This is a genomic window from Roseibium sp. TrichSKD4, assembly GCF_000148725.1.
Lineage (GTDB): Bacteria > Pseudomonadota > Alphaproteobacteria > Rhizobiales > Stappiaceae > Roseibium.
Map to the genome: position 1 here is coordinate 236,426 of NZ_GL476314.1, position 57,272 is coordinate 293,697.

At 51.1% G+C, this 57,272-nt stretch carries 48 protein-coding genes and 10 pseudogenes (1 of these 58 cut by a window edge); 35 read left to right on the forward strand and 23 right to left on the reverse strand.

What is annotated here, in order from left to right:
- Nucleotides 1-61: 61 nt before the first annotated feature.
- Nucleotides 62-397, forward strand: a pseudogene (locus TRICHSKD4_RS29340) (type IV secretory system conjugative DNA transfer family protein); the annotation flags it as partial.
- Here TRICHSKD4_RS29340 and TRICHSKD4_RS13165 read toward each other — a convergent pair.
- Nucleotides 391-903 (reverse strand): annotated as a pseudogene (locus TRICHSKD4_RS13165) (transposase); the annotation flags it as partial. The pseudogenes TRICHSKD4_RS29340 and TRICHSKD4_RS13165 sit on opposite strands and share 7 nt — an antisense overlap.
- A 138-nt stretch (nt 904-1,041) precedes the next feature.
- Between TRICHSKD4_RS13165 and TRICHSKD4_RS13170 the strand changes: the two are divergent.
- A pseudogene (locus TRICHSKD4_RS13170) lies at nt 1,042-1,314 on the forward strand (transposase); the annotation flags it as partial.
- Between the two features lie 35 nt (nt 1,315-1,349).
- On the opposite strand, the pseudogene TRICHSKD4_RS31680 reads toward TRICHSKD4_RS13170, so the two are convergent.
- The 3 genes and pseudogenes from TRICHSKD4_RS31680 to TRICHSKD4_RS13180 form a co-directional block, all read right to left on the reverse strand.
- Nucleotides 1,350-1,837: pseudogene (locus TRICHSKD4_RS31680) on the reverse strand (transposase); the annotation flags it as partial.
- Nucleotides 1,838-2,054: 217 nt separating this feature from the next.
- Nucleotides 2,055-2,192: a hypothetical protein gene (locus tag TRICHSKD4_RS30265; protein ID WP_208993083.1), complete on the reverse strand. Its 138-nt coding sequence runs from the start codon at nt 2,190-2,192 to the stop codon at nt 2,055-2,057.
- A 296-nt stretch (nt 2,193-2,488) separates the two neighbouring features.
- On the reverse strand, nt 2,489-2,713 hold the full coding sequence (locus TRICHSKD4_RS13180; RefSeq protein ID WP_009759528.1) for a hypothetical protein: 225 nt from the start codon (nt 2,711-2,713) through the stop codon (nt 2,489-2,491).
- Between the two features lie 413 nt (nt 2,714-3,126).
- On the opposite strand from TRICHSKD4_RS13180, the pseudogene TRICHSKD4_RS13185 reads away from it, so the two are divergent.
- A pseudogene (locus tag TRICHSKD4_RS13185) lies at nt 3,127-4,086 on the forward strand (DNA topoisomerase); the annotation flags it as partial.
- Between the two features lie 45 nt (nt 4,087-4,131).
- Here TRICHSKD4_RS13185 and TRICHSKD4_RS13190 read toward each other — a convergent pair.
- The 3 genes from TRICHSKD4_RS13190 to TRICHSKD4_RS13200 all read right to left on the reverse strand — a co-directional run bounded on the left by TRICHSKD4_RS13190 (nt 4,132) and on the right by TRICHSKD4_RS13200 (nt 6,620).
- Entirely contained in the window at nt 4,132-4,464 is a 333-nt protein-coding gene (locus tag TRICHSKD4_RS13190; RefSeq protein ID WP_009759530.1) for a DUF736 family protein, read from the reverse strand.
- Between the two features lie 390 nt (nt 4,465-4,854).
- On the reverse strand, nt 4,855-5,115 hold the full coding sequence (locus TRICHSKD4_RS32345) for a GcrA family cell cycle regulator (RefSeq protein WP_083782785.1): 261 nt from the start codon (nt 5,113-5,115) through the stop codon (nt 4,855-4,857).
- Between the two features lie 926 nt (nt 5,116-6,041).
- Complete coding sequence (locus tag TRICHSKD4_RS13200) at nt 6,042-6,620, reverse strand: recombinase family protein (RefSeq protein ID WP_009467802.1); 579 nt, start codon at nt 6,618-6,620, stop codon at nt 6,042-6,044.
- Between the two features lie 161 nt (nt 6,621-6,781).
- On the opposite strand from TRICHSKD4_RS13200, the gene TRICHSKD4_RS13205 reads away from it, so the two are divergent.
- Nucleotides 6,782-9,757 (forward strand): Tn3 family transposase, encoded by a 2,976-nt coding sequence (locus TRICHSKD4_RS13205; RefSeq protein WP_009467803.1) that lies wholly within the window; start codon nt 6,782-6,784, stop codon nt 9,755-9,757.
- A gap of 3 nt (nt 9,758-9,760) precedes the next feature.
- Here TRICHSKD4_RS13205 and TRICHSKD4_RS13210 read toward each other — a convergent pair whose 3' ends face one another.
- The 4 genes and pseudogenes from TRICHSKD4_RS13210 to TRICHSKD4_RS13220 all read right to left on the reverse strand — a co-directional run bounded on the left by TRICHSKD4_RS13210 (nt 9,761) and on the right by TRICHSKD4_RS13220 (nt 12,650).
- Nucleotides 9,761-10,303: a type 11 methyltransferase gene (locus TRICHSKD4_RS13210; RefSeq protein ID WP_009759534.1), complete on the reverse strand. Its 543-nt coding sequence runs from the start codon at nt 10,301-10,303 to the stop codon at nt 9,761-9,763.
- An 86-nt stretch (nt 10,304-10,389) separates the two neighbouring features.
- Entirely contained in the window at nt 10,390-11,040 is a 651-nt protein-coding gene (locus tag TRICHSKD4_RS28165; protein ID WP_009759535.1) for a hypothetical protein, read from the reverse strand.
- Nucleotides 11,037-11,555, reverse strand: coding sequence for a DUF3560 domain-containing protein (locus TRICHSKD4_RS28170; protein WP_208993084.1), 519 nt, complete (start codon nt 11,553-11,555; stop codon nt 11,037-11,039). Before TRICHSKD4_RS28170 ends, TRICHSKD4_RS28165 begins: the two co-directional genes overlap by 4 nt.
- Before the next feature lie 9 nt (nt 11,556-11,564).
- Nucleotides 11,565-12,650, reverse strand: a pseudogene (locus TRICHSKD4_RS13220) (IS3 family transposase).
- 418 nt (nt 12,651-13,068) lie between these two features.
- Here TRICHSKD4_RS13220 and TRICHSKD4_RS13230 point away from each other — a divergent pair.
- Nucleotides 13,069-14,574 carry a hypothetical protein gene (locus TRICHSKD4_RS13230; protein ID WP_009759538.1) on the forward strand — a complete coding sequence of 502 codons (1,506 nt, stop codon included), beginning with the start codon at nt 13,069-13,071 and terminating at the stop codon, nt 14,572-14,574.
- A 99-nt stretch (nt 14,575-14,673) separates the two neighbouring features.
- Here the strand turns inward: TRICHSKD4_RS13230 and TRICHSKD4_RS13235 are convergent.
- The 3 genes and pseudogenes from TRICHSKD4_RS13235 to TRICHSKD4_RS13250 form a co-directional block, all read right to left on the reverse strand.
- Nucleotides 14,674-15,699 (reverse strand): annotated as a pseudogene (locus TRICHSKD4_RS13235) (IS3 family transposase).
- Between the two features lie 138 nt (nt 15,700-15,837).
- Nucleotides 15,838-17,749, reverse strand: a pseudogene (locus TRICHSKD4_RS13245) (Tn3 family transposase); the annotation flags it as partial.
- 156 nt (nt 17,750-17,905) lie between these two features.
- Nucleotides 17,906-18,610: a DUF4158 domain-containing protein gene (locus TRICHSKD4_RS13250; RefSeq protein WP_009759542.1), complete on the reverse strand. Its 705-nt coding sequence runs from the start codon at nt 18,608-18,610 to the stop codon at nt 17,906-17,908.
- A 252-nt stretch (nt 18,611-18,862) separates the two neighbouring features.
- On the opposite strand from TRICHSKD4_RS13250, the gene TRICHSKD4_RS13255 reads away from it, so the two are divergent.
- Nucleotides 18,863-19,498 carry a recombinase family protein gene (locus TRICHSKD4_RS13255; RefSeq protein WP_009759544.1) on the forward strand — a complete coding sequence of 212 codons (636 nt, stop codon included), beginning with the start codon at nt 18,863-18,865 and terminating at the stop codon, nt 19,496-19,498.
- A gap of 53 nt (nt 19,499-19,551) precedes the next feature.
- Here TRICHSKD4_RS13255 and TRICHSKD4_RS31685 read toward each other — a convergent pair.
- Nucleotides 19,552-19,650: pseudogene (locus TRICHSKD4_RS31685) on the reverse strand (IS6 family transposase); the annotation flags it as partial.
- 343 nt (nt 19,651-19,993) lie between these two features.
- On the opposite strand from TRICHSKD4_RS31685, the gene TRICHSKD4_RS13260 reads away from it, so the two are divergent.
- The 13 genes from TRICHSKD4_RS13260 to TRICHSKD4_RS13315 all read left to right on the forward strand — a co-directional run bounded on the left by TRICHSKD4_RS13260 (nt 19,994) and on the right by TRICHSKD4_RS13315 (nt 31,835).
- A complete protein-coding gene (locus tag TRICHSKD4_RS13260; protein ID WP_009759546.1) occupies nt 19,994-23,803 on the forward strand; it encodes a hypothetical protein in 3,810 nt (1,269 codons plus the stop codon).
- Nucleotides 23,804-23,929: 126 nt separating this feature from the next.
- Nucleotides 23,930-24,622, forward strand: a complete 693-nt coding sequence (locus TRICHSKD4_RS13265; RefSeq protein ID WP_139052106.1) for a hypothetical protein — start codon at nt 23,930-23,932, stop codon at nt 24,620-24,622.
- Nucleotides 24,623-24,673: 51 nt separating this feature from the next.
- A complete protein-coding gene (locus TRICHSKD4_RS32020) occupies nt 24,674-24,796 on the forward strand; it encodes a hypothetical protein (protein ID WP_009759548.1) in 123 nt (40 codons plus the stop codon).
- Between the two features lie 24 nt (nt 24,797-24,820).
- The gene (locus TRICHSKD4_RS29370; RefSeq protein WP_009759549.1) at nt 24,821-25,273 is read left to right on the forward strand and encodes a YcgN family cysteine cluster protein; all 453 of its coding nucleotides are present in this window, start codon (nt 24,821-24,823) and stop codon (nt 25,271-25,273) included.
- Nucleotides 25,274-25,608: 335 nt separating this feature from the next.
- The gene (locus TRICHSKD4_RS13275; protein WP_009759550.1) at nt 25,609-26,208 is read left to right on the forward strand and encodes a hypothetical protein; all 600 of its coding nucleotides are present in this window, start codon (nt 25,609-25,611) and stop codon (nt 26,206-26,208) included.
- Between the two features lie 19 nt (nt 26,209-26,227).
- A complete protein-coding gene (locus tag TRICHSKD4_RS13280; RefSeq protein ID WP_009759551.1) occupies nt 26,228-26,533 on the forward strand; it encodes a hypothetical protein in 306 nt (101 codons plus the stop codon).
- Nucleotides 26,534-26,562: 29 nt separating this feature from the next.
- Complete coding sequence (locus TRICHSKD4_RS13285; protein WP_009759552.1) at nt 26,563-26,928, forward strand: hypothetical protein; 366 nt, start codon at nt 26,563-26,565, stop codon at nt 26,926-26,928.
- A gap of 1 nt (nt 26,929) precedes the next feature.
- Complete coding sequence (gene sctJ, locus TRICHSKD4_RS13290; RefSeq protein WP_009759553.1) at nt 26,930-27,709, forward strand: type III secretion system inner membrane ring lipoprotein SctJ; 780 nt, start codon at nt 26,930-26,932, stop codon at nt 27,707-27,709.
- 34 nt (nt 27,710-27,743) lie between these two features.
- The gene (locus tag TRICHSKD4_RS13295; protein WP_139052107.1) at nt 27,744-28,340 is read left to right on the forward strand and encodes a hypothetical protein; all 597 of its coding nucleotides are present in this window, start codon (nt 27,744-27,746) and stop codon (nt 28,338-28,340) included.
- Complete coding sequence (locus TRICHSKD4_RS13300; protein WP_009759555.1) at nt 28,333-28,992, forward strand: hypothetical protein; 660 nt, start codon at nt 28,333-28,335, stop codon at nt 28,990-28,992. Before TRICHSKD4_RS13295 ends, TRICHSKD4_RS13300 begins: the two co-directional genes overlap by 8 nt.
- Nucleotides 28,979-30,310, forward strand: a complete 1,332-nt coding sequence (locus tag TRICHSKD4_RS13305) for a FliI/YscN family ATPase (protein WP_083782790.1) — start codon at nt 28,979-28,981, stop codon at nt 30,308-30,310. The genes TRICHSKD4_RS13300 and TRICHSKD4_RS13305 overlap by 14 nt, the downstream gene beginning before the upstream one ends.
- 179 nt (nt 30,311-30,489) lie before the next feature.
- Nucleotides 30,490-30,792, forward strand: a complete 303-nt coding sequence (locus TRICHSKD4_RS13310; RefSeq protein ID WP_208993085.1) for a hypothetical protein — start codon at nt 30,490-30,492, stop codon at nt 30,790-30,792.
- On the forward strand, nt 30,789-31,835 hold the full coding sequence (locus tag TRICHSKD4_RS13315; protein ID WP_009759558.1) for a FliM/FliN family flagellar motor switch protein: 1,047 nt from the start codon (nt 30,789-30,791) through the stop codon (nt 31,833-31,835). The genes TRICHSKD4_RS13310 and TRICHSKD4_RS13315 overlap by 4 nt, the downstream gene beginning before the upstream one ends.
- Nucleotides 31,836-31,852: 17 nt before the next feature.
- Here the strand turns inward: TRICHSKD4_RS13315 and sctR are convergent, their stop codons facing one another.
- Nucleotides 31,853-32,491: a type III secretion system export apparatus subunit SctR gene (gene sctR / locus TRICHSKD4_RS13320; RefSeq protein WP_009759559.1), complete on the reverse strand. Its 639-nt coding sequence runs from the start codon at nt 32,489-32,491 to the stop codon at nt 31,853-31,855.
- A gap of 554 nt (nt 32,492-33,045) precedes the next feature.
- Between sctR and TRICHSKD4_RS13325 the strand changes: the two genes are divergently transcribed.
- From TRICHSKD4_RS13325 to TRICHSKD4_RS13375, 7 genes are all read left to right on the forward strand, one after another.
- The gene (locus tag TRICHSKD4_RS13325) at nt 33,046-33,363 is read left to right on the forward strand and encodes a hypothetical protein (protein WP_009759560.1); all 318 of its coding nucleotides are present in this window, start codon (nt 33,046-33,048) and stop codon (nt 33,361-33,363) included.
- Nucleotides 33,364-33,824: 461 nt separating this feature from the next.
- Nucleotides 33,825-34,154: a hypothetical protein gene (locus tag TRICHSKD4_RS13330; protein WP_009759561.1), complete on the forward strand. Its 330-nt coding sequence runs from the start codon at nt 33,825-33,827 to the stop codon at nt 34,152-34,154.
- An 8-nt stretch (nt 34,155-34,162) separates the two neighbouring features.
- Nucleotides 34,163-34,507, forward strand: coding sequence for a hypothetical protein (locus TRICHSKD4_RS13335; RefSeq protein ID WP_139052108.1), 345 nt, complete (start codon nt 34,163-34,165; stop codon nt 34,505-34,507).
- Between the two features lie 89 nt (nt 34,508-34,596).
- Complete coding sequence (gene sctV / locus TRICHSKD4_RS13340) at nt 34,597-36,579, forward strand: type III secretion system export apparatus subunit SctV (protein WP_050763423.1); 1,983 nt, start codon at nt 34,597-34,599, stop codon at nt 36,577-36,579.
- A complete protein-coding gene (locus TRICHSKD4_RS13345; protein WP_009759564.1) occupies nt 36,576-37,811 on the forward strand; it encodes a type II and III secretion system protein family protein in 1,236 nt (411 codons plus the stop codon). Before sctV ends, TRICHSKD4_RS13345 begins: the two co-directional genes overlap by 4 nt.
- Before the next feature lie 644 nt (nt 37,812-38,455).
- Nucleotides 38,456-39,085 carry a type VI secretion system-associated protein TagO gene (locus TRICHSKD4_RS13355; RefSeq protein ID WP_009759566.1) on the forward strand — a complete coding sequence of 210 codons (630 nt, stop codon included), beginning with the start codon at nt 38,456-38,458 and terminating at the stop codon, nt 39,083-39,085.
- A gap of 1,499 nt (nt 39,086-40,584) precedes the next feature.
- Nucleotides 40,585-41,721, forward strand: a complete 1,137-nt coding sequence (locus TRICHSKD4_RS13375; RefSeq protein WP_009759570.1) for a hypothetical protein — start codon at nt 40,585-40,587, stop codon at nt 41,719-41,721.
- A gap of 179 nt (nt 41,722-41,900) precedes the next feature.
- On the opposite strand, the gene TRICHSKD4_RS13380 is transcribed toward TRICHSKD4_RS13375, so the two are convergent.
- The 3 genes from TRICHSKD4_RS13380 to TRICHSKD4_RS13390 form a co-directional block, all read right to left on the reverse strand.
- Nucleotides 41,901-44,009, reverse strand: a complete 2,109-nt coding sequence (locus TRICHSKD4_RS13380; RefSeq protein ID WP_139052109.1) for a hypothetical protein — start codon at nt 44,007-44,009, stop codon at nt 41,901-41,903.
- A gap of 554 nt (nt 44,010-44,563) precedes the next feature.
- Nucleotides 44,564-45,304 carry a hypothetical protein gene (locus TRICHSKD4_RS30275; RefSeq protein WP_009759572.1) on the reverse strand — a complete coding sequence of 247 codons (741 nt, stop codon included), beginning with the start codon at nt 45,302-45,304 and terminating at the stop codon, nt 44,564-44,566.
- Nucleotides 45,305-45,721: 417 nt separating this feature from the next.
- Nucleotides 45,722-46,018, reverse strand: a complete 297-nt coding sequence (locus TRICHSKD4_RS13390; RefSeq protein WP_009759573.1) for a hypothetical protein — start codon at nt 46,016-46,018, stop codon at nt 45,722-45,724.
- 652 nt (nt 46,019-46,670) lie between these two features.
- On the opposite strand from TRICHSKD4_RS13390, the gene TRICHSKD4_RS13395 reads away from it, so the two are divergent.
- The 6 genes from TRICHSKD4_RS13395 to TRICHSKD4_RS13415 all read left to right on the forward strand — a co-directional run bounded on the left by TRICHSKD4_RS13395 (nt 46,671) and on the right by TRICHSKD4_RS13415 (nt 50,782).
- Nucleotides 46,671-46,982 carry a hypothetical protein gene (locus tag TRICHSKD4_RS13395; RefSeq protein ID WP_009759575.1) on the forward strand — a complete coding sequence of 104 codons (312 nt, stop codon included), beginning with the start codon at nt 46,671-46,673 and terminating at the stop codon, nt 46,980-46,982.
- A 179-nt stretch (nt 46,983-47,161) separates the two neighbouring features.
- Nucleotides 47,162-47,386, forward strand: a complete 225-nt coding sequence (locus TRICHSKD4_RS13400) for a hypothetical protein (RefSeq protein ID WP_040616829.1) — start codon at nt 47,162-47,164, stop codon at nt 47,384-47,386.
- Between the two features lie 31 nt (nt 47,387-47,417).
- Complete coding sequence (locus TRICHSKD4_RS30775) at nt 47,418-47,567, forward strand: hypothetical protein (protein WP_009759577.1); 150 nt, start codon at nt 47,418-47,420, stop codon at nt 47,565-47,567.
- 82 nt (nt 47,568-47,649) lie between these two features.
- A complete protein-coding gene (locus TRICHSKD4_RS13405) occupies nt 47,650-48,669 on the forward strand; it encodes a hypothetical protein (protein ID WP_009759578.1) in 1,020 nt (339 codons plus the stop codon).
- 289 nt (nt 48,670-48,958) lie between these two features.
- Entirely contained in the window at nt 48,959-49,783 is an 825-nt protein-coding gene (locus TRICHSKD4_RS13410; protein WP_040616830.1) for a flagellar biosynthetic protein FliR, read from the forward strand.
- Nucleotides 49,784-50,002: 219 nt separating this feature from the next.
- Complete coding sequence (locus TRICHSKD4_RS13415; RefSeq protein ID WP_009759580.1) at nt 50,003-50,782, forward strand: EscU/YscU/HrcU family type III secretion system export apparatus switch protein; 780 nt, start codon at nt 50,003-50,005, stop codon at nt 50,780-50,782.
- Nucleotides 50,783-50,901: 119 nt separating this feature from the next.
- Here the strand turns inward: TRICHSKD4_RS13415 and TRICHSKD4_RS13420 are convergent, their stop codons facing one another.
- The 3 genes from TRICHSKD4_RS13420 to TRICHSKD4_RS29380 all read right to left on the reverse strand — a co-directional run bounded on the left by TRICHSKD4_RS13420 (nt 50,902) and on the right by TRICHSKD4_RS29380 (nt 54,743).
- The gene (locus tag TRICHSKD4_RS13420; protein ID WP_009759581.1) at nt 50,902-52,881 is read right to left on the reverse strand and encodes a hypothetical protein; all 1,980 of its coding nucleotides are present in this window, start codon (nt 52,879-52,881) and stop codon (nt 50,902-50,904) included.
- 696 nt (nt 52,882-53,577) lie between these two features.
- Nucleotides 53,578-53,826, reverse strand: coding sequence for a transposase (locus TRICHSKD4_RS32350; protein WP_139052118.1), 249 nt, complete (start codon nt 53,824-53,826; stop codon nt 53,578-53,580).
- A 159-nt stretch (nt 53,827-53,985) separates the two neighbouring features.
- A protein-coding gene (locus TRICHSKD4_RS29380; protein ID WP_085979623.1) for an IS5 family transposase occupies nt 53,986-54,743 on the reverse strand; the annotation gives its coding sequence in 2 pieces (ribosomal slippage) (nt 53,986-54,422 and nt 54,422-54,743; 759 coding nt in all).
- An 84-nt stretch (nt 54,744-54,827) separates the two neighbouring features.
- Here TRICHSKD4_RS29380 and TRICHSKD4_RS31690 point away from each other — a divergent pair.
- Together TRICHSKD4_RS31690 and TRICHSKD4_RS13445 are read left to right on the forward strand one after the other, a co-directional pair.
- A pseudogene (locus TRICHSKD4_RS31690) lies at nt 54,828-55,158 on the forward strand (transposase); the annotation flags it as partial.
- Between the two features lie 1,072 nt (nt 55,159-56,230).
- Nucleotides 56,231-56,524 carry a hypothetical protein gene (locus tag TRICHSKD4_RS13445; protein WP_009759587.1) on the forward strand — a complete coding sequence of 98 codons (294 nt, stop codon included), beginning with the start codon at nt 56,231-56,233 and terminating at the stop codon, nt 56,522-56,524.
- A 169-nt stretch (nt 56,525-56,693) separates the two neighbouring features.
- Here the strand turns inward: TRICHSKD4_RS13445 and TRICHSKD4_RS30780 are convergent, their stop codons facing one another.
- Nucleotides 56,694-56,948, reverse strand: coding sequence for a hypothetical protein (locus TRICHSKD4_RS30780; RefSeq protein ID WP_009759588.1), 255 nt, complete (start codon nt 56,946-56,948; stop codon nt 56,694-56,696).
- Between TRICHSKD4_RS30780 and TRICHSKD4_RS13455 the strand changes: the two genes are divergently transcribed.
- On the forward strand, nt 56,933-57,272 hold the start of the coding sequence (locus tag TRICHSKD4_RS13455; protein WP_009759589.1) for a glutamate cyclase domain-containing protein. 2,582 nt of this gene lie beyond the right edge of the window; only the first 340 of its 2,922 coding nucleotides appear in the window; it begins with the start codon at nt 56,933-56,935; its stop codon lies off the right edge, out of view. The two genes, TRICHSKD4_RS30780 and TRICHSKD4_RS13455, sit on opposite strands and share 16 nt — an antisense overlap.

Consider the following 57,272-nt stretch of genomic DNA (forward strand, 5'->3'; position numbering starts at 1 on the left):
ACGCGCTCCCCCAGACTGACATCCTCGAAGCGCACGGCGATTTATAATCTCAAGCCGCTACACTTACCTGTCGAAGTTCACGGTAGAGAGCTTCAATTCGTATCTGGCGCTTTCCGACCGCGCTGCCGCCTCGGCGCTCCTTGATATCCAGAAGGCCATGAAGCCCTTCAAGAATGAGCGGATCGTTGCAGCAACGAACATGACCGATATGGATCTGCGATCCATGAAGCGACGGCCAATCACCATCTATCTTGCGCCGAACATCACCGACATTACGCTCCTGCGTCCGCTGCTCACGCTGTTCATTCAACAAGTGATGGATATCCTTACCCTTGAACATGATCCCAGGTCCGTGCCGGTGTATTTTCTGCTGGACGAGTTCAGGCAGTTGAACCAATCACTGCGCGAACTGCGATGAAAGCGTTCTGCCTCGGGCCAATACAGCGGCAGGTAATGGGTCAGAACCCGATGCCAAAGCTCGGTCTTCGAGCGCGAGACGATGTCGTGGGTATTGGAAAGTTCCTGAAGATCGTTCGTGCCGCACAGCATGGGGTCGTGGTAGAACTGCTCGTTCCCGATCTGCATCATGTGCAGGATGACCTGGGCATCCTTTGGATCATTCTTGTCCCAACTGTTGTTCAAAGCCTCACGGGTGCGGGCCAAAGCGACGGACGACACCAACTTGACTTCGAACCCTGCGCGCCCGAGCCGGTAAGCTAGGGCGCGATGGTAATTGCCCGTTGCTTCAAAAGCCGCGCGCTCAGGACGACCATAATCTGAGAGCGCCGCGATCAATCGGTTAAAGTCGTCGAGCTGGTTCAACACAATCAGACGGCGGCGGCGGTTTTTACCCGGAACAGCAACCAAAACAGGCTCGGTCTGTGCAATATTGGCATCGGTCATAGTCGGTCTCCCTTGCAGTGTGGTTTGTTGCAAAACCACTGTAGGTACCTGAGACCCGGCTATGATCACCTTCTGCGCTATTTGGTGGCTGCGCAGGCATTCATAGCCTCTGAAGCAGTGTCATTCCGAAGGTGTTATGGCCCCGAAAATGTCAGTTCCGCGCTACAAATATGGGCTTCAAGACGCGGCATTGGACTGGAGTATATCCAACCCGGAAAACCGCAACAAAACGCCTATGTTGAACGCTACAACAGAACAGTCCGCCATGAATGGCTCGGACAATACATATTCGAAACGATTGAGGAGGCACAGGATCACGCCACACAATGGCTATGGACATACAACAATGAACGGCCCAACATGGCCATCGGCGGCATCACGCCAGCAATGAAACTGAAAGAAGCGGCCTGAAGTCCAGTTTTAAAGCCCATCAAAAATGGGATGATTACCCCCTCACGCTCAAGCATGACGTGAATGCGCCTATATCCGAAACGGCGTCGTTCAGTGGCCACCTGCCGGATAACGGCACGCAAATCGCCGTCATCAGGTCGAACGCTCCGATACCGAACAGTCGAGCGATCAATATCGAGAACAAGGCACGCCCGTCGTTCACTCACACCGTGCTGTTTGCAGGCGTGGGCGATCGCTTGCCGCTTGGCGACGGGCGTTACCACTTTCGCGCGCTGATATCCTTCAGAATGGCATTGTCCAGCATCTGCTCGGCAAGCAGCTTCTTCAGCTTGGCGTTCTCATCTTCCAGAGCCTTCAGCTTGCGGGCGTCCGAAACATCCATGCCGCCATATTTGGCCTTGTATTTGTAGAATGAAGCGGTGCTGATCCCTTGCTTGCGGCAAACATCAGCAGTCGGAGTTCCTGCCTCCTGCTCTTTGATCATGCCGATGATCTGTTCCTCGGTGAAACTTGAGCGTCTCATATGTCGTCTCCTAGTTAGGGACGAACTCTACTCATTTTTGGAGGAGATTCCGGGTCTCAGGTCAACTGGAGCTTAGGCAAATCGGCCTGGCCTTTAACATTTGGCCGGCAACTTCCCGGCCAATGCCTACACCCCATCTTTGGCGGCTTCCCAGATACCCAAACAAAAAGCGCGGCCAAAAAACCGCGCTTCGGAAATCATCTTGGATTGCCTGGGCTTAATAAACGATCACACTTGGTGAATTGGGCCCAAGCTCCTTACGGTCATACCCGCGAGCATTGAGCGTTGTGTCGTCAAGCGACAGCAGATAGCCGTTTACATAACGACGCCCCTGAACTGAATTACTTTGGGTCATTCGCTCCAAAGCGCGACGTACGAAACTGCTATGAGAGTGATTTTGGGTATCAATAACCATTTTGCTTCTCCTTGTGGGAGGTTGGGTGGTACTTTTCATCTAAATTTCTATTATTAATGCGACTCTTTTATGAAATTCGCTTCGTTTTAGCTAGGCTTACAAGCGCATACCAGACTTGCATTCTTCGCACACGCAACATGAAATTGTGCAACGCATTATTAATGAATGCCAATCCAGTTTAGCTAGCTTAGCTCACATTGATTCAATTGAGCGCCAAGTTTGGCCCCAAAGGTGGGTCACCCCGCCGAAAGACTGCCTGCGGCGGGCCGCTTTTCATTGTCATTGTCGGCCTGCTTGGAAAAGCTGGCGCTGTAGCCGAAGCTGATCCGTACGAACGGCGGTACCGAGAGGGTCAAGCTTATCGTGAGCTTGCCGTCATGCTTCAGTTTTGCAATCAGTTTGCCGAGGTAGCCGATGACGCGGCGGCTTGTGCGGTTCAGGTATTCGATGGTCTGTTTCATAAGAAGGTCTCCCTTGATGGTTTCGATTGTGACAGGAGCACAAGGACGCAGGGGCCCCCGGAGCGATAAATGGTCCGGGCAAGGCACCGCTTGCGGTCGCAGCGAAGCGAAGAACCCTTTACGGGTTGCCGGTCGGACGGCCCGCGTAACGTTGCGCACGTCACTCTCGAACCCTTCATCAAGAAGACCTGACAACCGACATCGATTTTGAACCAGGACACAAGCCGTCACGTTAAGGCGGCAAAACTGACAGGACCCTGCATGACCTCCATCGTGATCACGGAAAAACCGTCTCAGGCCCGCAATATCCGGGCTGCGGTCGGCGGCAAATACAGGGAGATACCGGCTGCTCAAGGTCTCTTGCTCCGCTGTCGGGAATCGGTCGTCTCTAACGCCCACGGGAAGCAGGTTGGAAATCCGCCCATGGCAATTCCAGGGATGATGACGAGGAGGAGGGTGAGGCGGAACAGGAGTTGCCAGCCATCAAGGACGGCGCAATCGTGTTCGTTGTCTCGGCCGATATCGAGACAAAGAAAACCACGCCCCCTCCCCGGTATTCGGAAGGCTCGCTGATCGAGGCCATGCAGAACGCATGGAAATTTGTTGAAGACGCGGAAGAACAAGCCCGGCTGAAGGAAGCCAAGGGCATTGGGACACCGGCCACACGCGACACCATCATCGAGGGCCTGAAGCGCCAGAACTTCATGGAGGTAAAAAAGGGCAAGCTGCACGCGACCCAGGCGGCGATGGATCTTTACAGGATATTGAGCGAGCGCTGCGCCGATGTGCTTGATCCCGCCTCTACCGCAAGGATGGAAAACAGGCTCGATGATATCCTGCGAGGCTCCGCCAATGCCCGCGCTGTCGTCGATGAAATCTGCAATGCAGCCCAGACAGTCATCAATGCGCTCTCAGGCAGCGGCGAGCAGCTTGCCATCAAGCGCAAGCCATCACCTGCCATGCTGAAGTTCGCGAAGATCAAGGCCGAGAAGGAAGGCGTTAAACTGACGAAAGCGCAGCTTGAGGATTTTGACGCCCTGCGCGAGTTTCTCGGGCCGATGGAAGAGCGCTCGGAAGGACCGAAGCTGCCAAGCCCTGCCCAAATGGAGCTGGCAAAGCGGATTGCGCAGCGCACAGGTGTGGTCATTCCCCATGAAACAACCCTTGACGCCAAAGCCTTGAGCGCGTGGATCGATGCCAACAATATGGCCTCAACCGCCCAGATGGAATGGATCACAAAGCTTGTCGGTGACGGCAAGATCAAGCCACCGAAAGGGTATCCGGGCAATGTGTCGGCCTCTACGGCCAAGGCCGTTCTTGACCGGGCCTTTGGCAAGAAGGCCGGAACCGCCTCCAAGAAGGGCAGGCGCTAATCGGCAGGGTGGGTGCGCCCGGACATTCCGGGCGCTGGCTGGTCCTCAGTCGCGGGGCTCCCACTCGATGACGGCCTGAAGGGACGGATCGTCCTGACCCGGATATCGGCCAAGGTTCGCATTGAAGTGGAGCTTGCGGATCGACAGCGTGTAGTAGGTCTTGCCGTCCTGGCTTGTCTTCTTCCAGATGCCGCCGACCTCGATGTCATGGCCGCGAGGGGACTTCGCATAGACCCGGTGCGTCGGGGCCTTGTCGTTGTCGGAGGCAAAGGGGACCACCTTGATATCGATGTCGCGGTCGAGGGTGGAAATGAGGCCGGTTCCAACGGCCACTGTCAGGTCTGCATTCTCGAACTGGATGTAATTGGTGATGTTCATGTCTGATACTCCGCCTTGTGTGTTGCGATGATCGTTCAAAGGCATGGCACAAAGCGATGCGCACCGCAGGCTGGAGCAAAGCGGAGGAAGCGAAGGGCCGGACTATTTGTTTTCCGCGAGGAAGGCCGCAAGGCCGGGGAAATAGTCTGGACCGTAGCTTTGCGCAAATCGTGGTGACATGCGAACGGGCATCAGGAGCAACACCCACGGCGGGGTATCATGAACGGATCGGAGCAAGCGCTTCGGAGGGGAGCGGACAGCACACCATGTGGAAGTCATGTACGGAAGTCAAATTTAGTGTGCTGTCCATTCGCTGAATGCTTTCAGCATGCATTCGAATTTCTGATCCACAGCAAAGGTTAATTAGTCATGCGCTGTATTGCACGCGTGTCACCCACCCCTTGGCAATTTGGGAAGCGACACCCGCCCTGCACTGCCAATGCGACTGTGGTCTTCGCAATAAGGTCCTTTGCCACGTGGAGCCCCACAACAGTGAAAAGGCCCGCTCGCGTCTTCCCACAGTGGCCATTTGCATTGGCTTCCTGTCAGTTCGGTGATGAGCACCCCTCCCTTGGGACCAAATCCGGTGCGGGCGAGCTCACGGAGCCCCATGGGCGGCTCGTTTTCTTCATCAGTCGCACATTTGCTCATGAATCCACCCTCTGTTCAAAATTGCCCTGTATCAGGTTTGCAGTGAAAAAGAAAAAGCCCCTACAGTTTGATGCTGCAAGGGCAGTTGGGCAATCCGCCATTCTCCAACAGCAAAAGGCCATTATCTTGGGGGAAGGCATAAGCGTAGCTGAATTGATGTATACATTATTCTCGGCAAATTTCTTACAATACATTCTCACCAACACAGCCCACTTTCCACAACTTTCCTTTACGTTACTTTTCCACTGATACTCAACAGATTTCCGGAAATTTCTCGGAAAATACAGACTGGAATCGCGCTATTCTTCTAACAGGCCCATCGGTGGGACGGGAGTTTGAGGGACGTGGGCCTTTGGGGCGCCCCTCATGCGTGATTGTCAGGTGGTCGATCCACCTGGCAATCACACCCCGGACAGCGGACCGTATCAATCGAACCGGTTATCCGGCACTCGATGTGCCGGATAACCGGCCCCGGCTTGGAATTTTAAGGGAAAGGCGCTATATTCAGTCACGGAGTGGGCGGCAGGCTTCCCTGCCGCACCTTTCCTTAAGCTATCATTGAGACCCGGAGAGTTACTCGCCAGTGCTTCCGGGTCTTTTTGATGCTAAGGGAAATGCTTATTGGTATGAACCACATCACATTTCTCTCCGTTAGAGCGGCAAGGCTGTTGCCTCAGCCGGGCGAGCCTATCTCTCCCGGTCGCGCCGCTGGCCCGGCGCTGCTGCTTTAGCCGCTCCAATTCGGAACCAATGATCCTGTGTGTGCACAATACGGATAATTTTTGTGCGCACAACGCATGTTGAGAATGTGTTCTCCGGCAGGACTTCCAGTTCTTCCGCGCCATCATGGGTGAATGTGACGGGAACCAGCGCAACAAGGGGTCAGAACAAGATTTGTTCCCACAGACACGCTAAGATCGAACGGATCATGAACGGTCATCGCGAACACGCATAATTGTCTGTCGACTGGTGGCAAATTTTCTTGCGATCTCTGAGACACTCATCCCCTTTGCGAGGTCGTCGCGTACTTCCTGCTTCTGCTTGTCGTTGAGCGTTGCGGGGCGACCGAGGGCTTTGCCTTCCGATTTTGCACGTTTGAGACCGGATTGTGTCCTCTCGATTAGCAAATCCCGCTCAAACTGAGCCACGGCGTTGAGTACTTGCATGGTCATGGTGCCAGCCGGGCTGGTGAGGTCAGCGCCGCCGAGTGCGAGGCAATAGACACGTACCCCCATTTCTGCGAGCGCCTTGACCGTGGCGCTGACATCAATGGCATCGCGACCGAGGCGGTCGAGCTTGGTTACAATTAATATGTCGCCACCCTCCAACTTGTCCATAAGCCTGGAAAAGCCGCGGCGCTGCGCAATGGCAGTGCTGCCGGAAATCGTCTCGGTGATAATCCGACGCGGCTCAACCTTGAAACCGGCAGCTTCGATTTCCTGGAGTTGGTTCTCAGTCGTCTGGCCGGTCGTGGAGACGCGGACGTAGGCAAAGGTGCATGGCATGGTTCAATTTCGTCCGAATAGACTGTCTGAAATAAATATACTGTTCATAAATCCGTCAAGGTAATTTGTGGACAGGGTATTTTGACCCTGTACGTAATCGCTCGTTTTTGGACAGGTAACCTACCTAGTTGCAAGGCGTGTCGATGTACAGGAGTAGGCGAATGGGGCGAAGGAAACTTATCAATGCCGGCGAGGCGCAAACACTGCTGGAACTTGCCGTAGATGAAGACAGCCTTATTCGTCATTACACACTCGATGCAGGCGATCGCCTCGAATGCGAATTGCGCCGACGCCCCCACAACCAACTGGGCTTTGCCGTCCAGCTCTGTGTCATGCGTCACACTGGCCGCCTCTTGGGCGATGGCGAATTGCCACCAACGTTGATCATCGAATATTTGGCCGATCAGCTCGGCATTGAGCCGCGCCACTTTTCCATCTATGCGACGCGGACACAAACCAGGTTCGATCATAGTAGGCACCTGACAGAATATCTCGGTCTGCACCTCGCGAATAAGGACGATCGCCGTGCAGCCTTGGTTGCTGCTACAGACGCCGCCGCTTCTGGGGACAAGGGGTTACCGATCACCGAGGCGATTATCAAGGCTTTCCGGGACCGACGTGCCTTGCTTCCGTCCCTGCATTCCATTGTGAAGATCGGGATTGCAGGCCGGGCTCTCGCCAGGCGTCGTGCTGAGGCTGGCCTAATCTCGAACCTCACACCGGAGACGCTGGTATCTCTCGACGACTTGCTAACCGTCGAACCCGCGATCGGTCAGACGCGCTTTCACTGGCTGAAGTCGGCTCCGGAGGCTCCCGGCGCGCTGAACCTGGTCGGATTGATAGAACGAGTCATTTTTCTGCGTTCGCTCGGGATCGATCCCCGATTGCAAGCTCGTATTCCGTCTGGCCGTTGGGAACAGATGGTTCGTGAGGGAGATGCCACGCCGGCCTGGCTCGCCAACGACTTTACCGCCAGCCGTCGGCACGCGACACTTGTGGCACAGGTCATCAAGCTTGGTCAGAAGCTCACCGACGATGCGATGACCATGTTCATCAAATTGATCGGCCGTTTGTTCTCCAAGGCCAACAATCGCAAAAAGCAGCGCCATATGAACCCACGCGCCGAAACATCGAAGGTGTTGCGGCTGTTCCTCGACACAATCGTGGCTTTACAGGCCGCCAACGATACCGGTGAAGATGCGATCGACACATTGAACCGGCAGGTCGGCTGGAACCGGCTACTGCAAATCAAGCCAGGTCTCGAAGCCATCGTCGAAAGCAACAGCACTTCCCCGTTAGCGCTGGCGGCCGAGCAATACGGTAACCTTCGCAAATATGCGGCAGCTTTCCTCCAGAACTTCAACTTCCAGTCCCGCCGACGTCACGATCCGCTGCTGGCCGCAATAGCAGTACTGCGATCGCTTTATGCCGAAGGAAGGCGTGTTCTTCCCGAGCGCGTTCCGGTTGCCCATCTTGCAAAGTCAGACAGGAAGCTGATCTTCGAGAATGGAAAGCCGGATCGCCGGCTTTATGAGATCGCGACGCTCGCTCATTTGCGTGATCGGCTCAGATCCCGCGATGTCTGGGTCGAAGGCAGCCGGGCCTTCCGGCCGATCGATGAACATCTGATGTCAAGGTCCACTTTTGTCGCTCTCAAGGAGGAAGACAAACTGGGTCTCGGTGTGCAGAGAGACGGCGAGGCGTGGCTGACCGAGGTCCGGCAAATGATGGACTTAAACCTCAAACGGCTCGCGTATCGTGCCCGTAATGGAAAGCTCGAAGGCGTCAGGCTCGAGGCGGGAACCTTGATCGTGACGCCGCATGCCAGGGATGTTCCCGCTGCGGCCGAAGACTTGAACGCCGAGATCTCCGAAATGTATCCGCTCGTCGAAATTCCCGACCTGCTCCGGGAAGTACATGAATGGACCGGTTTTGCCGACCAGTTCTCCCATGTCCGAACGGGAGACGTGCCGCGAAACATTCCGGCGATGCTCGCAGGTGTGCTTGCGGACGGTACAAATCTCGGCCCGAAACGCATGGCCGGAGCTTCGAAAGGGATCAGCGCCCATCAAATAGGTTGGATGCGAACCTTCCACGCCCGGTCCGAGACCTATCGAGCGGCGCAGGCCTGCGTGACCGATGCACATACGCTTCATCCGCACTCGCGCCTTTGGGGTGACGGAACGACCGCATCGTCTGACGGTCAATTCTTCCGGGCCAGCGATCGTGCGGCAAAGCGCGGTGACATCAACCTGCATTACGGCAGCGAACCGGGCACGAAATTCTACAGCGGACTTTCCGATCAGTACGGTTACTTCAGCATCCTGCCGATCAGCCCAACCGAGAGCGAAGCCGTCTATGTCCTGGACGGGCTGTTTGACCACGACACCATCCTCGAAATCGAGGAACTGTTCACCGACACCGGCGGCGCCAGCGATCAGGTCTTCGGACTGTTCCCATTCGTTGGAAAGCGCTTCGCTCCCCGGCTGCGCAACATCAAGGACCGGAAATTCCATACCTTCGAAAGAGCCGATACCTACCCAGCCTTGGCCAATCATATTGGCACTCCGATCAACACCACGCTCATTCTTGAGAATTGGGACGATCTCCTGCGCATAGGCGCGTCGGTCACAACGCGAACTGTCGCGCCATCAACCATCCTCAAGATGTTTGCCACCTCGTCGAAAGCCAACGACCTGGCCAAGGCGCTCCGTGAGATCGGTCGCATCGAACGGACACTGTTCATGATCGAATGGTATTCGAGCCAATCGCTGCGCCGGCGGTGCCAGGCTGGTCTCAACAAGGGTGAGGCTGCCCACAAACTCAAGCGTGCCGTATTTTTCCACGAACGCGGCGAAATACGCGACCGCTCCTATGACAGCCAGGCGTTTCGGGCCTCCGGACTGAACTTGGTAGTCAGTACCATCGTGCACTGGAACACCGTTTATCTCAGCCGGGCCGTCGCTCATCTGCGACAGCAGGGCCGGAAAATTACCGATGACGTGCTCAAGCACATCTCGCCGCTCCGTTGGGAGCATATCAATCTGACCGGCATCTACTCCTGGGACACGGAGAAACAAATACCTGAAGGCTTCAGGACGTTACGGTCGCCTGGAAAAATTCTGCGGGCGGCATGATGTTCACAATCCGTTCGCCCTTAGCGTGTCTACGGGAGCAAATCTTGTTCTGACCCCAACAAGGTTTGCCGGTTCCCTGTGCCCGCCCGCATCAAGCAGGGTTAGCGCGGCCTTGATGTGGCGGCGCACCTTCGAAAAGGGCGGGTTCATCACGATACGGGGAAAGGCCACCTTGCCCCTGACCCGTTCAGCATAACCCAAAAAACATTCCTCTATGACCGGAACGCCAAGCGTTGCCACCTTGGCGGCAAGCTTGTGATGGCGTTCAACGGCGGTGATTTCCCCCTTGCTGTGGCCTGAAGCCAAAAGGGCGGACACAAGCGCGCCGGTTCCAGCGCTCGGCTCAAGCGTAGCGTAGTCGCCAGCCGGTCCCAGATAATCGACCATGCGGCGGGCAACATCGGACGGGGTGATGTGGCATTCACTGGCCTTGTCGATTACCAGCGGTTCGGCAATTTCCGGGGCCTGCGGCAAGGTTGGGCTAGTGCGGCGCTGCACGGCAACAAACATGGGTTTGTCGGGGCGCGTGTAAACAGATTTTCTCATGGCAGTGGTCCGGTTTTGCTGGGCGCGTGTCGGAGCAATCGAACGAGAGAGGAACTCCTTTCCCTCTCGTCTGTTCTCTTTGCCTGTCATGCGGCTTTTGGCGCTGTAGTCACGCTGTCCGGTGTCGGGTGCTCCTTGCTGTCGGTCAGGAACACGGCCACGCGCGGGCAGGAATGATACGGGCCTTTGTGCTCCGGGTCGGGCGCGACCTTGAAGCGGAAGCTCCCGCAAAGGCTGGTTTCGACCCAACGGGCTTCGCTATGGATTTTGGCATAGGCTGCCCTGGTCATGTCCACCTGCCGAAACAGGCGCGGTTCGTGTCCGTTATACCGGTTGACTGCTGCAACCTCCACGGCCCGAAAATTCAGGATCGGCGGCAAGGCCGGTTTTTTGTTCGGCACGACATAGCCAATGGACTGCATCAACTCCCGCCAGTCCTCGGCGGCAAGGTCAAGGCTCGTGCCGTTTGCCAGATGAAGCGGCAGGGGTGCGGAACTGGTCAGGACAAAGCCGGTTTCGCTCGTCTCTACTGCCGGTTTATGGGCTCCATATTCACTGGCAAAGGCTTGAAGAATGACCGGCGTCAACTCGCCTTCATACCGCTCGACGGTTCCAAGCAAATCGCGTTCATAAGCCAGCCGGTTCAAAATATGGTCAATCCAGCGGCGGCGGTAAGGGCTGTCCATGACGGCTTGGGCATTGGTCATGGAGCGCTCGCGCAAGTCCTGAGCCGTCATGCCCCTTGCCTGTAGGCTTGCAAGTGATCCCAATAGACCAGATCACCGGTTTTAAGGCGCATTCCTGCAAGTTTTTCGATTGCCTCGTCGCTGGTTGCCTGTCCCCAGACCTTGAGGCATAGGGCGGCATGGTTGAGCGTCCTTTGAATGTCCCTCAGCTCTGCAAGCAGGGTTTTAATCCGGTTCCTGCGGGTCTTGGGGTTGTTCTTCATGTTGGCGAAGCGTTCAACGCCGGCCGCCTTCCATTGCCAGTATTGAACAGCCTTTGCAGCCCTGACCGATTTGTCCATTGCGTTGTGCATGCGTTCTTGCGTCTTGCGGGCCTTGGCTTCCGAGTGATGCCCGACAAGGATCGGTTGCCCCATGTAAAACGCCTGCGACAGGTCATCGGCGGCGCGCATGAAGGCGTTTGACTGGTGGCTGCGCTTGTCTCCGAGTGCGTCCAGCCGCTCTGCCTTTGCCTCTGCCCGTTCCGCCAGTGTGGTGGTAATCATCCCATTTTTGATGGGTTTCAAAACTGGACTTCAGGCCGCCAATTTCAGTTTCATTGCGGGTGTAATTCCACCGATGGCATGTTGGGCCGTTCATTGTTGTATGTCCATAGCCAGCGCGTGGCGTGATCCTGTGCCTCCTCAATCGTTTCGAATATGTACTGGCCGAGCCATTCATGGCGGACAGTTCGGTTATAGCGTTCAACATAGGCGTTCTGTTGCGGTTTGCCGGGCTGGATATACTCCAGCCCAATGCCGCGTCTTGAAGCCCATATTTGTAGCGCGGAACTGACATTTTCGGGGCCATTGTCCACCCGAATGTTCAGCGGTGTCCCACGCCATTCGATGATCCTTTCCAGGGTGCGTATGACACGTAGGGCGGGAATGGAGATGTCCACCTCAATGCCCAACCCTTCCCGGTTGAAGTCATCCAGAACATTCAAGGTTCTGAAGCTGCGCCCGTCGGCCAACTGATCAGACATGAAGTCCATCGACCACGTCATGTTCGGGCCATCAGGAACAGCCAAGGGCACAGGTTTTTCCCGAACCAACCGCTTCTTCGGCTTGATGCGCAGGTTCAACTCCAGCGACCGATAGATCCGCCGAACGCGCTTGTGGTTCTATGCATATCCTTTGACATTGCGCAGATAAAGAAAGCAAAGGCCGAACCCCCAAGTGCGATGCGTTGTCGTCAGCCGAACCAGCCAATCCGCGATCTCGGCATTCTCATCGCACAGTTTGCGTTCATAGCGATAGCAGCTTTCGCTGATCTGGAAAGTCCGACAGGCAAGCCAATGCTCACGCCACACTGTCGAACAGCTCTGATGGCCATCTCCTTGCGTTGAGACGGCCGAGCTACTTTTTTCCCAAAGCATCCTTCAGCAGCTCGTTCTGCATCGCCATCTCGGCATACATCTTCTTCAGGCGCCGGTTTTCCTCGGCCATGGACTTCATTTCAGTCATCAGGGACGCATCCATGCCGCCATATTTGGATCGCCAATTGTAGTAAGTCGCGTTGCTGATCCCGTGTTCCCGGCAAAGGTCAGCGACCGGCACACCGCTCTCACCCTGCTTCAAGATTGCCAGGATCTGGCTTTCCGTAAATCTCGATTTCTTCATCTCGTTCTCCATCCATATCAAAGGCCGGAGAAGTCTAATTTTCAACCCTATGTTTTTCGGGGACGATTACCCTACGACCGAAACGCCGAAAACTTTCTTTCCGCACTCTGCCTTGCCGCAACCATCTGCTACTGGTTATGAGTCCGAAGCCTAGGCATGCTACGTAAATAATCCCTATCGGACAATCGATTGATAAATATTTTTTTATCGATTATAATTAATTACTTTACTATTTATGATTCTGCCGCGAAAAATTACGAATTATCTTTATTGTAAAATAATTCCACACTCTAAAATACACATACAAAGACAATAAGTCTGCCGCATCGAACTATTAATATAGTTCGACAGCAGTAAGACTTTAGGTTGACTTATATTCAACAGGGTTATGCGAGAATACCAAGAGGAGGACTCTCGAATGCTTAGACCAATTAGAACCGGAACACCCACTCTCCCCCGGCCCCAACTAAGAGTAACTCCCCAAACCCCAAGAGTTCAGACAACCAAACCAGGGGCTCTCCCAAGGCCGCAAAAATCTCCAAGCTCTGCGGTGGTCCAACAAAGACCTGTTTCTACCCCCCAACAACAGTGGCAAGCGAAGCCCAGGCAATCACCGCAACAAGTTATGGAGCATAAGCCTTCTTCTGTCCCGCAGCAACTTGGCGCTCCACATTGGCCAATCCCCGAAGATGCGAAGACGGAATTTGAGGCCCGCGCGCAAACAGTATTTATTATTCTGAGCGGCGGTGTGTTAGAAGATGTTCCGAAAGAAGATTATCGGAACATATTGATATCTAATCTTCATGCCTTGGGATATTTGGATAATTTTGAGCCGGAGAATTTTAGCTCACTGGAGGTATTGGAGCGAACACTCAATCTCGATACAATTGCCAAATATTTAAAACCGCATCAAATACTGGAACTAGGTATTCTGGGGACAGTTAATAGTCAAGAGGGTTTGTCTTTTCTAGATAAAGCGTTTGAAATTTTAGAATATGGTGATGATTACCAAGCTGCTTTGAACCTTGGATGGGACGGAGCGGAACAGAGAGTATCACTTCGTGTTGAAAAAATTGGCGACATGCTCTCCAAAATTCCAGAAGAACGCTTAAATATAATTAAAGGAAAAATATCGTCCGCGTATCACCAAATTCGAGAATCTTTTGCGGCACAAATCGAAGAACTGACTAAAGTTGACGAGAGAGGTGATAAGATTGGTAATGATGGTCAAATCAATAGGCTTATAAACCTGGGTGCTTGGTTCGACGAACTCAGTCACCAACTAAGGGATGGACAACCAGCCCCGGAGCCAGAAGCAAAGAACGACACCGAAGATTTTTACTTCCCGGAGGCTGAATTGGGCTTCGTTCCGCTTTCCGTCCCCGCAGCGATATTGGACAATATTGCCGATCGCGTGTCTATGATTTTAACTAGTGAAAATCAGGTGACTTCGCCAGAAAATACCATAAATGATATGGTGGATGACGCTTCGGTACAAGGGTTCGTAAGAAGTAATCTTTACAATGAGCAATTTAGTAAAGAAAATCTTATTGATATCACTGAAGAAGGTGACAACTTACTTTTCCACTTTAAAGATGGAATTTTAAAGTTCTCAAATCGGACCCCAACGAATTTAGAATATCGTGGTTCGAACTTGAAGGAATACGCAACAAAAAATTCTTGGACTAATTTGGCAGAATTGACGAAGGGAAACATTGACCTTTTTAGGATCGCAACAAACCAGAGCATAGCTAATCTTCTATATAGCTTGGCACAAGATGTCGGGGCAGTCTCGCCACAAGGCATACGAGATGTCATACAGCATTTCTCAAGTAATTATAATAATGCAAATCTCAATATAGACAGGATAGAACAGATAACAGAAATAGTTCTCAATTTGCACGAGAGGCTTCGGGCTTCGTAGCCAGTAGTATAGTCTCCCTGAAAAACTCCGGGATGCTTTGTGACCTGAGACCCAATCCTCTTCCGGCTTAGCGCGGAGTCCTTTGGTTGATTTTTGGTCTCATGCGGCCTGTGTCTGCAATATCTTTTTCAATGCGAATTCGTGGGGCGTGAGATTGCCCAGGGATGAGTGGGGTCTGTTTCGGTTGTAGTCGTCCTTCCATGCGGTGATTTGGGATCGGGCTTCGGAAAGCGACGAGAACAGCGTCTCGTTGAGACACTCATCCCTGAAGCTACCGTTGAAACTCTCGACGAAGCCGTTCTGCATCGTTTCGCCGGGCTGGATGTAATGCCTCCCCTGACTCCATTTGAGCACCGCCATGCTGGTCAATTCGGTTCCGTTGTCAGAGACCACGGTGACCGGTTTGGCGCGCAGACGGATGAGCGCATCAAGTTCACGGGTGACCCGCAAGCCGGACAATGAAGTATCGGCCACAAGCGCCAGGTACTCGCAGCTGTAATCATCGACCACCTGCAGAACCCGGAAACGGCGGCCGTCCGTAAAGGCATCCGACACGAAGTCCAGGCTTCGCCGCTCGTTTGTCCTGCCCGGCAACACCATCGGCCGTCTGCGGCCCAAAGCTCACTTCCGGCCACGACGTTTGCGGACGTGAAGCTTTTCCTCGCGATAGAGGCGTCTCAGCTTCTTCTGATTCATTCGGATGCCCTGACGCTCCAGCATCAGGTGAATGCGCCTGTAGCCGAAGCACCGGCGCTCTCCGGCAACCTTCCTCATGGCTTCACGCAGATCGGCATCATCTGGTCGAAGACCGCACACGCCCGACGCTGGCTCACGCCGTGCGCTCCGCACAGGTGAGCCGCAGCTTCCCGTCGTGCACCGGGCGTTACCATTTTTTGAAGCAACATCCTTCAGCATGGCGTTGTCGAGCATGGCTTCCGCCAAGAGCCTCTTCAGCTTGCGGGCATCGGAAACGTCCATCCCGCCGAACTTGGCCTTGTATTTGTAGAAGGTCGCTTCCGAGATGCCGTGCTTGCGGCAGACATCCACCGTCTTCATCCCGGCTTCCTGCTCCCGCAGCATGCCGATGATCTGTTCCTCTGTGAACCGTGAACGGGTCCGGCCCAACAAAGGTACCGAAACCACCACAGGAATTTTGGGAGGCAGGACACCGGTTGCATCTTGGAGCGTCGCTTCGAAAAAGTCGTACTCGCCGAGCATGTTGATATGCGCCCAAGCGATTGGTGAATGGGTTACGATGGTGCTTAGGAGCTGGTCCCGTTCCTCGGGGGTCGCGGCCTGTTCGAACCGCCTTGCGAGGTAGAGGTAATTCCAGCAGATGATGCAGTTTTTGATGAGGCGGTTACAGGCTTCGGCGATTTCCTGCTCTTCCTTCTCGACTGGGGCGAACTCGCGCGGATTTCCGACAGCGACGGCGCGTAAACCGGTTCGCCAACTCGACTTTGTTGAGCTGCTTTTCGATGGCCTGGCGCAGATCTAGATCATCGACATAACGCAGAATAAATAGCGACTTAACGATCTGACCGAAGGCTTTCATTGCCTTGTAGAGGCTGTGCTGGCGGGAATAGGAATTGAGCCGCCTGAAGATTTCGGAGGCCGTGGACTCCTTGAGTTTTATGGTGGCAACGAGGCGCAATATGTCATCCCAATTTTCCAGGATAGCTGCCTCGTTTACATATTTTGTGGGCGCGATTGCCCAATCGGCGCCATCCTTCCGGCGGCTGTGGAAGCGATAGAGGCGCTGCTTCCCGACATTTTTGAATCTTGGCGGGTAGGACAGGCCGATGAGGTGGGCGCCAGCGAAGATGATCTCGTTATAGCCATGCTCGTCGGTGGAATGAATATCGCTGCGGATGACATCGTTGTGCATCAGTCCGTCGATGACATAAGCGCTCTCGCGCTCGGCTGCGCTGAAAACCAGAGAATGCCAAAGGATGCTGCGCTCATCGATGAAGGTATAGGCGCTGACGCCTTGGCCCTTGCCGAAATACTTGAACGAATAACTGGCGTTGAGGGACTCGCGGCGAACCTCGAATTTCTGGCCGTCGCTTGAGGTATGTGGCGCTTTCTGCGAACGCCGATAAAGGTTAGGGAGTTCCATATTGTCCATGGCAGCCACGACGCGGTCGTTGGCGGCGACGATGTTGTCGAGCGAAAATCGCCAGTTGATCGCGTGTTCGAGTTCCCGCTCGCTGACTGATGGCGATATCCGGGCCATCCTCTGCGCGCCGATCCCGCAGCCGAGGCCCATGATCCCTGCGAAGAGCGTCGCCGGATTTGGTTGTTGTCGGACATGAGCTTGCTGCCAGTGGCGGAATTCATCGAGAAGTCCGCAATGCCGATTGACGGTTGCGAGTATCTCCGCTATCGGCACGCAGTACCGTTGAGGCAAAATTCTGTTCAGCGGCTCGCTGTCGATTTCTCCTTGTGCGGGTGTCGTAACCCGGAAACCGCCATTCGCGGTGATTTTCAAATGTGGGTTCGTCCCCTCGCGGATGGCGGCGTTCGTTTGTTGATATTGCCGGTGCAGCGTTTTGTCGAGGGCTGTGAGGACTGGCGTGGGATCGGCGAAGTCCACCAGTCCTGCACGCACAAGGAACTGCGCTTTGTCCTTATTCCAGCGCTCCCGGCTGATCAGGTAATCTTCCAGAGGGCGGTATTTGTAGGACCCCTCAAGGTTAAGATTGCCCGCCTTGATCGCCCCGGCAGTATACTGGAACAGAAACACCTTGTAGAGCGAGACGCGAAACGGGCCGCTTTTGGGTAACACGGCGTCCCGTTCCTCTTGGTCGAGGAAGGCCATTGGTGCGTTGGCTGTGACGGCACCGTCCTTGTCGCGGAAATGAGCGATGGCTGCCATGAGATCGGCGCAGCGTTCGCCGCTGCCGAAGTGGACCACCCGCAGGATCGGGCTGATCCGATTCTGGAGCCGCAACGACCGGCTTTCCAGCGCCTGATACAAAGGCTCGCGCCCGCCCGCGTCCCTGCGAATGTCGGCACGTAATGTCTGTAAGGCACTTTCTCGATCTTGATTGAGCACGATCTGGATACTATCAATTTTCTTAACAGGTGACAGGCGGGTGTCCTCGACCAGAGAGCGGATATCCTGTAACGCGCCGAATACCTCCGTTTTCAACGTATCCAAGAGCGAGTCCATACGGTTGCTCTCCGATTGGCGGCGCTCGAACACCTGATCTTTGTGATCGCGGCCAGCGGCGGTCTCGAAGGATTGGACTACGCTCAGCAGCCGATCGACGAGGGCATCATGAAGACGGTGATGTTGATGGGCGATGAAGGCGATGGCATGCAGGTGTCAGTCGGCGTCTGCACGGCGACGGAGTTGAAAGATCTCCGAACGCAACACTCCGCCCGCATGGTAGCGGATCCCCTCCGGCCCAAGATCGAGCGTTTCGAGAACCGGGCGGACCTTGATGTAAAGTTCCGATATGGCACGGAAATCATCTGCGCTCTCTCGGATCTTTGTTGGGCGGGTCGATTGCGAGATCTTCTTCAGTAGACTGAGCCTGTACCGGTTCTCGCCCTCTTCCTGCTCAAAGAGCTCCTCCAACACCTCGCGAACGGACGGGGCGAGATGCGCGCTCACCATATCCATTAGCAGGCGCTTGCGCTCCGCCAGTTGCTGACGGATGAGATCGGTCAGGCGCCGGACGCCCGGAACCTGGATCTTCTGTTCGATGAGAAAATCGATGCAGCGGCCGAAGATCATGCGCGGTGCCAGATGCGTCCGTGCCATGGCGGCGATCTCGGTAACCAGTCGTGCCTCAGAATCCATGCCGAAGGCACGAAAACCCTGTAGGTCGAGCACCAGTCGCTGATGCCGCAGACGCGTGGTCTCCTTGTAAGCCCCGGCTTCGAAATCTTCCGATGTTGCGCCAATCACGCGAGCGACATGTGCGATATCGCGCCGATGGAAATATTCCGGTGCGAAGAACCGTCGAGCGGCCCGGAAATAACCGTAGACCAACAGAAATCCGATCCGGCCCGTCGAACTGCGCATGGATTGCGCAACCGCCAGCACGGTGCGGGGAAAATCGAAATGCCGTTAGCGTTCGACGCTGTCGAAGACGGGAGGTTGCTCAAGGCGCTCCTGATCGGCGGCGCTGAGGATACGCATTCGGGGCATTAGAAAATCCGGGCTGAAAATTACGCTCGAAACGTTCGTTTTCGATGATGCAAAAATCAAGTGAAATTCATTGAATAAACCGCATTATTCGATACGGTAATTATCATAATATCGGGATTTTATCGAATGAACGGAGAAACACACCGCGCGGCGCCTCGGATCATCGGCTATTTGCGGGTCTCTACCGAGGCACAGGGCCTCGATAAAAACCGGGCCGATATTCTCACGCTCGCCAACCGAGAGGATCTTGGGCGGGTCGAATTCGTCGAGGAGAAGGTCTCTGGTAAGACAACATGGCGAAAGCGCAAGATTGCTGCTATTCTCGATGATCTGACCGAGGGCGATGCCCTGATCGTCAGCGAGCTCTCGCAGCTCGGGCGCTCCATGCTCGAATGTATGGAAATTCTCTCCATCGCTGCCGCACGCCGCATCCGCGTCTACGCCATCAAGGGAAACTGGCGGCTCGATGAGACCATCCAAAGCAAAAGCGTCGCCATGGCTTTCTCCATGGCCGCCGAGATCGAACGCGACCTCATCTCCGCCCGCACAACCGAAGCCCTGCGCGCCAGAAAAGCCTCAGGCCTGCCGCTAGGTCGCCCGAAAGGACCTGGCAAGAGCAAGCTGGACCAATTCCGGCCAGAAATCGAAGCCCTCCTCGCCAACGGATCAACACAGGCCTTCATCGCCAAACGCTACAACACGACCCCGGCCAACCTATCAAACTGGATCAAGAAAAACGGCATCGTCCGTCCCAGACCCTAAAATCCTGTGGTGGTTTTGGTACCTTTGTTGGGTTGGACCCGTTGATGGTGCTAGGACACGGTCTGGATGATCAGCAGGCCCTCGAACTGTCGGCCTTTTGAAGTCATCCTTTGACTGCGCTTTAGTTTGTCAACGATGGCATTGAGAACCATGGCGCAAAACTCCAATTACGGGAGAAGCTTTGCCTTAAAGCCAATTTTGCAGGGTCTTCGCCATGCAACAAGGGTGTTGAAGCATCGGGTAATGCTCACACTCAACTAAGACCGTGATCTCGACGATCTTGTAGAACAATTCAAACTCTATTGTGACGGAGTCCTTCTGATAAAATGGTAAATCAGCCTCTCCAACGATGATGTTTACACCTTTTAGACCAGACCTTTTAGGGGCCGGGCTGATGGGATAAATACCTATGTATTTATTGCGGTCAGTGAAATTTCCGAATTTTTGTTTCCAAAATCTTGCTGTTTCCTTGTGGGTAGCTCAGGAGATTGTGAGATGATTGGCGTTTCTTCCAACAAGCGCAAAGAACCATTGGCGTTTCAACAGCCGAAGGCAAAGTTCCATCAGCAACCGGTTGCCAATCGCATAGGCGGTTTTCCGAAACCTGCACATGGGAAGCCGAAGCATGATGTGAAACAGGACCACTCTCCACCTGGCTCTCCAAGGGGAGCTTCCTCTCCCCCATCGACAACACCAAACCAACGCCCCCGCGAAGCAGAGTTTTTAAGTCGCACGCTTGGTGTTAACGGGGGGCGGAAAATCCAGGGCGTTGGGCAACCGGATGACATCACCGATTTTTTCAAAAAGGGGAAATATGTTCCCGCTGAAACCGGAAAGTTCGACGCTCTTTGGGAAACGACCAAGCACCAGGGTAGAAAACACTACACCAACCAGGAAGCAACGCTTCTGAAATCGGGGAATCTGGCTGTCGGGTATCCGGCCGGAGAAGTCGACGGGGCAACCGTTTATGGGATCATGCTCTTCGATCGACAGGGCAACCCGGTCGAGCGTTACAATCCTGTCGATAAAACGGTTGAGACCTACGAACCTGCGACTGGTAACTGGACGGTCAACCGACACGCCACCTATGTGGCACGCACGGGTGGGGCCAAGGCCCTGCACAATTACACCGAACGCGCGATCGACCTTCACTCAAAAGCGCCAACGGTACTTCATGCTGAGGAGAGTTATTGGAAGTCCGTCGGGATCAGCGATCCGGACGGTTACAAAGTTACTTTTGAAGAAAACTATCAGACCACCGAAACGTACGAATACCCCTCTGGCCGACTTTTCATGCGTAAGGGAACAAGAACCGTCACAAGGCAGCGAACGAGGACACTGCCGCTGAACGAGTTTTTGAGGCTGAAAAATGAAATTGATCTCATCGAGATCAAATCAGCGCAGCACACGGACGGGACACGTGCAAGCCCGGCAACGCTTCGGAAAATTGAAAGCGGTGAATACAGGGCCGATCTGCAAGGCGTTCACGATGATCTTCAGGAAAAGTATTATAAAGAAAATGATGCCGAGCTGCATCAGTTTTACCACGACCATCCCAAGATCGCCGCCGAAAAGGCCCACAGTCTGCCGCCCGGGAAGCCAGGCCATCTGAGCAAGGAAGGCTTGGCGATCATTGACAATGCGTATGAAGGTAACGGCGCAACCCGGACAGTTCTCCCCAGCATCGGCGGTCAACAGAGCAGCGGCCTGGTTCTGTTTGAGGACAAAAACAGCGAGCGGTCGGTCCTCGTTAGCTACAACCCCTTAACGCACGGTTCGAATGTTGTTGAGTTCAAGACCAAGAAAGAGCGCGATAATTGGTTCAAGAACAAGGACAACACAAATACGATCCTGAGCCATTTCGATGCGTGGGAACTTCAGGATGGCCTGATCAATTCAGGCGCCAAATCCGATCTTGCCGATATTCAGGGTGGCGACCTTAGTTTGCTGTCTTTCGAAGAGCATGCGTTTGGTGAGGAACTTGAGAGCGAATTGATCTCAAGGGACAAGACCATGCAGACCAACAACGCCGACGTTTATATCAAGTCCAATGCTGAAAAGCGTCTTGATATCGCGATGGAGATTCTCAAGCCGCTGATTTTAATAGGCGCGCTTGTAACTGCCCCGTTGACAGCTGGTGCAAGTGGTTGGGTCGCAGGCCTGATCGTTCTAGGAGAGGCCGTCGTCTTTGCACTGCCTGACTTTGTCGAAGCAGCAAACGCGGATAGCGAAGAAGAACGTAAGCAGCATTTCAAAGCAGGGTTGATCAATTTGGTGCTTGGGTTGGCGATCCCGCTCGCGGCCAAGGGCGTGAGCCTTATTGCCAAAGAGGGCCTCGCGGCAGCCAAAGGCCTAGGCAGGAATATTCTCAGCAAATTGGAGGAACCGCTCACACAGGAGAGCCCATTCTTGATGAATACTCTTCAGGACCTTGCTGAAAGTGAAGAGGTCTCTGTTCTCGGTGAAGTCAGGAACGCGTCCAAGGTGCCGGAAAGGTTCAAGGTTTCAGCTGAAGAACTTCCGGGAAAGGCCGACTACAAGTTCCACGAGCAGGGATATTTTCGCGGTCTTTATGTCAACTCGGAAGAGAATTTGGCAATCAGCTTGGACGGAGGAGAAACATTCATTCCAGTCTCGAGTGGCAGCGGAACCAACGAGTTCAAACTGGTCGGTAGATCAACCACATTCGTGCGACGTGCGGACGGATCATTTGACTTCAAATTCGTTTCCAGACCGCCGGGCGGAACCCCGTTCGACCCAGAGCAAGCGGCGTCACGGGTCTCGCAAAAACCCGCTTCTCTGCCACTTGAAGAGTTTGAAATGCAGGAGCTTCCATCGGTCCCGAGCGGCGAACCAGGGATTTCTCCAATATTGAGACTGAGAAACGCCTTCGACGAGGTAGAAGGCGTCACTGCCGAAACGCGCACGAAGGTTGAGGGCCTGTTCAACGGCATGACTGCTGATCAGCGAGATGTGTTTTTGACGAAGTTGGAAACGCAAATCGAGGCTGGCAACGGAGATCGGTTTTTGAGGCTGGCAGCGCTGAAGGACAGTCCAGAAGAATTGGCTCAGATTGCCGAGTTGGAACCTGCAAATATCGAGGAAGATGAAATATCTCCGCAGCCGGATGAAAACTATGGCCCATTCGACAGGCCGTTGCGCAAAGAACTCAACCGGATAAGAAGAAAGCTAAGTCCGGAGGACTATCAGAAGGTAGAGGCCGAACTTACAAGAAGCTCTCCAGAGGATCGAAAGCTGTTTCTACTGGGAATTCAAAACACGAAAGGTGCTCAGAAACCGGGTTTTGCACGCCTGTGGGCAGAAACCGCTGAGGAAAATCGGCCAACGCTTGTCGATGCGTGGACGAACGACGACCCATTGGCGATGAAAACCTACCTTAGGAGAACGTACGGTGCTTCCGAGCTGCCTGAACAGATGCAGAGCGAAATCAAGGAGTACATACAAAGCGTTGCAGACTCAAATCTCAGCAATTCAGAAGCCACCCAGCGGGTTAAAGATTTTCTGACAAGAAAGTTTCCCAACCACTTTCCTGCAGATGGAACGTTGATCAAGCTTGTGCGTGTCGCCAAGAGCAATGGCTCGATCGCGTTTTGGACCCTGTTTGGCATCGGCTTGTCATCTTGGATTGTCTACGAATTAAGCAAACCACAATCCACTTCTGAAAGTGCGGCTGACGCGGAAGCTCAAGATCCAGACAAAAAGAAACAATCGGTTGGCACAAATCTTGGGCCTGGACCGGGAGGTGAGGATCCAAGCACGGAGACCGCACGGTTCTTCGGCTCCTCGCAAACCGTGACTGACAGTAACGGTGTGCTTAGGGATGCACAGGGTAGCGTGATCGGGACATACGACAAGAACGGAAACTTGATCAAAGAGGGCACCAAAAACGAAATCATAAGGCCTGATGGAACGCCTGTTGGGAAGTACTCCACGCCAACGGGATACACTTATGAAAATCCGGAAATCGGCAGAGAAGATGACACCTTGCTCTACAGTGTCATACTCAATGACAATGGAGACATTGTCGATGCAAATGGCAATATTGTAGCCAGTCGGCAAGTCGACCACGAAGGGCATCAGTTCTACAAATTGGTTGCTGACGGGTCCGTCGTCTACATTTGGTGGAACGATCTTTACACCGTTGGCGATCCATTGCCGAAGGCTGAAAACGTAGAAAGAACCTCTTTCTGGCGGACTTTCTCGGTGAACGGCGAAGACAAGGTCTATTTCTACCCGCCTAATGGCAAGCCCGTTCTCGTCAACAACGTCGGCGATACCTCGTGACCCTGGAAGCGGCTGTTCTGCGGATCAGTCGCGGGTCGAGATGAAGTCAACTGCCCATCGAGAACGCCCCTCGCTATCGCGAAAATGCAAACATGAAACCCAACCAGCCTGCTAGTGGAGGTGGAAATGTCACGAATACAACCTGATCAACCGAATTTCTCATCATCGCAGAACGCTACTCAGGCTGGCCCCCGTGCTAAGGACGTCTCTGTTCATGTGCAGGCAGAAACTTCGGGGGCGACGAGCGTGGGCAAACTGAATGCCTCCAAAAAGGGAGAAACGGAAATAGCTATGGACAATGCGCTCCTGGCGACGCTCGCTCCGCTCTTGGAGTCGGTCGCGGCGCAGTCCGGCGCAAGGTCACCGCGCGATAAGGATCGTGTGAAAATCGCTCTGAGAGCAGCTCTGGTTATCTACAATATCATACAAAGAACGGGGAGGCATCACGAACACCTCTTACGCCAGATCTTGCGAGGGCTCGATGTTCCCAAAAAGATCATTGATGAACTGGTTAAGAACCAAACATTCAAGCACCAGAGTTCGCTCCCAAACGATCTGTATTCGAGTTTTTCTCAGGTCTATGCTCTCATTGCTGACTTCTCCGGCTTCGACGGAAAGCCATCAATAGGCGATCGATTTCTTCAAAGTGTTTTGGAGCAGGAGATGATCAACGAAGAAAGGCAATACCAGGAAGATCTTTATTCAAATCAGTTTCGAGAGGCTGACAAACGGAAACTGCGGAAAGACATATTGAAAAAACTGATTGGCAGTCTCTCGTTTGATCAGAAGGAGCATTTTCGTCGGCAACTAGCGGTCTGATTGGGAGTTCTTGCTCCATCCGCGGGTGGTTTACCCGGGTGCGGAGCGGACATGAGTGATGAAAGCTCAGCCCCAAATCAGTTTAACTTTGCCGTGCCGGATGACACTGGTCACATCGGCCGGACATCCGGCACGACACATCAGATTTGCATGGAGAAATGGGTGACGAAGTAGAACACAGAATATGAAAATTCGAGAATGAAACTTGTCGAGCCGTTCTGGAAGTCAAAGTCCCTCAAAGAAATGTCCGGCGCTGAGTGGGAAGCCCTGTGCGATGGATGCGCCCGCTGTTGTCTGGTAAAATTTGAGAACCCGGAAACGGAAAGGGTTGAATGGACTGACGTTCATTGCAGACACCTGAGCAACGTGAGCTGCAGTTGTAACATTTACAACAACGGAAGATCCGCGGTTTCGGACTGTGTCAAACTCACACCGGCCGCGGTCGCGGAAATTCAATATATGCCCCCAACCTGTGCTTACCGTCTGCTTCAAGAGGGGAGGGATTTGTATTGGTGGCATCCGCTAGTTTCAGGTGACACTGAAACAGTGCATCAGGCAGGAATTTCTATTCGACATAAATCGATTTCCGAGATTGGTCTTACAATTGAGGATTGTTTAAATCGTTGTCTGTCGAAAACTGGCTTTGCATAAATTTTTATAAATATAACTTGTTTATATTTGAAAATTTTCGACATCATCCGGATATTTGGGCGATGAGTTCTGAATAAACGGGAGTTGAGTGAATATTACTACGAAAATTACTTAAAAATTCGGGAGGCGCTAAGTCATGGAGGGTTATGGGTTAGGTATTTGATCAACCCGTATGATTGCCTTTTGACATTAATAACAGCAGTATATATTATCATGCCACGTAGAGGAAGTTATGCAAAATATTAAGTTGGTTTGGCATTGTGACTCCTTGCAAGATTCAATTATTGACATGTTTCTTTTCTATTGCCCTAGCCTCGAACGCCGTTGCTAAACCCATGATTGTTGACGAACCGTCGAAGTTGGAACCGGGTATCGGGACAATAAGTCCTTCGGATTTTGAGGTTGGGATCGAGCAGTTCTTGCGTGATCCGTTCCCCTACAAGGCGACCAATATGCTTGTGGACGCCATAATTGAAGAATTTGCAAAACGCACTGGTGCGATTGTTCGTCAGCACTCTCCTGTGACCAGGCGAATAGATGTCAACAATGTGGGCGGGACAGTCTCGGACTTTCTGCAACAAGTCGCTGTCGCTTCGGGAATGTCCTGGTGGCACGACGGTGCGACCTATCATTTCGAACTCAACTCCGAATTTACAAGTGAACTCGTGGAGACATCTGGCTACCCGGCGGATCGTCTCGTAAGCCAAATCGGGAAACTTGGAATTGTCAGCCGCCCTTTCCCCTTCAGGCAGTCCTCCGACGGAGAGCTGCTTTATGTGGCTGGGCCACCCAAATTTGTCGAAATCACAGCAGAACTGGCACGGCGCCTGGTCGCTCTGAGATTGCGCAGGGGGCAGGGCGAGAACATCCGGATCCTACCCAAAATCTATGTGGGGGGACCCAGGGCTGAACAGCGTGTCAACAATAGTGAATAGATCGAAAGGGTAGACGCAAATGTCACAAGCGGCGGAAATCGAATACAGCGAGCAGATGCAGCTAATGATGGCTCTGGCAGGCGCTACGGGCCGGATCGGTTTAGACTTGTCTTACACAAAGCCAATCTATGAAGCTTGGGGAGAGCTTTATCCAACGGATGCTTATGCATGGTTGTCCAAGGCATTGATTGAAATAGGCGAAAACAATTTCGCCGCTGCCAAGAGCTATGTGCAGGACGCGCTCGACCAAGCGGAGACCAATCGCGAGGCTGCCGAAGAAGCCATGCAATGGATCAAGGAAGAAGAACAAAGGCAATCAAGCTGAAGCTGCAGCATTTTTCCGGAGGATAGACGATGAGTGATACCTTTCGTGCGTCTTTAAAGCAAACTCCTGCACGCATGATACCTGTTTCTCCATTCGAAGGAGTGTCTGAGAAGGCGCTGGAGGCAGTTGTCGATTCCACGCACGGATTGAACGCTGCCCTTCGTGAGCTGGGAGATGTTCGGCGTGAAGCTCAGCAACACGAGCGTGACCTTGAGAAGGTTCCTGCAGCTGAATTGACCCCTACCGATAAATTCACTCAGCAGATGTATGGTTCGATGCGGGGCTTGATCGCGATCAGCGATGTCAGCCAGGAGCTGACGCGCTTTACGGTTAAAATGGGCATCTGCCAATCATGTGGCAAGAACCTTCAATCGTTTTTGAGGGGAGGACAGTAAGTTGGAACGCGCTTCTGCTGTTCTTCGGAGCGCGATTTTGCTCGCCTGTCTCTTTATCCTGGCAGGTTGCAAGGTCGAGCTGTATTCAAACTTGAGCGAACAAGAAGCAAACCAGATCGCCGCAACGCTTATTGATGCTGGAATTTCCGTCGATAAGGAGAAGTTGCGAGACGGAGTTTCGATCCTGGTTGCAGATTCGGAATTTGCCAACGCAGTCAACCTTCTAAATGAGAATGGCCTTCCCGCACGCCGATATCAGAACATGGGAGAAATCTTTCAAAAGTCCGGCATCGTCTCATCTCCTACCGAAGAAAAGGCCAGATTTGTATTTGCGCTGAGTCAAGAGCTTGAAAATACCATCGCTGAAATCGACGGTGTCTTATCGGCCAGGGTTCATGTTGTGTTGCCTGAGGAAGATATTCTGGGCCGCCAGACTGAGCCAAGTTCTGCATCGTTGTTCGTACGACACGTAGAAGGGGTTCCTGTCGAGAAACTAATTCCACGGATCAAGATGCTGGTCTCCAACTCGATCGAGGGTCTCGTTTACGAGCGGGTTTCTGTTGTGACCGTACCGGCAATCAGTCTTTCAAAACTGGTTGAAAGAGAAGGGGCATTGGTCAAAAGCGACATGAAGCCAATGAACGAAGGTCTGTCTTCGCTCAACTTCGTGACCTTAACCTCCAGAGTGCTCTTGTTGATTTTGATTGTTGGCGGAGCCTATTTTTATCGGGACTTTTTTCTTCGAGGGTTCAATTCCGTTCTGCGCTTAAGAAGGCGGTGAAGTCGTGACTTCATCAGCCGATCACTGTCTGAAATTGGCCAAGCAACGCTCTGTTTTGCTCCAGAATGCGCTGAAATCTCATGAAGTGAACTACGCTCGAAGCTACCGAACATACTGGCGCAACCCGAAAACAAGCACGATCATCGTGGAGCTCAACAAGTTACCCGCAAACTGGATAAACCTGTTGTTGAGTGATGACGGTCAACGTGACTGCGTTCAATTTGCGTCCGCTCGCTACGGTCGTTTCTTGTTGAGAAAATGCATCGACGCGAAGTTGATTGCGGATGTGACAAAGACCATCGGGGAGAAGGCCTTTCAATACGGGATAGAGTTTCATGAGCAATCTGACGACGATGCTGTTTTGCAGCCTTCCGGATTAGGTTGTGAAGGACAGGCGTTAAACCTGTTATTTCAACAAACGGTTGCAAAGTGCCAAGAACTTTTCGCAAATTCCGTGCCCTCAGCATTGAGGAAGTTGTGTTTCAATGCAGGAGATCAACTCGAATTTCGTGATTGCAAAAACGAAACTCTGATCGGCTCCGAGATTTGCGAAAATAAACTCTCAAGATGCCTTTCTCTGGAAATCGATCGGTTGTTCCCCCGGTCGGAGCCAGGAGGGGCAAATGCCTGAAACTGACTTGCAAGCAGTGGCTGACGGTTTGCTGGCAAATCTGTCTAAGGGCATGATGTTGCCCGCTGAGAAACTGTCACAGTTGAAGCAGGTCGATACGCTCGTTGCGCAGGCGAAGGCTGCAAAGTCGGAAGCCGAGAAACTGAGAACTGTCGCACAGACCGAATATGAGATTTTGATCGAGCATGAATTTGAATGGCAGAAACAGGTTCTGGTCAGAAATATTCAGAAATTATACTTCAGTGAGCAGCTACGAGCACAGGAAAAACTGAAGGCCTCATTGTCCGAGTTTAAAGTCGAGATCACCGAAACCGTCCTAAACATCTTGGAAAAACTGATTGGCGAGATCGACGATCAAGAACGTGTTGCGTTGCTTACGGAAAAGGCTCTTAGAAGCAAAGACAGAATTGATGGCTCGCGCGTTGTTTGCGCGCCTGATGTGGTTGAAAGTGTTTCAAAGGCCGCCAGCGAGATAGAGAAAGAGGATAGTATCAAGGTCAAGGTTGAAGCAGATACCTCACTGGATCCTGGTCGGGCGCTCCTGATTACAGCCGGCGGATATGTCGAAATCGGCGCAAATGAAATTTTGAAAAATGTACTCGGTGACAAAAGGCTTGAAAGCCTATTGGGCAACAGCGATGAACAAAATTGATCAGAACCAAAAAGACGAGATTGCCAGGCATCTCAGGTCTCTTGCCGGGTCGGTAACCGAGCTTCCCGTTTTGGGCAGGGTGACGAAGATTTTGGGCTCTGTAATAAGGGCCTCGCTGAGCGACGCGCTGATTGGCGAAGAGTGTATCCTCGTTGATCCGGTTACGAAGAAGACCTTGCATGCTGCAGTTATCGGGATGGACAAAAACGAAGTCATTCTGGTTCCTTCAGGTTCCATCGACGGTTTGTCTGTTCGAGCGCAGGTCGTTCGAACGGGGCGGCAGCCGATGGCTCCGTGTGGAAAGGACCTTCTCGGCCGGGTGGTGGACGCATTTGGTGAAGCGCTCGACGGAAAAGAGAAAATTACGACCTTTACGGACCTTAAGCGTGATCCTCCTCAGGCAATGAAGCGCACAATTATCGACACGCCCTTCGAAACGCGAATTCGGGCGATTGATGGCATGCTTACAATCGGGCGAGGGCAAAGAATTGGTATTTTTGGGTCAGCTGGCGTGGGTAAGTCGGTGTTGCTCTCTGAAATTATCAAAGGCGCGCTGGTAGATGTCATTGTTGTCGGTTTGATAGGCGAACGTGGCCGCGAAGTTGCTGAGTTTATTCAAAATAACTTGGGTGCAGAGGGGCTGAAAAAGGCGTGTTTGTTCGTTGCAACGGCTGACAGACCTCCGGCAGAACGGCTGAGAGCTGCCTATTCGGCAACTGCGGCTGCGGAGCAGTTCCGCGACGAAGGGCTTTCGGTCCTGCTGTTGATAGACAGTGCCACGCGCGTTGCCCGCGCAACCAGGGAAATAGGATTGGCTGCGGGGGAATTGCCAGTTCGGCGGGGGTTTCCACCGTCAACTTTCACGTTGCTACCGGAGTTGCTGGAGCGCGCTGGAACGAGTGACAAAGGTGCCATAACAGCAATTTACACGGTCCTGGTTGAGGGCGATAACGACGATGCGGATCCGGTGGCCGATGAATTGCGAAGTCTGCTCGATGGACACATCATTTTATCTAGGAAACTTGCCGCCAAAAACCATTACCCGGCCATAGACGTGTCACGGTCGAAAAGCCGAGTAATGGGCGCGGTCGTTGATGCCGAGCATGGGGCCTCGGCTAGCAAGCTAGGCAGTTACATCGCCAAGCTGAATGAAATCGAACTTCTTCTGCAGGTCGGCGAATATAAGCCTGGTGGAGACCCATTGGCGGACATTGCCGTGGAGAAGCAATCTGAGATTTTTGAATTTTTGCAACAGACGCCCGGTGAATTTACTGATTTTCAAGACAGCAAATCTCGCCTGATCAGAGTGGTTTCCTGATGGAAAAGCTATCGGCTCTGGTGAAACTTGCAGAACAGCGCGTTGAGCAAATGACGAAGAGATTTTCCGCAGTCAAACTTGAGCTTGAGGCCAAGCATTCCGCGCTTGAAAACGCAGAGCAAATCGAGGTCCAAATCCGAAGCGATGTTGCGCGCGAGAAAATGCAGATGCGGTCCGCAATGGTCGAAAAGCCAAGCAATGCGTTTCTTTTGGAAAGGTACCGCTATTCACACGATCGCATGAATCGAACTATTGCCGCCGCTGAGAGCATGATTCAGACCAAAAAAACCGAGATTGAAGAAAAGCAAGTCGAAGTGGCGTCCGTTCGAGAGCGCCTCTTCAAGGCTCAGAAATTGCTTGATAAAAGGAAAAAATTGCAGAAGGATTTTGAACTTCAACGCGAACAGGAGCTTGAACTCGCCGAAGAGCTCGAATTGGAAGACTTGGCGTTTCAGAAAATAGATATGGGCAACAGTCAATGACCAATGTTGTCGAAACGAATGTGGAAGCCAAGCCTCTGATCTTCAGAGAGTTAGACGATGCTCGTTCCGGCAAGTTGCCGATTGCATTGAACTTTTACAGGAAACCTTTGCGCCTCATCGCTGAGGAGACTTTCCTAGATATCTGTGTAGACAACTCGACGGGGGCTGGCGGAGAGATTGTTGTAAATTTTTTGCTAAATGAAACGGACGCCACAATTAGTGTTTCACAAGTTGACTTGGAGCGATTGTGCCAAACACCTTTGTTTGGTTTGTCCGGTGTCGAGCAGGCATTGATCGTGGAAGACAGCGCAGGTGCCTGGGTGGAGCGATTTGAGAAGGCAACAGGTATGAGCGTCCGAACAACGGAAGTGCTGCCAGCGAACGAAGCTTCTAGAGATTTCCAATATACCTGCAATCTTTCAATTCGATGGTTGGACAACAAAGGGAACCAGGCCGAAACCCTTGCTTCCCTCAGTCTGAGCGACGAAGCGCTCGAACATCTGACATCGCTTTTGGAGAAACAGCGCAGCAAAAATGACGTCATCGAAGACGTTCGGTTGAACTGCTGTAACACGATTTCGCTTGAGGGAATTTGCCTTGAGGAGCTGAAAAAAGTTGCCGTTGGCGATGCCATCGTCCTAGGAGAGTTGGATGAGTTCAGGGGAGTGCTGGTTGAAGGGCGCATGGTGTTCCCGGCACTGCAAGAAGGATCTGAACTGATAATCGACGGAGATTTGCAGGAGATATCAGCAAATGGACCGACTGAAATGACAAACAAAGCTGGTGAAGAAAATATGGGTGAAGGCGCCGCTGGAAAAGTTGACGAAATTAAAGTTAATCTTGTCGTCTCTGCAGGGGAACTCCAACTGCCTATAGGTGAGCTGCGAGAACTCGAAACAGGTTCGGTACTGCGGCTGCCTGTCGGGCAGCCAGGCAATGTGAATCTGATGGTGAACGGTCAAAAGATCGGTGAGGGTGTTCTGGTGACAATTTCAGGGCAAACCGCTGTTGAAATTTCTAAATTGGGAAATTCAATTGCCTGACTAAGCAGGTAAGTGTTTCAAATATAGCTCAAAATCAAGCTGTGCGTGAGCTTTGACCAACCGTCGGCTGCAACAAACAGCAACACTTTAAAGGGCAACGATATCACCATCGGCGACACCATGCTCATGCCCAGTGCGCTGAGAATGTTGGTGACGACAATGTCAATTGCCAGAAACGGCAAAAAGATAAGAACCCCTGCCTGAAGGGCGGCGTTCAGCTCGGCATTCATAAAGGCAGGCAACAAAACCAGAAAACTGTTCTCGGTGACTTTGAGTCGAGATCCTTTGTAGAGTTCGTTCCCCGCGTCGAGGAAAAAAGTCTTGTCCGCCAGGGTAACGTGCTTGTTCATGAAGTCGGAAATTGGTTGCAACCCTTTCACAAATGCGTCCTGAAGAGAGGCTGGCGAATTGAAGTCAATTGGAAGCGCTGCAAGGATATCGTAAGTCGCCACGAACACTGGGGCCTGAATAAACGCGACCAAGGCGAGCGTTATTGCATAGAGCGCCATGTTGGGTGGCGTTTGTTGGAGCCCGATCGCGTTACGCAGAATAAAAAGGATCGTCGCTATCTTTATGAACGCAGTTGTTCCGACAATAAAAAAAGGCACAATCGAAGCCAAAATCAACATTCCGAGGAACTGCGGAAATTCGTTCATCAAATCGTTCCCCAAAAACCTTAAGCAACAGTCTTTGCGTTTCATTCATCGCAAAAAATACCTCTACGTAAATTTACAAATTTGATTAGAAAGTTGCAAAGTCTAATTTGGGTCAACCTCCAGCAAGGATTTGAAAAAACAAATTTCGGTGGCTGAGGGGGGGGTGGGCACTTCCACAAAACCACGACGCTCGTGGAGGTACTTGTGAGAGCGCATTTTTGTTTTGGAAGCGAATTGGCGCCCCCTTAAGAACCGTTTGCACTAATAAAGCGTTTGAGGGGAGTGCGGGCTTCCAAAAACGATTGCAATCTGTGCGTATCCGATAAGCGGCATACCCAAATACGTCGCGAAAGGTATGGCCCTTGCTCTCTTGGGAGTTAACTATCAGAAATATAAAATAAAATTAGCCAATTGAAAGGGCCGTTGCTGTTTATTGCCATCGCCAGTTAGGTGATGCTGTATTTTTTACGTATTGTCATGACCATTGTCGTAATTTACCTATTAAGTCAGCAAAGTAGATTAGCTACGCTGTTGCCAATATGTGAGCCGGAACAATGACAGTTGAAAAACCTGCAGGCGGCATAAGAAGCCCTTTCGTTACTGACACTGCAAGTGTCAGCAAAACCAAGTTGTCCCAACTCGACAGTGCGGTTGCCTCGAGCGGCGTTGCCCACGCGCAAGCCAAGTCTCCGGAAGCCAAAGGCGCCTGGCGCTCGTATCTCGAAAGCACAGGTGTTGTTAAGAGCGAAGGCGCAAAGTCCGGGACGTCTGGCATTAAGCAAACGGCTGCAGATGATGTCGAAATTTCGGCTGCTTATGACCGTGCCTCGGGTCGAAGGTACATGGTGCTCGATGTAGCCTCCGAAAAGTAGCCGGACATCGTCGTCCCAGTTCGACCAGGGATTTTGCACACCTTATTTTTGTCCCATAACGGCTTTTGGGGTGTGCCGCCACAAGCGGCAAATGTAACAGGCGCATTGTATATAAGCGCTCCTTCTGGACCGCCGGGTTCGATCTAATTCTCAATAAAGTTTCGAAGAACCGCAGTGCTTTGAAGTCTTCACAAGTATTCCTTAAATGCTTGCGTAGTTCGGCAGTTCGAAAGAAGTAATTTTTTCGAGCGTCGCAGCCCTAGGCGTAATCAGGTTTTCTTATAGCTATTGATAAAAACTTCTATTTATTTCGAGCTCTGCGCATGGCTACAGCCGTTGCCTTGGCGAGGTTGTAGAATGTGTATTCCGACTCCAGAAGTGCCCGGACAAAAATAGGTAGTTGTTACAGCATTGTAAAAAATATACTCTCCAGCTGCCTTAGAGTTTAGGAGCTGTGGAAGATGGAAATACATAAGTCCAAGCATGAGGTCCAGTTCTATCAACCGCAAGTTCAAAATGTTCGTAAAACAGAGTCTTCGACAGCAAACGCGCCTGAGAATGCCGAGAGTTTCCTGGATTCTCATTTGCTTCGAAGTCCAATTGAATTGGGGTTGGGTTATATCGATTTGCCGCCCTTGAGCGAATTGAGGTCTCAGATAGAGGATCTGCAGCTGCTCTTTGCGGAGGGTGAAATCGTGCTTGAGCCCGAAATCAATGAGCCGCTGAAGGTGATCCTGCGCGAGGAATTGAGCAAAATAGACGCAATAAAAGAATTGCAGCTGAGAAAGTGATTCTTGCGATGAGAGCGGCGTCTTTCGAATTCCTCACCACATTGGCTGTGCTCTATCACAGGCATGGATGCTGGGACAGGTCCCTGCTTTATGCAATCACCGCTGCCAAGCTTAACTTGTGGTCGCCGCGACTTGTGCTGGTAATGGCGTCTTCATTTCTCAAGCTTGACGAGCCGGAACAAGCGATAGCGGTTCTTTCGCGCTTTGAAACTGGTGAGGATTCAACTGAGTTTAAACCGAATTTGGCTGAGCAAATCTGCGCCTTCGCGCTGTTGCGCCGCGCGCACTTGCGCACAAAAGATCTGACAAACGCTCTGCGATACACGAAGAAAATAAACGAACTGAACGAATAAAGGGCGGAGGGACACAATTGCAATCTCGTCGAAGTATACTTCTCAAATCGCAAAACTTGCTCAGGGGAATAAGCGGTCAGTATGAGGTCGTGCTGGTTATTCTTCTGATCACGATCATTTTTATGATCATCTTGCCTTTGCCAACATGGTTAGTGGATTTTTTTATTGGATGCAATATAGGCCTTGTATTGCTGATTTTGGTAATTGTTTTTTACTTAAAAAGCCCGTCTGATTTATCAACGCTCCCCTCGCTTCTGTTGTTTGCGACAGTCTTCAGGCTCGCAATTTCCATTTCAACCACCCGGCTGATTTTGAGTGAGGCAGATGCTGGCGAAATCATTCTCGCCTTCGGGAATTTCGTTGTTGGGGGAAGTATAATAATAGGAATGGTTGTTTTTCTTATTATAACAATTGTACAATTTATAGTAATAACCAAAGGGTCTGAGCGTGTAGCGGAGGTAAGCGCAAGGTTTGCTCTGGATTCTCTTCCTGGTAAGCAGTTGAGTATCGACTCAGATCTTAGGGCAGGTGAAATTGATATTGAGGAGGCGAAGCGTCGGCGCACAAAGCTTCGCGTCGAGAACGATTTTTACGGGGCAATGGATGGCGCCATGAAATTCGTTAAAGGCGATGCTATTGCGGGAATAATAATTATTGCCGTAAACCTTATCGGCGGCATGGGCGTAGGCGTTGCACAGAACGGCATGGCTCTGGGTGACGCTGTGCAAATTTATTCTGTCCTGACCGTCGGTGACGGCCTGGTTTCACAGGTTCCTGCGCTGATTATGGCAATCGGTACCGGGATAGCGATCACCCGCATTGCCAAAAGCGATGAAGACGAGGACGTCAACCTCGGTTCCGATATCATCTATGAGCTGGCGGGGAGCGGCCGAGAACTCGCAATTGCGGGTTTTGCGATGGTGCTGTTCGCGTTGGTTCCAGGTTTTCCACCAATCACTTTCCTCTCTCTGGCGGCATTGTTTGGGTTGGCAGCCTACGCGGTGTCGCGCCGAAGTCGCCAGGATGTCGACATGACGTCGTTGGAAGAAGGGACCAAAGTCGATTATCAGGTGCCGACAATAATTCGGCTTGAGGTTGCCCAATCCTTGCTGAAAACCCTCAATGCCGAGAAGCTCTCCGAGAACCTTGGAGGGATACGTGCAAGACTTTACGCAGAGATAGGCATTCCATTTCCCGAAGTTTCGGTTCTGCAGATTAGTGATGGAAAGAAAGACAACTGGAAACTGGTGATCGAAGGGGTCAAAGCGGTTTCAGGCAATTTCCCTCTTGAGAAGGTAAATGTCATTGATGCTGTGCAGGATCTGGAAGCGACAGCGCTCGAATTCGAGACAATGAAATTCCGCAGCGTTGAACTCAAATGGGTAGAGCGGTCACAAACTGAAGCGCTCACGGATCTGGGCCTCGATTTTCAGGACATGGAAGACGTTATCTGCAAGTTCGTAGAAAAAGAGCTTCCGAGCTACGCAGAGGAAATAATAGGGGTCGAAGAAGCAAGCAAACTCCTGGACGTGATGGAGAAACGCTATCAGACGCTTGTGACAGCGGTTCGAAAAATTGCCCCGCCTGAACAGCTTACTCTGATTTTACGTCCGCTTGTTGCAGAGAAAGTGCCCCTGACGAACTTCCGGATTGTAATGGAAGCAATTCTTGAGTGGGGGCCAAAAGAAAGCGACCCTTCAGCCCTTTCGGAATTTGTGCGCATCGCGCTCGCGCGTCAAATCAGTGACCAATACGCCAACGAGGACCATAAGATCCCAGCCTATATTCTTGACCCCGAGGCAGAAGTCCTGTTGCGGGATGCACTCATGCACAACAGCTTAGGGAGTTTTTTGACGCTAACGGCAGAGCAATCGCAGGTCATGATTGAGAATGTTTCCGCTGCGATCGGAAACGTCGACGAAAACGAACCTGTTTTGATCACTGCGATGGACATCAGACAGCATATGAGAAAATTCTTGAAGAACAACGGTTTCGATTTCCCGGTGCTTTCTCACAAGGAAATACACAGTGATATAGAAATATTTCCGCTCGGGATAATAAACGCGTCATGAAGATACTTTTGTCTCTTGCCCTGTTTTTTTGTCTTTGCAGCAGTTCCAATGCGGCGCCGCCGATCAATTTGACCAAGGGTTTTGGAATTCTCCTCAGGTTCAATGAACCTGTTGCGAGTGTCTTTATAGGCAGCAATGAAATTGCCGAGGTTCAGGCCGTGAACGAAAAGGCGATTTACGTTTCGGGTCTAACCGCAGGCACGACCAATCTGCTAGTGATGAACTACGACAATGACATTATTCGGTCTCATGCAATTGTCGTTCATCCCGTTAACAACGAAACGTCTTATCTCTTGGAAAATCTTATTCCAAACGGTGACGTCACCGTCCAAAGCAGCGGCAACACCTCTATTATTCGCGGAAATGTCGATAATATCGACGACGCGGATGACATTCGTGAAGTCAAGACGAGGCTTGAGGAACAAGGCCGAAAAGTGATCGACAAGACAACAACTTCGACACCCGTCCAAGTTTCTCTAAAGGTTCGGATTGTGGAACTCTACCGCGCAGATCTCATCAAGCTCGGTTTTGATGTAAGTTCTGTCAGCAGCGGGTCGGTTTTTAAAGTTGTGACCGGAAGCGGTATTGCTCAGGATTTTATGAGCACGTTGATTGGAAGCGTAGAAGGCCAAACGCGTGTTGGGATCTCTGGGGCCAACAACAGTTTCAATGTAAACGCGATGTTGGATTTACTAGAGAAGCGGGGCTACATTCAAATACTTGCCGAGCCTCGACTGACGACCGTCACCGGTGAAAAGGCTACGTTCCGTTCTGGTGGAGAATTTGCCGTTTCGGTTAACCAGGGCAACGGTGTATTCACTGCAGAGTATAAAGAAACAGGGATATCGATCGACTTTATTCCGGAAATATTGCCAGGCGATAAGATCTCAATCGACATCAGTTCAGAAATTAAATTTGTCGACCCGCAATCCGTCGTCAATTCTGCGCCGGCATTGCTCGTGCGCAGTGTTCAGACCAATGCACAGGTTGCCAGCGGGCAAACGTTTGCGTTGGCCGGGCTCTATCAGTTGACGCAATCAAGCTCCAAAAGTGGTCCCCCTTACTTGTCGAAAATTCCTGTGTTTGGGAACCTGCTTTCAAAAACCAATGAGAGTCGGGAAGAGCGGGAGCTTATATTTTTTATTACACCCTACTTGGTGCACTCTTCTGTTCCCATTGAGAAAAAACAGCCAACAGATCTTCTCGCCACCTTAGGGTTTATTGTGGAATGAGGGTTCGAGCCGCTTTCATTGCTCTCGTATTATCGAGTTGCGCTGCCCCACAGGGAAGGGATCTCAACGTACATTTGAGAGAGTCTTTCGAACACGACGTGATCAAACTTGATGACGGCACAAAATTGCCGGCCAGTTGCCTCGAACACGCTGAAGGGCCCTTTGGTGCTCGAAAAATGGGCTGTTATGTGGACCGGGCTTTTGCTTCCCAGATTTCGACGGGTGGAATTAACACACGGAGCAGCAGCAGCGCTACTGCTCCGCTCCGAAGTGTTTTCCGTCAACGAAAGCGGCCTGATAGCAGCGACCAGAAAATTGAGACAAATTGAGCGCGATTTATGAGACTGACGTTGAACTCAGTTAGACACACGTGAGCATGAAGAAAAGTCGCTCCCAAGTTTGGATGGAATTATCACGCAGTGTTACTTTCTTGAAAGCACTGTGTTTGGAGTTAAGGTATTCGCAAATATATCTCATTCGCAAGTTTTCGCCGAAATTGTTTGAAGAGTAACGGAATTAAAAATATGGTAGTTTCCTAGGTGTCGTCATTATATGGGCATTTATATATGAAATTTGTACACTATAGAAAACTGAATAACTTATTCGGATGTCTATGTGGCGCAATAGTCTTCGCAGCCACGATTATGGCATTGCCTGAAAGAGGGCTTGGCGAAGATTTACTAAAAAACTGCGTGGAGATCGAGGATGAGCTCGACAGACTGAATTGTTTTGACCGCTTGGCCGAGCGTTACACGCGCAATGAAGCGCAAGACTGGGCTCCTAAAAACGACGCCGCAGCAGGTCATCGAATCGGTAATCTGGGTGACTGGCAAATTGATGTCAGAAAATCAATTTGGGACGGCAGCGACATCGTGATCGCGCGCTTGGCAGCGGAAGAAAGATATACGGAGCCATCGGCTATACCCAAGCGTCCTTCGTTGTTTATTGCTTGTAACGAAGGGATGCTCTCGTTTTGGATCAACCTGGATACCTATTTGTCTGAGCCCAATGCAGGACGGCAAGTCAGCTACAGGATGGACAATGGTGCGACCAGCGTGGTCAATATGAATGAATCGAAAGATCGCAAAGCACTCGGCTTGTGGCGTCAGCCGCAATCGGTTGAATTCATACGGAGTGTATCGAGATCAGAAAAACTTGTTTTCAGAATAACACCCGTAAACTCTTTACAGGTGACGTTCAGCTTCAAAATGTCGGGCTTCGAAAGAGCGCTAGCCCCCCTGGAGAAAGCTTGTGGTGTAGTGCTTAAGAGCTAAATTTCCATTCTCGAAGTGTTTTCTTAGCTCGTTTGTTATTGTCGAGCGTATTGAATGACTGAAAATTGCCGAGGTCACCAAGGACCTGACTTAAAGAGCTCTAGCGAATTTGAGTTTCCTGAAAAACCATAAGCTCTTAACCGCAAGAGCGCTGCACCATAAAGGTGTGCAGCGCTCGAGCATTGCGTTTTCAGATCTCCCTGAGGGGGAGAGGGGACGGCGAGCGAGACAACCAAAACGCATTTGAAGATGATCTATCACTCCAAACATCTTTGGTATTGTGATATTTTGCTTAAGTAATTTAAAACTCAAATACATTTATTTGATTATTGTATTTATTATTGCGGGAAATCGTAAAAAATACCAAAAAGCGCAATTTTAACACGGATCAACAGAGTATTTATAATATCAGAAAACGTTTTGAATGAAGTGGTGCCACGGACTGTCACTGCCTTCAATACGTTGATCGTATCGTCCAATTTTGTCGGCGGTGGGAGAGAAAAGGTCCAGAATGCAACATTCCGCCTGTTTCGAAACCGGATCCAGATATTGTTTCGTTCTGCTTCGCACAACCAAAATTTTCCAGCGCGATAAATTCGTAAAATATACGTATTAAGAAGCTGCGTTTCGTAGGGGATACCTAGGGATATCAACGTTCCGGTCAGAATTAGGAGGGGAAGTGTCGCGATGAAAGTCTCTGAATTAGCTGATTTAATTTCCCAAAAATCACGTTCCGGAGAAGCGTCCGAAGAAGAGCTTAACAAACTGAGGGCGTTGCTCGCCCAAATGTTGAGCCAAGGGTCCCAAAGCTTGGGCCAAGGTGGTCAATCGGCTTCAGCTGGTGCGGAGGCAAGCCAGGGACAAGGCCAGGAAGCGTCGGGTGGCTCTTTGCTTGGTGACGCAGAAGCTCAACACCAATCAGGTGATGGCTGTCAAGTCTGTGCAGCCTTGCAAAAATAGACTTCGACCGTTTGGAACGTCACAATTTCCGTAGAGCTGGCTCAGCGGGGCACCGTCAATTTCTGTGTCAAACTTAATTGCGAATTTCTCTTGACTCTGTTGATACCGCTGGGGGAGGCGGAAATGGAGTTTGCGACACAAATCTGGTTTATGTGTTTACTGAGTTCCGATACCAGAAATAGAATTGGTGACACTCGCTACCGAAACTTGAGTGTCTGGAACTTGCTTCCAACCTAATGGAAGCGGTTTCTTGCTGGAGCCTTTGAAAGCTGCGCGCGCGGTCGCAGTGTAGATGTCACGAGTTTTGTCGGCAAAAAGCAGATTGCAATCGAGAAACATTATTTCGGTCGTTATAGAATGCCTGTCCAGGTTGTATTTTTATTCATCAGGGTTGAATACGTAAAACACAGCTGAATATTAATACATTGCTTACCCTACGATGGCAGGTTTGCGTAGAAGCTGAAATACTATGCGGCTCGTGCGATAGAGTTACAGGCATTTTAGTCGATTGATGGGCTGCCTAGCAGGAAGCAAAGCCGATGGCATGGATTAAGAAAAGAAAAAACCTACGGTTTCCAAATCATGAGGATCACGCTGGGGAAGAATTTCAGGCGAATGCAGGTAATCGGCGACAATTTAGCAGAAACATCGATCCGGAAAGCGAACTAAATCGCAGCAAACATGAAGAGGATTATCGAGAATTTGTTGCTGTAGAAGAAGAGCTTGATCGTTTTTTTAGAAGTAGAAATCGTAAGTTGCACTCCAGCGATGAAACACTATCATTGGATGAAGGGCACCAGCCGGCACTCATAGAACATTCTCGACGGAAATACTCTAAGAACTATCCGCGGCGTCGTCAAAACGAGCCGAATGAATACGAGCGAATTGTCGAAAATTCATATGGTCAACGGAAATTTCGATCTGCACCCAGGGTCGCTCGCCGCCAGGTTTCGGCTGAGGAAGAGCGCAGCGAAAACCTCGATTATTCTGACCCAGATGTGCAACTGGGCCGCGAGGCCGCTTTGAATCATTACAGGGAGCTTGGGCGGCGGGTACAGATTCTCCAAGACTCACAGAACCAGTATCCCGAGCGCTCAGCGCAAGTCATATCGCTTAATCTGGATCAAGATGGCTGGCGAACACGTTCGAAACAGAAGGCATACCCAACGACAGCTGGCCAGGCAACACGATCGTCAAAAAGGGGAGGTGTAGCTTTTGATGAAGCCCTGGAGAATCTTGAAATCGGTTACGAAGAAATACTCGGGCGACTAGATGAAATGTCGGACGCGGTGGTCGGCCAGAACCTCCAGCCGACCGCAGGTTTTGAACACCGGCGTCCAAAAATCGATCGCAGCGAAAAAGTTGGTGCTCAGTCTCTGATGGTTTTGGCAGAGAGGATTGCCGAAATCGCCGATCAGATGGAACGGGTGCTGCATTTCGCAGCTCGATCAGAAGTGTTTCAAAACCCAGATCGTCAAAACGCAGTTGAATACGAGCGGTACGAACGCGAGTCGGCTCAGTCAAGCTGGCAATTGGAAATGATCCTAACAAGGTTGGAAAACTTGGAAGCAGCCACCTATGGAGCCCAACAAGAAGCAAGCCGCTTCAGGAGACGAGTTCAGAACGGAAATCAACTCATTCAATCACGAAACGCGCGCGTTTGTCGTTGTTGTTGAAAGTCCAGGCGGCCCAGTGCTACCCGTCCAATTGGCGCAAGCTGTCGTGCGGTGCGATCTTTACTGCAGCCACTTCATATCTTCGATGCGAAGGATCGCAAGGCTCTTCGAAATAAACTTTTCCAACCTGTCCCTCCCTCTCAAGTGGAGGAGAGGGACAGGACAAGCGCGGCGAGAACTTAAGATGTGTCGCCGACATTCTCAACGGGAACTGGCTCGCCTTTGCTTGGATAGAAGTAGGTCTTTTCTTCTCCATCGACTTCGAACGTTCGCCAGAATGGAGCTTGTTCTACGTTTTCTGCCTTGAGAGCGTCAGTTCCTTTTTCGAAAAGATCGCTCCACCAGATGTAGACCTTCGATCCGTCGGATACCAATGTGTAGAGCTGTAATCCTGTTGGGTCGGTTTCAGCCTTGTGTGCGACAACATCGCCGTTTGTGTCAACAATGTCACCGTTCTCATTCAGTATGACGCGATAAAACTTGTCCGGATTTTCCAGCCCGGTGTCAGGATCGACGAAGGAATAACCTTTTGGTTGAGAGTACTTACCGATTGGAGTGCCATCAGGTTTAATAATCTCGTCTTTTGTGCCCTCTTTGATTAGATTTCCGTTTTTGTCGTATGTGCCGATTATTTTTCCTTGCTGGTCACGCAGGACACCGTTTCCGTCCGTTTGGGTCCGGGCGGATCCAAAATGTCTTGCGGTTTCCGTAGCTGGATCTTCACCACCGGGGCCTGGCCCCAGGTCAGTTCGTCGAGGCTGCGTTTCACCCACATTTTCGACGCGAACCGGTTGACCCTTCACAGGGTAATAATAGATTGTTTCTTTGCCGTTTTCGTTGAAAGTCCGCCAGAACGGGGACCTTTCGACATTTTCCGCCTTGAGGGCGTTAGTTCCTTTTTCGAAAAGATCGCTCCACCAAATGTAGACCTTCGATCCGTCGGATACCAACGTATAGAGCTGCGCTCCAGTTGCGTCTTTTTCAGCCTTGCGCGCGATTACCGTGCCGTTCGGGTCAACGATGTCACCGTTTTCGTTGAGAATGACACTGAACGATTGTGTTCTGTCTTCGCGCCCTATGTCTGGATTTACAAATGCGTACGGTTTTGGTGTTGAGTATTTTCCAATCGGCGTTCCATCTGGTTTGATGATTTCATCTTTTGTACCAGCTTTGATCAGATTGCCGTTCTTGTCGTAGGTACCGATCACGTTGCCCTGATCGTCCATGAGGACACCGTTTTCGTCTGCAAGCGTGTTAGCGGTGCCGAAGTGCCTGGCCGTCTCCGTGCTTGGATCTTCGCCATTTGGACCCGGGCCCAGTTCTGTGCCGGGTTTTGATTCCTCTTTTTCTTTGGTGTTGTCAGTTTCAGGCGTTTGAGAACCGCTTGAGGCGGATTGCGACTTGCCAAGCTCGTAAAAAATCCACGCTGACAATCCTAATCCGAACAAGGTCCAGAACGCGATCGACCCGTTTCCTTTTGCGATGCGTACGAGTTTGATCAGGGTTCCGTCCGCGGGAAAAAAGTTGGGAAATTTTTTCGTCAGATAATCCTTAACCCGCTGCGTTGCTTCGGATGTACTGAGATTTGAATCGGCGATGCTTTGAACGAATTCCTTGACTTCAGTCTGAATATGATCGGGAAGGCCAGAGTTGCCATATGTCCTTCGCAAATAGGTTTTCATGGCCAACGGGTCCTTGTTCGTCCATGCGTCAACAAGGAGCGGCCTGTTGTCTTCCTCTGTTTCTACCCAAAGGCGCGCGAAGCTTGGCTTTTGAGCGTTCTTGGTGTTTTGTATCCCGATCAAAAAAATCTCACGGTCTTCAGGTGAGCTCTTGAGCAGTTCAGTTTTAATTTGCTCGAAGTCTTCAGGGCTTAGTCGGCGCTCGATGCGCGAAAGTTCTTTCCGCAAACGTTTCCCAAAGGGTTGATAGGGGCCTCCGTTTGGCGGGGGGTCGTCTGAGCTCCCAAGATTGGCCAACCCTTCAGGTTCCTCCTGCAAAGCCGCCAGTCTAAGGAAGAGCTCTGCATCGCCCCCCTCAATTTCTGACTCAAGCTTGTCAAGAAAGGCCTCTTTCTGCGCGTCAGACAACCCTGAAAAGTTCTGCTTTACAGTGGCTCGCGTCTCGTCGGAGACACTTGAAACTCTTTCAAGTAGGCTGTTCAGCTGGGCGCGTGGAGTATTGGTTTGCGGAGCTTCAGGCTCGGTTTCTGGAACCGAAGGAAGTTCCTGCAACTCGATTTCTTCTCCAACAGAAGGCGGGATACTTGCCGGCTTTTCGGTTAACACCTCAACCGCCTGCTCGGCTGTGGGAATTGCGGCCGGCTTGTTCCTTACTACGACGGCAGCCGGTTGTGAGGCTTGAGGCACATTCGCGGGAACTTGTCTTAGGGCGATCTGCGGCTGAAGTTCGGGCGGATATGTTGCGGGTTTTCGGGTTTGAACTGATTGCGCCGACGCCTCCAGCTGCGGTGCGGGAGCCGGTCGGGTCGCCGGTTTATTGGTCTGAACATTGGCCGGCGGGTTTTTGACCTGTGGTTTTGGAATCGAACCTGGCTTCGTTCGTTGAACTTGTGGTTTCGGAGCAGGTCTCGGCGAGGGCGGGCGATTTTGCGGCGGTCTTGGTTTTACAAGGGTCTTTAACATGTTGGCGGCTCCTTCTGAGGATCCGTAAAAAGTTCCACAAAACCTGAGCCCGAAATACTGTCAATTTCTACGAAAAAATCGAAACTTCGAGTACATTTTACTTATGTTCATGCCGGTCTTTGTGGTCATAACTAGGAGGTTCGGACTACGCAGGGCGACAAACTGGGCTTTGGAATTCGCGGCCAATGAGTCCTGTTCTATCTTCCGTCAGAATTCTTTTGAACTTCAGCATCCATTGCAGGACCATGGTTCCAGCCGCGATTATGCAACATTTCATGAGCCATGACTTTTTTATCGGTCAGATAATCCATATCAAGCGCGAAGTTGTTTCCATTAACGTCCCCAAAACCTGCGGTTCCTGGGCTTAGATCTTTCGCGGAAATGTTGACGTCTCCGTATTGATCAATCAGCTTGTCGATGTTTTGCTTGAAGTCTTTGTCGGTTGAATAGAGTTCATCGAACGTCTTTTTCATCTTATCGGCATCAGCTTTGTTTTCAGCGTAAAACTTTACCTTGCCGTTGACGCTGCTTGCCTGTTGCGGGCTTTCTGGCTTTGTACTGTCTGAACCATTGCCGCCGCCACCACTTCCACCGCTGCCTCCTGGTCCACCGCCACCAGAGCCACCACCACCGGAACCGCCGCCGCCACCCGAACCACCGCCTTGTCCGGCGTTGGCGAGCTCGTCTGCAAAGTCATCTTCACTAAGACCGAGAATTCTCAAAAGGTCTTCGAGCGGTATGCCGTATTTATCGGAAAGCTCTTTGAGGTAGTCGATCAGCTCCTGCTTGCTTTCATCAGACTCATCTTGGTTTGCAAGCAGCTCCTCCAATTTCTTGTTTTCTTCATCAGAGAGTTTGTTCAGGAATTCCTCCTTGGAGATCTCCTCGTCCGGATCTTGACCGTCAACGTCACCGTCATCGCTTTCTTGGTTTTCCAAGTCGAGGCTGTTGGAACCTATAGGAGGTTATGGGTTTGCCTCGGCGAAGTCTCGCAAGGTGCTGCCTGGAGGGCGGTTGTCGCCGGTGTCACCACTTGAGTCGAATGAAGAGCCGACTGCTGGCAACGATGACGCCGAACTGCCGTCGACTCCTGCTGCGGGGGAAGTGTCTTGCGCAAATGCCGACCCTGTTGGGGCAGGGCGGGCTCCTTGTAGTTCTGGTCCCATCAGAACCTCGACAGCAAATTTTGTGAGGGCGCGCGATGCAAATAAGAACACTCAGTTTCCTGAGTGCTCAGGGGTCAAACGCCCAGCCTGCCCTCACAAAAGACAACAAAGAAATAAAAGGAAACGGCCCCCGTAAAACACTCGAACAATGTGGAACTAGTCTTGAGCCACGAGTGTCCTTGGGAGGCATTACCCCACGGATACCTTCATCGTGATCTCAGCGGAACTCTGATCGGCAGCGTCGTTCAACAGTGAACTGCCGCCTTGGCTATCGCTTCCGCTCGACCCGCTTTCTTCATTTTCGCTAGGTCCGACATCGCTACCACCGGCGCCACTAGATTGGCTTTCCTCGCCCTGAAGTAACTTGGCGAGCAGCTCAAGAAGTTTGCCAACTTCCTCTTTTTCGCCACCACGTTGACTCTCATCATTTCCAATCGCGGACTGCAGAGCGGACTTCATTGCATCCATGGCGCTACCAATTGCCATAACCTTACTCCCATCGAAATTGCACCGTGCACACGGAAGCATGTCGGACACCACTTAGTAATCACCCGCGATGCCTCACGTTGCGTAACTAGTCTTCACTTAGTGCCTGACCGCAGCAATTGGTAAATTATACGTATCAGAGTCAGCGCGCGTCGGTGGGCTCGCCCGCTGTACGGACTTTTGTTCCGTTTTTCGTTGCACATACAGACTGGTAGAAAGGGAGTGGTCGCGCTAATAGATTGAAAAGAATGAGTGAATTTTAAATTTGTTGATTTAAAGAAATCTGTTTTCCCGTATCACTAGCTTTTCCTTATAGCCTAATAGTCGCTGGGCGTTTGGCTCTTTTACGCTTTGAAACCCGGGCAGGCTGTTTGAATTTCGTAGGTTAGTGCCAAGAAGCTTGAGGCTACGATCTGCAATTGATTTGACCGAAGAGAGGGGCGAAACATAAGAATTTTGGCCAACCAGCGGCCATTTTAACAGCAGCATACTTAATCTCTACCAACAGGGCTCGTAGTTTTTACCTATTGTTGGAAAACTGGCCGACGCTGTATCAATTACTTAGTATTTCACCGGCTGGCGTCAGGTTTTATAAATGCATTCGTCTGATCGCAGTATTGTCGGGCGCTGAAAGCAAGAAAGGGAGTATAAAATGACATTCGGTCTTGGGTTCGGTGCAATAGGTATTGGCATAGGCGTTGGCGTGGGTGGACTGCAGGGGGGGTGTTGTCTTCTTGGTGGAAAGAAAAGTGAAGCTAAGGAAGAGAGCGCGGAAATCGACATCAAGACGTTGACAGACGCTGTAAAAGAGGTCGCAAAAGAGCTGGAAGCCGAAGGAAAAATTGAAGGCAAGGCTGAAGGTGAATGCGACAAGGATAAGAAGTCTTTGCTAGAGAGTCTGGCTAGTTCGGGGTCGGTCGAATTCAGTATGCGTCTTCGTTACAAGGAAGTCGCAAAATCCTGATCAACCTCGACATTGCAATGCTCAGCACGCAACTTATGCAAAGGAAACACCGGTTCCTTTTCTTCTTGTTTTGCAGAAGGAAGTAGATGAGTAGAAATTGCGGATTGTCAGATAGTTGGTACTTGTTAGATTTTGCAATCGGATCTAATGTGATCTGAACAATTTTGGCGAGTGGTGAGATGGCGACGCTTAAGGAACTAACGGACAACTTGGAGGAAGAATTGATGGGTCCTCAGCGCTTGGAAGCGCTAAGTCGATTGCGGTCTGACATCAGTTCTTTCGAGGCAACTTTGCGACAAAAACTTCAACTTGGTGCGCCGGGTGGAGAATTTGCGAAGCTGAAACAGATTTACAGTGCTTCACAAGCATCCGGAAAAATTATTGAAGCGATACGAGCCATGTAACCAGGAGCTCGGAAGAAAGAGGAGTAGAGAAATGCCAGGTCCAGTAGAGCAAGTACAGCAAGGCATCAGTCAGCTAACTGAAGTACAGCAGGCCAGTAATCAACTAACTGCTGCGACAGCCGAAACGAGCGCAAAACTTGCCGCTAACCAGCAGGTGAAGTCGCTTGCAGCAAGAATTTGATTGCGGGCCCGCGCTCGGCGCCGTCTGCGGTTTTGTCTAAATCTGTTCTTCAGTCGTTTGGCTGAGAAGTACAGGCAATAACATGGGCGGCGTCGACTACATTCTGCGCGTTAGCGGTGGGGTCAATGACTCTGCTAAAATTGACCTGACTTCATTTCCTGTGACCCTCGGCAAGGGGTTGGACAATGATGTTGTCTTATCGGGACTTGACGAAGGGCGCGTCACCATTTCCCTTGGGAAATACGGTGATCTGATCGTTGAATCAAAAGAGCTCGATGTGAAGTTGTTTGACGGATCTTCGGTGAAAGATCGGTCGGAACATGCTGCAATTTTTCCACCTGAAACATTTTATTTGACGGATGACCTTGCGATCATCATTTCCCCAACGAAACCAGTCTCGCGGACGCGGTACAATTTTGAATCCTTGCTCGGCAAGCTGCCTTTTGGCGTTCCGGAAAAAGCGACCAACCTAGTCGCCGAAAAATGCGAGTCACTGAATTCGAGTTTGAGTTTTTCTCCCTTCAAACTTCTTCTCCTATTCCCCATTCTGGCGCTAGTCATTCTGAGCTTCGGCGACCTTTTCGTTCAGAACAAAACCGGTGCCGAGATGGAGGATCAGGGACTTGGGCAGGAAAAACTGGAACTGGCGAGTACCCTGAGCCAACAAAAAATCGAAATGGACCTTGCTGACAGCAGCGCAATTACGTGTGACGGATGTCTGGAAGAGGCCTCCAGTCATCTCGCTAAGCTTATCGAGGACAATGAAATCGCGGGCATATCGGTCCATACTGAGCAGGGGATACTGGAAGCCAAGGGAGAAATAATAAATGAACAGCACGGCGCCTGGTTAAACATCCAACAGAATTACGACCTCACCTGGGGGCACAAGGTTCCTCTTGAGGCGAGAGTACGTGAAGTTGAAATGACTGCTCCGTTCGAATTGAGGTCTGTCTGGCTGGGAAAAACGCCAGAATTTACCACCAACGAAGGTGCTGTTTTTCGAAAAGGGGACGTGACCAATGACGGTTGGCGCGTTGAAACAATAGACGCCTCAGGCGTCATGCTGAAACGACCGAGCGCTGTGCTGAAGTTATCCTTTTAGATGGCAGCCGGGCTGCATGTCTCGATCCGCTATTCGACGTCCATTCGTCTAATCGCACAAGGGCCTAAAGACGTCAGTGATAGCAACGGTCGCGTTTCTGGATCAAAACATCGCATCTAACCAAGCAGCATAAGTCAATCATTTTGAGTTGAGCTGTCGACTGACAAGATTTTCTTGTTTTCAAACATATTTATTGAATAAGCCAAAAACTAACGTAAAGTAATTTTTGATATCGCCCCCTATTTGCGCGTTGTCACTATGAAAAACAGATGTGTTCTTTGTATGTGAAATGCTTAATTTTGTTGCAGATCAAAACTTTTTCGAATTGCTGGGGGCGACTTTAATTTTGTCGATCGCCAGGACCTCTCCGCTCATTTTCGTCAATCCCATTTTTTCCCGGCATCAATTTCAGAGCGGATTTCTGCAGATGTCAATCATTATTGCGATATCGGCCCCAATTTTCCCGACTGTGTTTATTCAACTCAATGCATACGGCATTCCCACACCATTCTTGCTCGTCGTGCTCGTTTTGAAGGAAATTGTGATCGGGTTGGTGATTGCAATCCTGTTGAGCGTTCCCTTTTGGGCGGTCGACAGTGCAGGAAAGATCATAGAGAACGCCGTAGGGTTTAGCCCGGCGTCCGAGGGGGAAATAAGCGGTTCAATTGGCAATCTGTTTTTGACGTTTGCGTTCGTACTGCTCTTTTTTACCGGGCTTTACTACGAACTGATACTGGATCCCATTTATAAAAGCATAATTGTCTGGCCACCGTTTGCTGCTTTCCCGAGCTCTTCCGATACGATCTTGTTGGACTTGGTGGAAGTTTTGCAGCAGATCAGCGAGTCGAGTTTCATAATTGCTTTGCCAATAGTCGCGTTGCTGCTGCTTTCTGACTTGATCGCGGGATTTGTGCTCAAGTATACGCAGGCAATTAGCCCAAGTTTCCTTATGTTAAGTTTGAAGCCTTTAATTCTTATCATACTTCTGTTTCCGTTTGTCACGGTTCTATTGAACATCGTGAAACTTGAATACAGAGAGCTTTTGACCGTGCCAGAGGTCTTGCAGGAAATGCTCCCTCCCAAAGAATGGAGATGGCTCAATGGCGGGCAATGACAGCTCTGAGGAAAAAAAGCATCCCGCGAGCGATCAGAAACTCAAAAAGCAGCGCGAAAAGAAATGTCGCTCATCTAGAGAGAGCATTTGGCCGTCTCACGATTGTGGGCATCACATATCTGATCTTATGATCGTCACTTCGAGAGTACGTCTCTAATTTCACCTGAAGATTTGCGCCTCGGAAGATTCGAGCACGTTTCTTGCGCAGTTGTAATAGTTGTGAGTGATGGCTACATCGTGCTGCCGATTATGATGCTTGTGATATTTTTCTCTGTGTTGGCGAGTATCATGATGACACAGGGCTTTGTGTTCAGCACCGAACGCATGAAACCCGATTTCAACAAGCTAAATCCCGCGAATGGTCTCAAAAACATCTTTGGCCTTCAGGCACTTAAGACAGCACTTATGCATGTTCTTCGTCTTTCGTTTAGCGGAACTATTCTGATATTTCTTATTTACTACTTTGTGCCAACTGTATTTCTATCGCCATATTGTGAGTTGGATTGCGGTATTTCTGTTAATGCAACTGTATATTTTTATGTTTTATTGGCGCTGCTTATCCTCTCCATTATTTTTGCGATGATAGATTTTGTCGTTCAGCGTTCTGAGTTCTTAAGACAGAACAAGATGACGGATACAGAGCAAAAACAAGAGAAGAAAGAGCAGCTTGGCAATCCTGAAATTAAGGGTCGCATAAAGGAAATTCAGCAGGAAGTTGTGACTAAAACCGTGGGAATGCGAAATGCGAGTTTCATCGTTGCCGATGGTTTGAAACAGGCTGTTGCAATTCGGTACGTGCCGGGTGGAGAGGAAATGCCGACCATTGTAGCCAAGGCAAGAGGCCGAAACGCTGTATTACGTTTGGCCTCGGAAAGTGGAAAGCCGGTAGAGCATTCTGCCGAACTGTTGGCACTGGTCAAAAAGATTGGTGTCGGCGATCCGATCATGGATGAGGCTGCGGTCAAACATCTCGTTCCGTTTTTGCATAAATACTCGTAGAAACCTGTGTCGGTTCGATCTGACTTCAGCTGAATTCAGAGGACCGATCAAGAGGCGAGTTGTACTGGTTATCATTGCCAGTCGGGTGGCTGTTAAAAGGCTGACCGAGTTTCAACTTGCTATTGATCGGCGCACTCAACGAAGCCCCAAGGTCGCTCAAGCGCCAAGTTCGACATGACCCGATCAATCTGGTCAGCAATTTCAGAATCAAAGTCGGATTGTCTCACTGTTACAATAAACGCGTCTGCGTCCATGCAAAAAAAGTCATGACCATCGAGAATTGACAGCGAAGGAGCGTCTACCAATATGAGATCGTATTGTTTCTTGAGCCGGCTCAAGTCGGACACACGCGGAAGAGTAGGTGCAGAACTCATTCTATTTGGAAAATTGGGTGAGATCGAAGTGAAATCTATGTTTTTTTCGATTGGAATGATCGCGTCAGAGCATCCAATCGTTCTATCCCGGAGAAGGAGTTTTACGTAATCCGTCAGGCTTGCGGACCAGCAATTTGCATCTACGAGCAAGACAGATTTTCCAGAAACATTTGCGAATTGCGCAACGCCGTAAATTGTGGTGCTGGTTCCCGCCCCAGATCTCGAAGAGGTAAACACTAGCACATTGAGATGGTTCGCCAATGCGAGCTTTGAGATTGATTTGAATATCGACTGAACGCCGAAAATAAAGGGAGAATTTTTTTCGCCATTGCACGCAATTTCAAACTCGCGCGCGATCTTGTTTGCGACCGCCGAAAAATTGGGAACACATCCCATATCGGATGTGATGGATGGAAGTCTCCCTAGGAAACCTGATGAACTCTCAGAGGTGGGATCCTGGCGCAGAAAATCGAAGGTCCGAGGGGGCGCGGATCGACCTGCCAAAACGCCCCGGTCCGTGGACTGTTCAGCAGATGATTGCTCGTTTGCAAAGAAATTGCGAGAAGCTGCTGTAAAAAGGCTTCCGGTAGTCCTGAAGGTCAACTTCAGCAGGAATAGCAATAGGGTGGAGGCCGCAAGCGCGAGAGTGAAGAGAACAATAAAACTTGTGCTAAACCTTGGCCTCGGCTCGGCGTTCCCGTCCAGCGCGCCGAGGACGCTTTTTGCACTGGAGTTCTTTCGCAGATAGCGCTGCCCCACTTTGTTGCTTGTTGGGGTGCTGAGACTAGCCCCGAAAGCTTCGCCCAATGGCAAAATCCTCTCGTGTGCTGGTTTTAATGCTGGAGATTGTTCGACTTCGACGCTTCCAGTATAGACACTATTGCTGCTTTCCTCAAATCCACTGAGAATTTTTTTTATTCTTCTGTCAATGATCTCTTTTTGGCGATGCAGCAGCAGCAGGTTTGGATGTTCAGTGGGGAGTTGATCCTCCAAGTTAGCTAGCCTCGACTCAACGCTTATGTATTCTTGCGCTAGTTTGTCCAATACGCCGGATTTGGTTGTGTTTTGTGAAAGGTTAACTGATCTTTCTGTCAGCGCACGGTGGGTTGGGTGCACATCCGGAGCAAGATACTGATCTTGTTCGTTAGGTTGATTGGAATAATCGTCGCTATTTCCGGTAAACACCTTGATTTTGCGAGATTGATTGCTGTCGGGAGTATCGATGTTAGGACGACGTGCAAGGAATTGGTCAACCGAGTTGCGAAGATTTCGCTTTTGAACGTTCAGGAAATTCTCTGCAATTGCTGTTGCAAATTCTACAGCAGAAACCTTTGTTGTGGCCCAAACGGTTATCCAACAAACACCTTCTCCCTGCGCCACTTGTAGACGACTTTGTAAATCTTTTATCGAGAGTATTTTTGACTGCCAATCTTGCTTTAAATTTCTTTTGTTCAGGTTCTGAATTGCCGAGCGCAATATTTGAGAAGCGAAGCGGTCATCGACAACGCAATTGACTGAATTTGTTGAGTTTCTTTGCGCAAATATGTTTTCAAATCCTGTCAAAATTGGCGCGCCAACTGTGAAGTTCTGCAATTCCTCTGGCGATGGCTTGCCAAAATAGAAAACCAGAGTAACGAGAAAAGAACCGCCAAGAATCAGTGCGGCGTCCAGCCCACCTTTTTTGCTAAATACTCTTCTGACAATGCGGCTGAGCGGCAATTTCATTCTACCACAAACTTCTTATAGGTGATTTCACGAGGGTACGATCTGCATGCACAGCGCGACGTTCGCTTGTTGTGTGTTCCCGACGAAAGTAATTTTATTGGAGATAATTCGTGTCTAGTTCGGTTTCATTGCCTCCTTTGGTTAGTTTATTGGGTCATGCGCAGTAAAACTTAAAATTCGATAGTTTTGACTTCCGGACCGGATCGTTGAAGTAAGTCGCTCCAAAAACGCAGAGAACTCGCGCCGAGATTTACTTTAGGATCGCTTTGGGCGCCGATTAAGGATCGTTGTTAGTCTATACATAGCTGCTAAGCCGTTTGTAAACAGGAGCTTATGCACTTCAGATGTTTTCAACTGCTGAATGGTAAAGACACAGGGGGAAATAGAACAGCTTTAGTTATTAACCGAAGTTCGAATTGCATGTGTATTTTGGTGTTGACGTGCATTTATTCAATTATAACTAGTAGAATTTCGAATGCGGTTTTGAGTAAATATTGATTTGTGCGGAGTGGTTTCAGACTGATGTTTGAGCGGTGTTTAATTAGAAGTTGGTCTGTTGCCTAAGCGGCATAACCTCAGGAGCGCGGCTGCGAGATCGAGGAAAGCTACAAAGGGGGCTTGGTCTTGTTGTAACGGGGAGATATCCTGCGGAATTGGTTGGCTCTATTGGAAATGCGCTCGATTCGGTTCCTGTACTTAGAAGCCTGGAGATTGCGAGCAATTGGCTCTTTTGCGGTTTGACTTCGGAGGAATGACGGGGCTGATACCTGCGAGAAACTGACTTTGGCGTACCACGTCCCCGTCGTGTCCCTTGTCAGCTGGGAACAGTCGCGGCTTGCGGCATGTAATGTTTAGGAGGTTTGGAGCGGTGCCGAAGTCCGATGCTTCACCGCCAGTCAGGACAGAGCTGAGAGGAAGTCCTTGGTCGTCCGTCCGGGCGTGGATTTTTGTCTTAAGGCCTTCTTATGACTCCCCTTTTGCGCCTGCCGCCTGACTGTGGCCGTGAATTTTCGTGTTGTCGATCATATGCTGCCTGTTGTAGGTGAGACTCAAATCCACCATGTTTCAAGCAGGCCATCCCAGCCCCTTTGCTAGGGTCAGGACTCATAGCCAGTAGATGACGAGTGCTGCGAGGGCGATGGCTGACCGGAAGACCTTCGGGCACCTGTCGTATCGGGTTGAGACGCGCCGCCAATCCTTCAACCTGCCGAACATAATCTCGATCCGGTTGCGCCGTTTGTAGCGACGCTTGTCGTACTTGACAGCTTTCTTGCGTTGCTTTCGGCCAGGGATGCATGGCCGTATCCCTTTGTCTCTCAACGCTTCCCGGAACCAATCGGCGTCGTAGCCGCGATCCCCGAGCAGCCAATCGACATCTGGCAGGCTGCTCAGCAAGGCCCGGGCCCCGATATAATCGCTGACCTGCCCGGCTGTGACGAACAGATTGAGCGGACGTCCCCGGCTGTCGCAGATGGCATGCAGTTTGGTGTTCGTGCCGCCCTTAGTCCGACCAATCAGACGTCCAGCCCCTCCTTTTTGACGCCCAAACTGGTCGCGGTACGGTGAGCCTTCAGGTAGGTGGCGTCGATTATCACGGTCTTCTCTTCACCGTGTTCGGCAGCCAGACCTGCCATCATCTGGGCGAAGATGCCTTTGTCGCTCCACCGCTTCCAACCGTTGTAGAGCGTCTTGTGTGGACCGTAGGCCGAAGGGGCGTCGCGCCATCTCAACCCGTTACGATTGATGAAGATAATCTCACTCAACACACGTCTGTCATCAACGCGTGGCTTGCCGTGAGACTTGGGGAAGAAGGGCTCAAGACGCGCCATTTGCGCATCCGTCAGCCAGAAAAGATCAGACATGTTCACCGCTCGTTTTTCGAACCGTGAATCATGCTCCCAAGCGGAAATCAATGGGTCCTGACCCTAAGAATTACGTAAAGTCATATCCTGGCAATTTTGAAACAGGGTGAGAGTGGTGTACCGGTTGTGGACCTTTGCCGAGAACACGGATCAGCAACGCGACTTACTACAACTGGCGGTCCAAATACGGCGGTATGGATGCGTCCTCGATGGCGGAAATGAAAGCCATGGCGTAGAGAACCGCTGACTAAAGAAGATGTACGCCGAGATGGTGATGCAGAACGAGCTGCTGAAGGACGTTTTGGGAAAAGTCTGGAGGTTGTCTCAGCGTGAAGAGATGGCGGCCCGTGCAGTACGGCTGCGCAGTTTGAGTATGGCGTTTACCTGCCGACCATGGCCATCGACAGTATCATGCCAGTAGTGAAACTGAAAGCTGCAGCCTGAAGTCCAGTCCTGGAACCCATCAAAAATCGGATGATTACCGTACAAAATACGAATAGGATCAAACGAAATTACATGATGATTTCTGACGTCGACAAATGGAGTCCTTAACGATGCTCAGACCCATCCAGCCTCGTACTTCTGCTCCCCGACCTGTATCTCCGCCTTCGCAGGTTGTTGCTTCTGGAAAACCTGCCGTAAAATCAGGCGCCATACCAAGAGCGCCGCAGCGTCAGGCAGCTGTCAGATCAGCAGCGATACCGGTGGTTTCTCAGATGTCTGTTCAAACGCAAAAACCAGCGCATGTCGTCGGAAATTCACAGGTGCAAGCCGAGAACACAAATGGACGGCATCGCGCTCAGGTTTCTCAGGAACAAGTTCCGGTTTCGAACAAACCAACGGAAAAATCTGCGCAGGTCCCGAGCAATACCAAACCTAACCCCGTGTTGAGATTGCAGAGTTTCGCAGTAAACCAAATCGTGGAATTGCTTGAGCGACCGGAAGACGTGCGCGAACTTCCCCTCCCACCTGCTTTCAGGCGGGAAATCGAGCGCGTGGCGCGGCGGAATTTGATGTTTGACGATGTTCTTGACCGAGCACAAAGAACCAGCGGGCCCCCGATTCAAAGGGGGCTTATCCCATACCGCATGTAATTCCACCCGAAGCGGCTTTTGAAGCAGGCGCAGGGTCTGTCCATCGCCCCGCCAGCGGCGACCCGGATGAGTTGACCTACATCTCCCACGCCATCGGAAATCTCTACAAGATTGCGGGCGACGAGACTTTGCCTCTTGAGTGGCGTAGGGAAGTCATACAGCTTGCGATCAATACCATGAACCAAGTCGGTAACTTCAGGACATTCATATTTATTGGGAACCAGGCAAGTGAATACTCATATAGAAACGACGGAGATTTTGGCGCACGACTTGAAGGGCTAAGGTCCAAGTTCGATGCCTTGCTGAAAGAGGAAGGCGCAAGAAAGTAGCTCTAAACTGTCGTTCTGTGTTTGAGATTCCGGACTTGAGCAAAGCGCTGGGTTCGCAGCTTCGTTGCAGGCGAATTTCGATAAACGTTTGTCAGAAAAATTGCTGCGCCGTGAATCCGGTGATCAGCACCGTATCTCGCTTATGGCAGAAGAAGATGGCTGGAAATTTATAGCCTATGCCATCCGTTTAATTTTTCAAAATACGCTTGACGCCTGGGGAGCCTCAGGAAATTCCGCTTTATTGACTTCGATTCAAAACCCTTTTGGCGCGAGGAGGAAAACGTCGTTCGTTCAATTGGGCCAGAGTGGGCGTTTTTGGGCTATTGGCGTAGGCATCATTTTGTTGTTGAAGAAATAAAATAGAATTTACTTGCGTAAAATTTTCGTAAATCAATTTTAGTTTTGGGTCTTATTTTAAGGTCATATCCTACTTAAGTAGAAATTTTAATTTGCTTGTTGGTTTGAAGTAAATTCGTATAAAATCACAGTTTCTCATTGCAAATTGGATGGCAAACTGTGTGCGCAATCTAAGCAGAAATTGGAGAATAGTTAGATGCGTGTTCCACAAAGACCACCGGCGCCAAGACCTGCACCGGCTCCACCGCGTGTGCAAATACAGCCAAGACCAGCAGTGGTGACCAAACCTGCGTCGTTTCCAAGGCCTCAACAACCGCAGGCGCAGCCGCAACAGCGCCCCGCAATTGTTCCGCAACAACCCCAGCAGCAACAAGTGCAGCAACAGCCCCAACAGCAACAGCAACAAGTTGTGGAGAGCAAACCATCGGGTGTCCCGCCGCAGGGGCAGAAGCGCAAACAAGAAGATCAGGGTGAAGGTCCGGCTGAGAAGAAATCGAGACCGGGTTATCAAAATCTAGGCACTGTTGGTTTTGTCGACAGCGGCATTGGCGGTGCAATGGCGGCTGGCCTTGTCGAAGGTCATGTCCGGGAATTCGGATCGCAAGTTGCGCTTCCTATTGGTGACAAGCATCCGAACCAAATTGAGACCTTCACCGCGCAAATGGTGGCCCAGTCTTTGATTGTAGACGGTCATGAATATGCAATTATTGCCTGCAACACGGCTTCCTGTAAGAAGGAGAAAGCCGTTG

Excerpts from the sequence above, each read along its gene's own strand:
- TRICHSKD4_RS30265 (WP_208993083.1), bottom strand. The coding sequence starts at position 2,192 with ATGACCCAAAGTAATTCAGTTCAGGGGCGTCGTTATGTAAACGGCTAT.
- TRICHSKD4_RS13180 (WP_009759528.1), bottom strand. The coding sequence starts at position 2,713 with ATGAAACAGACCATCGAATACCTGAACCGCACAAGCCGCCGCGTCATC.
- TRICHSKD4_RS13190 (WP_009759530.1), bottom strand. The coding sequence starts at position 4,464 with ATGAACATCACCAATTACATCCAGTTCGAGAATGCAGACCTGACAGTG.
- TRICHSKD4_RS32345 (WP_083782785.1), bottom strand. The coding sequence starts at position 5,115 with ATGAGCAAATGTGCGACTGATGAAGAAAACGAGCCGCCCATGGGGCTC.
- TRICHSKD4_RS13200 (WP_009467802.1), bottom strand. The coding sequence starts at position 6,620 with ATGCCATGCACCTTTGCCTACGTCCGCGTCTCCACGACCGGCCAGACG.
- TRICHSKD4_RS13205 (WP_009467803.1), top strand. The coding sequence starts at position 6,782 with ATGGGGCGAAGGAAACTTATCAATGCCGGCGAGGCGCAAACACTGCTG.
- TRICHSKD4_RS13210 (WP_009759534.1), bottom strand. The coding sequence starts at position 10,303 with ATGAGAAAATCTGTTTACACGCGCCCCGACAAACCCATGTTTGTTGCC.
- TRICHSKD4_RS28165 (WP_009759535.1), bottom strand. The coding sequence starts at position 11,040 with ATGACGGCTCAGGACTTGCGCGAGCGCTCCATGACCAATGCCCAAGCC.
- TRICHSKD4_RS13230 (WP_009759538.1), top strand. The coding sequence starts at position 13,069 with ATGCTTAGACCAATTAGAACCGGAACACCCACTCTCCCCCGGCCCCAA.
- TRICHSKD4_RS13250 (WP_009759542.1), bottom strand. The coding sequence starts at position 18,610 with ATGCGCAGTTCGACGGGCCGGATCGGATTTCTGTTGGTCTACGGTTAT.
- TRICHSKD4_RS13255 (WP_009759544.1), top strand. The coding sequence starts at position 18,863 with ATGAACGGAGAAACACACCGCGCGGCGCCTCGGATCATCGGCTATTTG.
- TRICHSKD4_RS13260 (WP_009759546.1), top strand. The coding sequence starts at position 19,994 with ATGATTGGCGTTTCTTCCAACAAGCGCAAAGAACCATTGGCGTTTCAA.
- TRICHSKD4_RS13265 (WP_139052106.1), top strand. The coding sequence starts at position 23,930 with ATGTCACGAATACAACCTGATCAACCGAATTTCTCATCATCGCAGAAC.
- TRICHSKD4_RS32020 (WP_009759548.1), top strand. The coding sequence starts at position 24,674 with ATGAGTGATGAAAGCTCAGCCCCAAATCAGTTTAACTTTGCCGTGCCG.
- TRICHSKD4_RS29370 (WP_009759549.1), top strand. The coding sequence starts at position 24,821 with ATGAAACTTGTCGAGCCGTTCTGGAAGTCAAAGTCCCTCAAAGAAATG.
- TRICHSKD4_RS13275 (WP_009759550.1), top strand. The coding sequence starts at position 25,609 with ATGATTGTTGACGAACCGTCGAAGTTGGAACCGGGTATCGGGACAATA.
- TRICHSKD4_RS13280 (WP_009759551.1), top strand. The coding sequence starts at position 26,228 with ATGTCACAAGCGGCGGAAATCGAATACAGCGAGCAGATGCAGCTAATG.
- TRICHSKD4_RS13285 (WP_009759552.1), top strand. The coding sequence starts at position 26,563 with ATGAGTGATACCTTTCGTGCGTCTTTAAAGCAAACTCCTGCACGCATG.
- TRICHSKD4_RS13300 (WP_009759555.1), top strand. The coding sequence starts at position 28,333 with ATGCCTGAAACTGACTTGCAAGCAGTGGCTGACGGTTTGCTGGCAAAT.
- TRICHSKD4_RS13305 (WP_083782790.1), top strand. The coding sequence starts at position 28,979 with ATGAACAAAATTGATCAGAACCAAAAAGACGAGATTGCCAGGCATCTC.
- TRICHSKD4_RS13310 (WP_208993085.1), top strand. The coding sequence starts at position 30,490 with ATGGTCGAAAAGCCAAGCAATGCGTTTCTTTTGGAAAGGTACCGCTAT.
- TRICHSKD4_RS13315 (WP_009759558.1), top strand. The coding sequence starts at position 30,789 with ATGACCAATGTTGTCGAAACGAATGTGGAAGCCAAGCCTCTGATCTTC.
- sctR (WP_009759559.1), bottom strand. The coding sequence starts at position 32,491 with ATGAACGAATTTCCGCAGTTCCTCGGAATGTTGATTTTGGCTTCGATT.
- TRICHSKD4_RS13325 (WP_009759560.1), top strand. The coding sequence starts at position 33,046 with ATGACAGTTGAAAAACCTGCAGGCGGCATAAGAAGCCCTTTCGTTACT.
- TRICHSKD4_RS13330 (WP_009759561.1), top strand. The coding sequence starts at position 33,825 with ATGGAAATACATAAGTCCAAGCATGAGGTCCAGTTCTATCAACCGCAA.
- TRICHSKD4_RS13335 (WP_139052108.1), top strand. The coding sequence starts at position 34,163 with ATGAGAGCGGCGTCTTTCGAATTCCTCACCACATTGGCTGTGCTCTAT.
- TRICHSKD4_RS13345 (WP_009759564.1), top strand. The coding sequence starts at position 36,576 with ATGAAGATACTTTTGTCTCTTGCCCTGTTTTTTTGTCTTTGCAGCAGT.
- TRICHSKD4_RS13355 (WP_009759566.1), top strand. The coding sequence starts at position 38,456 with ATGGCATTGCCTGAAAGAGGGCTTGGCGAAGATTTACTAAAAAACTGC.
- TRICHSKD4_RS13375 (WP_009759570.1), top strand. The coding sequence starts at position 40,585 with ATGGCATGGATTAAGAAAAGAAAAAACCTACGGTTTCCAAATCATGAG.
- TRICHSKD4_RS13390 (WP_009759573.1), bottom strand. The coding sequence starts at position 46,018 with ATGGCAATTGGTAGCGCCATGGATGCAATGAAGTCCGCTCTGCAGTCC.
- TRICHSKD4_RS13395 (WP_009759575.1), top strand. The coding sequence starts at position 46,671 with ATGACATTCGGTCTTGGGTTCGGTGCAATAGGTATTGGCATAGGCGTT.
- TRICHSKD4_RS13400 (WP_040616829.1), top strand. The coding sequence starts at position 47,162 with ATGGCGACGCTTAAGGAACTAACGGACAACTTGGAGGAAGAATTGATG.
- TRICHSKD4_RS30775 (WP_009759577.1), top strand. The coding sequence starts at position 47,418 with ATGCCAGGTCCAGTAGAGCAAGTACAGCAAGGCATCAGTCAGCTAACT.
- TRICHSKD4_RS13405 (WP_009759578.1), top strand. The coding sequence starts at position 47,650 with ATGGGCGGCGTCGACTACATTCTGCGCGTTAGCGGTGGGGTCAATGAC.
- TRICHSKD4_RS13410 (WP_040616830.1), top strand. The coding sequence starts at position 48,959 with ATGCTTAATTTTGTTGCAGATCAAAACTTTTTCGAATTGCTGGGGGCG.
- TRICHSKD4_RS13420 (WP_009759581.1), bottom strand. The coding sequence starts at position 52,881 with ATGAAATTGCCGCTCAGCCGCATTGTCAGAAGAGTATTTAGCAAAAAA.
- TRICHSKD4_RS30780 (WP_009759588.1), bottom strand. The coding sequence starts at position 56,948 with ATGGTTTGCTCTCCACAACTTGTTGCTGTTGCTGTTGGGGCTGTTGCT.